Source organism: Nostoc sp. PA-18-2419 (genome assembly GCF_005869855.1).
Classification (GTDB): Bacteria; Cyanobacteriota; Cyanobacteriia; order Cyanobacteriales; family Nostocaceae; genus Nostoc.
The window spans coordinates 1-51859 of record NZ_SZNH01000040.1 but is presented as its reverse complement, the minus strand read 5'-3'; the positions used below and the strand labels follow the sequence as shown (position 1 = coordinate 51859).

Genomic DNA, 51859 nt, shown 5'->3' with positions numbered 1-51859 from the left:
AACTCTGATCGTGCGGCTTTGATAGAGGTATTGATGTCAAGGCAGAAAAGCCGGGACAAACTTTGAAACAAGAGTGTGCGATCGCCACCATCGAAGCGATCGCATCTCTTGCAGTTCAGAAAGCGTTATCGTGTGGCCGTGACCTGAGAGTGAATAACTGGAGTTTAGACTAGGCAGTAAGAAAAGACTCAGCAACGCTGAGTTGAAAAGAAACAGACTTCAGATATGAAAATCTACGAAGCACTGCCTCTACTAAATAGCGGCGGGTCGAACAACATACCTGGAATCCAGAAAAATGTATTATAACCGTAATCTAAACATTACGAAATCTGGAAATTATAAAAGTGAGCAAGAAATGAGCAAGTTTTAGTCTGGAAAGTGAGTAGTAAGAGCAAATAAGCTGTGAAGCGCTTCGGTAATATCCGCAGTCTTTTTTGAAATCCAAATAAACTTGCTATTTCCACACCAACAGTAGGGGCTAAACACCTCAAGAAGGGCAACTATGAGAATAAATGCTCGGAGTATCACCTCTTTTATAGCAACTGAAGGCAGGTTACTCATAGAGAAAGCAGTCCAAAATATGGTATTTTTTTCCATCAAGCGATCGCTATATTGGACTAAAGCTACTCGTTTTTTTCGTCCCATAGTGGCATTTGTCGCTATTTTGCTCGTAGTCCTAATCTATGCAACCCCTAAAGCTTTGGCTTCAGACCACCAAGACACAACTTTTCTAGCCACTAAGCTGACTGCTGCGGATCTCACAGATTTGTTTGTGTTTGAGAGTCCCACAGACCCCAAAAATGTTGTCTTAGTGATGGATTTCGACCCTCTGATCGTTTCTGGTGAAAAAAGACCATTCGATCCAAACGTTCTTTATCAGTTCAAGATTGATAACACTGGCGACAGTATTGAAGATGTCGTACTCCAATTCAATGTAAATGGTAAAGGCTCACAGCAAACTGTGACAGTCCGCGGCCCATGTCGTCCAACCACAGTAGGAACAGAGTCAGCTTTGCTTCCAGTAAGTTGGACAGGGCAACTCAACCAAACATTCGCCGCATATAATGGTATGAAGTTCTTTGTTGGTACACGCAAAGACCCGTTCTTTTTCGATTTGGAACAGTTCTTCAAAATCATCCCGGATCGGAACTATAGCCTTCAGCCTAATCCCAGTCCTCCTTTCCAAGTTCTTTCCTTTAGACTACCTGGACAAGCAAAAGACACTCTGGCCCCATTCAATGTCCACTCAATTATTGTCGAGCTACCCAGAAAACTGCTTGGTAATGGCAAAATTGGTGCTTGGATGACAACTAGTGTTAAAACTCCTAGACTCAGAAATGGGCATTTTGCTCAGATTGAGCGGTTAGCAGTTCCAGCCCTGAATGAACTTTTTATGGACTTTAAAGCTCATAATAATAGTAATCTTCAGACACCAACCAAAGACGCTAGCAATCAATCCCAATTCATTAAGTCCTTTGTTACAGCGATCGGAAGACCGAAAGGCATAGCCGATGCAGTGATCTCAGTGGCGATTCCTGATGTGATCCAAGCTGACCTTTCTAAAGCTAGCGGTAGTTATTTTGGTACTCAGTTAGGCAACAACTTTGGTGGTAGAAGACCAAAAGATGATGTAATCGATGTAACAGCATCTGTTGTCTTTGGTAATGCAGTTACAGGGATTACTACAGGACAAATTCCGGCGCTGACTAGCGATAATGTTGGGCCTAATAATGCTAACTTTCTTTCTACCTTCCCTTATTTAGGTAATCCTTTGTAAGGTTTATGCATCTACGAATACTATGGGTGTTAGTGCTGACTAGCCTACTGGTTTTACTAAGACCCTGTGATACAGAAGCGTTAAGTTTAGGCTACACCAATAGTAATTTAGGCGCATATTCCTCTGCTGTGCAACTGCTGACTGTTAATTCTAGGCAGATATTATCAGTTCAGCAGTCCGATTTAGTCTTCCCCGATTATTTACAGCGATCGCATATTATCAGCGTCTATGAGCAGAAAGTTGCCCAATCTCCCGATTCTTCAATATTTTTACGTCTGTTAGCCGATCAATATTTGAGGCGCTTTCGAGAAATTGGAGATATAGACGATGTGTTACGAGCAGAACAAGCGGCACGTAGATCCCTGGCACTACAGCCGCGCCATAATGATGTTTCTTCTATGCTCTTAGCATCAGCTTTATTATCTCAACACCAGTTTCGATCAGCTTTAGAAGTATTAAATAATTCATCTGTTGATAATCCCAGTATTATCTCGCTCTTGGCATCGATTCAGATGGAGTTGGGTGATTATGAAGCAACTCATCAACTATTGCAGAGCCTTGCAAAGGAAGAATCGAACTCTGGTCATAACGCGGTTTTAGCTCGTTATTTAGAGTTAACTGGCAATTTAGCCTCAGCGCGAAAACTGCTAGATGAAGCTATGCAGGAGATGGACTCTTTCTACACGACGAGCGCAGAAACTCGTGCTTGGTTTCATGTGCGGACTGGGGATCTGGCTTTTGCATCTGGGAATTTTGCCCTGTCTGAGCAGCGATATCGGGAAGCTTTTGACCTGTTTCCACGGCATATAGCTGCGTTTACAGGACTAGCCCGCCTCTATGCGGTACAGCATCAATGGCAGGATGCTCTGAATGCAGCCAATCAGGGTATAGAACTGATGCCGTTGGTAGAAACACTGGGGTATAAGGCTGATGCTCAACTAGCTTTGGGAGACCAAAAAGGCGCAGCTGAAACTGAAGATTTAATCGGGGTAGTCGCTTACCTGAGCAAGGTTAAAGGAATCTATGATCGCGCTTTGGCGGTCTATTATACTGAACACGGAATCCACTTACCAGAGGCGCTACAGATTGCCCGTAGTGAAGTGGCAGTGCGAGATGATGTATATGCAGAGGATACGTTAGCTTGGGCAGCTGCGGCTAATGGGCAATGGGAAGAAGCGCAAAGGGCAGCACAACGGGCAACTCGCTTTGGAACAGAAGATGCTTTGCTGCAATTTCATGCTGGCATGATTGCGTTTCACTTAGGTAATCGTGAGGAAGCAATAAAGCGATTAACTCAAGCTGTTAGCCTCAATCCTCAATTTCATCACAAGTATGCTGATCAAGCTCGTCAAGTTTTGGCTAACTTAGTACCCTCTGTCTCTTTTCCCACTGCTAACGCTATAGGGAGTTCTTTATGAAAAAGCTGCTACATTACTTGGCTTGGACTACTGCAATCATCGCAATATGTTTATTTTGGATGCTCCCGGCGGATGCCCATCCTTTAGGCAATTTTACCATCAATCACTACGCAGGAGTGCAGGTAGCAACCGATGGTGTGGGGATTGATTATGTTCTAGACATGGCAGAGATTCCTGCTTTTCAGGAGATTAATCACTTAGATACTAATCGCGATCGCAAAGCTGAACCTGTAGAGACGGTTCAATACCCTGACCAAAAATGCCAGGAAGTCAATTCACATCTGGAACTGTTGATCGATAAACAGCCTTTAGCACTGTCTTTGATCAAATCAACAGTCGAATTTCCTCCAGGTGTCGGAGGATTATCTACACTGCGGCTGAGTTGTAATTTTCAGGGGTCAACGGAGTTAGTAGGCGCGAATCAGTTAATCGAGTTTGAAGATCAGTTTTATCCACAGCGTTTGGGCTGGCGTGAGATTACTGTGGCTGCAAATGGCGTTCCCATTCAAGGTGATTTCACATCTTTGAGTATTACCAACCGTTTGAGAGATTACCCCACTGAATTACTCAGCAGTCCTCTCGACCAACGTCGGATTGACTTTAAACTCAATTCGTCTCTGACATTGAGTGAACAAGCTCCTCCACCGTCTGTTAAATCATCCAGCCGCTTAGATAATGCTTTGACAGGAAGAAGCAACGATGTCTTCACTAGCCTGATTACCCAAGAAAATCATAGTTTCCTGACTATTCTAATAGCTCTAGCGATCGCCTTTTTATGGGGTGGTTTACACGCCCTCTCCCCTGGTCATGGAAAAACGATAGTCGGTGCTTATTTGGTTGGTTCCCGTAGTAATGCCCAACACGCCCTATTCCTGGGGCTAATTATGACGATTACCCATACTGCTGGCATATTTGCTTTAGGGCTGGTCACTCTTGGCACATCCCAGTTTATTTTGACAGAGCAATTGTACCCTTGGTTAAGCGTACTCTCTGGTGTGCTGGTAACTGTAATTGGTCTGAATTTGTTTATCAGTCGATTGCAAGGGACTCAAGTCTCTCATTCACACGACCATGTACATAGTCATGAACACAGCCACGACTTGCATCATCACCATCACCACAACCATGAGCATTCACATTCACCGCCTCACGGTGATATAAGTTCCATGAAGTGGTCTAGCCTATTCGCTCTGGGAATTTCCGGCGGCTTGTTACCTTGTCCTTCAGCCTTGGTAGTGTTGCTGAGTGCGATCGCAATGGGACGAGTTGGCTTTGGACTAGCGCTGGTATCTGCCTTTAGCTTAGGTCTAGCAGCCGTACTAACTGGTATCGGCTTAATGCTAGTCTACGCCAAAAATCGGTTTGAGCATTTGCCACTCCAGATACCCAGGATCAAGATGTTACCTATAGCAAGTGCCTTATGTATTACCCTAATTGGCTTAGGTATTACTTCACAGGCTTTGCTCACTCATCCCTGGAACTAGATGAAAGCACTCAGTTTTGTAATAAATAACCTAGAACAACTACATGTCACAAGCAATTAAAGAATCCATCGTCTCAGAAAACAGTTCATTTAATTTTTGGCAAAAATTGCTAAGACGTTCAATCCCTATTGCCTCTGCTGCGATGCCTGTGGCGGGCGTAGCCATCGCTCTATCTGTAAGTGTTATCCTCCCATCTAAGGCATCCACCATTTCATCTTCTGGTGACACAACAAACGCACCAACTTTTAACCGTCCGCAAACGGAAGGATTTGAAGGTGGTACTAACCCACCCACATCACTTTCTAGTAATGGTACTGCTGTCCCTTATTACAGCCAGCCTTTCTTAGTTGATACTACAGGCTCTTATGATATTGTAGGTTCTCAAGCTTTCCTGGGCATCCAGTTCTTGTACCAAAACAGCTTCAACCCAACTACCCCATTAGTTAATTTACTTAGTGGAAATGATCCTTTTCCAGATGAAGGCACATCTGGTTTTAGCGGCTTGAGCTTAACTGCCAATAGTCAATACTTTTTAGTCACTACTGGATTTGACAATAGCAATAACAGTTTTGGTAGTTTTACTAATACCATCAAAGGCCCTGGCAATATTACACTTGTCCCCGAACCTTCTTCAACTGGCAGTACAGTAGTCTTTGGGATCTTTGCAAGCAGCTTAATACTAAAGCGCAAACTAAAAAAGCTAAAATCTGTCAACTAACCTCCGTTTGTCAGAAAACCTTATTTTGAGGAAAATATGAAACGATTTATCTTCATTTCTTTAATAACTGCTTTGTGCATAATAGGCTACTTTGAAATTAGCTTGTCACAGGCTGAAAAACTTTTTTGGCTGAATTTGAGTCTTTGAAATCCTCCCTCACTAAATCATTTCGGACTCCGCACTCGAAATTTTCGCTGTTAGCTAATTTCTCTTTGCCATAAAATGTCTGTAACTCTCGTCATCCCAGCTTTGAGATGGCGGCGATAGGTACTGAAAGGCAAATCTAGTAACTCAGCTGCTTGTTCTTGCGTGGGGGCGGGATTTAAATAAGTTCGATAAACAGCGCGGTAGAGTTTTTCATCACGCGGTGATGATTGTAAATATTCAACCGCTTGTTTCACCAGATTTTGTAAAGCATTAACGCGTTCGCCTAATGTGTCCAAAGGATTCTCGTTCACACTTGCTTTTGTGGCAACTTGTTCCTTAACTAAGCCAGAAAGCATTTCATGGACGCTTCGCGATCGCATTAAGGGATTATTCTGTAATACATCGGGACAACTAAAGTTACGTAACGCATTCTGTACCGCCTCCACAAATTCTGGCTGACTAAGAACTAACAGAGGTTCACCGACTGGAGTATTATCTACAGATTCTCCGGCAGTTGTAACCTCTTTTCGTGCCAAAATTTCCTTCCATGCGGCAGGTGATACAATTCGCCAGTCATGCCCATAAACACCATAGTGTCTTCCCTCAACTGTAAAATCGGTTTCAGAAAGTCGTGTTAAGTCGAAGTAGTTCAACATTGCTGTCCAACTATCTGCTTGGGCACAAGGTAGGAAGGTGTATGCTAACCCCGGTGTTTTCTGAAAATACTGCACAAAATTAATGAAAATTAGACTTTGGGTGGGGGAAACAGCTTGATAGGTGTCCCGCGCCATCCAGAAGCGGAAAATAGTTGCGCCTTCGCTAGGGCGTAATGGTACATGGGTTTGGAGATATTGCCAAGATGCAAGAGCGCCCGGATCTGCACTCAAATCTTCAACAGTTGCTGTGTGCAATGCCACCATCATTGCAAATCCCGCAGGTTCGGAGTGCAAGTCACGAAATACTACTACATTCTGCGGTTGGCGCTTCAACCAGCGATCTGCTATTTTTGCTGATTCTTCGCCTTCGTATTCTGCCACCATCCCCAGCAGTGCAGTTTTGTCAGTTTCCCGTAGTGAGTCTGTCAATAAACTACTTTGCTCACCCCAGGTAAAACAGGATCGAATCGCTGAGTTATCCCGATGCAAAAAAATATAATCAAGTAGCACTCGATGCTTTTCTTGTCCCTGAGTTTGCCCTAGTCGTTTGGTATAATATTGACGCGCTCGGTGGTGTAATTCATTGTAAAATTCCGAATCACGCCAACGCAAGTCAGCAATTAAAACTTCGCGTGCTAAATCGTGGGGAAATAAACCCAATTGCCCTGATTCGATAAACGACAGTCCGCGCAACCACTCAAATAAATCGTGAACATCAAGTATTTCCCCTAAAGAGTGAGCCTCACCAGCCAAAGTATTTTTTTGAGGCACAGCCAATATTTGATTTAGTGCGGCTTCGGTAGTCAGCCGGATCACCGCACAAGCTTCTAAAGCCATACGGTGTACGGGCGTTGGTACTTCTTTTATAAATCTTGACAACAGTGTTTTAACAACATTGGGAGCAGATTCTGCTTGAAAAGAGATTTCTTTTCCCTGAGCAAACACCTCAGCAACCAAAGATAATGCTAGAGGATGTCCGTGGGTAAATTCTAGAATCGCCTGGTGTTGTGTAGTGGGAATATCTCGTGTGGTGAGATAAGTTTGACTTTGTTCTGGGGTAAGGTTGCGTAGGGGCAAGGTGTGCATCAAAGCTTGCCAACCTGGATCGCTACACCAACTAGATGAGGGGGGATTGCGTCCAGCAATCACAATTAAGGTATTAATAGACAAATGGGGTAAGAATCCTTCCCGCAACCATTCATCTAGCTGGGTAATAGCTTCATAAGTATCAATTAAAATTACATTACGTTCTTGTCTTTGGGCTAGCACATGTAAAGGAGAATCTGATTCATTCAATCCCATCAACGAACGCAACGTGCTAACAAAAGATTCGGGCGCAGCTTCTATATTACGTCCTTCTACGTAGATAGTTGATATTTTTGACCGTTCACAAAACCGCAAAAACTGCTGCATGAGGGTTGTCTTGCCCACACCGCCAGGGCCAAAGACGTGCAAAATGTGAAAAGGTAATTCTCTTGATGCGATCGCATCAAGAAATAGCTCCAGTTCCCGCTCACGTCCCACGAATTTGCGATTTCGTTCTGCACTTAGTCGCTGTAATAGAGATGTCATTGGCATCCCTTCCTTAAATTTTACGTAGGATTACTGTTTTAAAGTATGAAGGATGTTTTTGATTTCTAAAATCTACTTTGACAAAATTTATAAATTTTACATCCAAGCTTAAAGGCGCAATACTAGCGAACCAGTACTAAGTTACCTTGTTACCTTGTTAGGTAGCATTGGTTTGACTCCCCAATTGCGACTGGTACAACCGAGTAAAAGTATTGCAAGGTCGCACCTAAAAGAAACGTTTGTGCAACAATACTTTACACTTTTACACTTTAGGCATTTCTTACCTTTTTCTTTGTTTTAGACTAGGCAGAATAAGGTTCGGATAAGCCCACAGACTAAAGCATTCCACGTAATTAGTCAAAGGTGGAATCGATGCCTCAAAGTATTTTAGATTCATTGATGTCTACAGCGTTCACCTAACACTACCTCAGAGATGATGTTAGGTGACAGGAGGATTTCAACTTTTTTGTTCGCTGTACTTTTGGCTGTTGGTAGTGAGCCACGCTCATTTGATTGTTACCTCGCTTTCGCCACTACCGCCATAAAAATACCCCCAGAATATGGGGGCGATTGATGTGGCTTATGTGCCTAAGAGGACACAATCGAATAATTCGAGTTCGCTATAAGGATTTCTGTATATATGCCCATCTTAGAATGAACTGTCAGTGGATGTCTTCGGTGATCACTGACTCTTCAAAATCGCTTCACAACAACTTTTCAATAACTGTGCTTTTACACCGTTAACCATTACTTACTCCCCGCAGGCAATAGCTTTTTCAAATTCTCAATCCGACAGCACCCCCGCTTCTATACCTTACCCCTGGCTCATCATCAATTTCATTTTCTGTTCCTGATTTTATCTTGGATTAGGTTGACCACAAGATGCGCGATCGCTCGGCTATCGTAGTTGATCACTTTCAAAGTAAACGTTGAGCATTCGGCTTGAAACAGAATCAAGACTCAACATTAAAGAAACAAAATCCACAAAAAAAATTTACCCCTGTTTTTGACCCTTTTTTTGTCTATCTAATTGATAATTACTCTCAATATGAACCGCCCAAACCGTCATTCTCTTTACATTTATCAAGAAGTATTACAGTTTTGGCACTAGTTTTTTGATTTGACTAAATTCGTGCGTCTGAGATAAAACCTCGACAAAACATCCATTTTCCCAATTCTCACCAACTACATTCAACATCTTCCAATATCTCGACAATATCTCCCAATTCTCCAATTTTTTCTTACCTTTTTACACCTTTTAAATCATCCACTCACAAAATTCTCATTAGCTCAAAAATTCCCAATAAAGAAGAACAGTTCCCAATACTTATAAGAAGTCTCCCATTTACTCCCAATAATTGGTCAATTACCCTGAAAATCGCTTAAAAGCTTTTAAGCTCTGTAATCCATCTTTTTTTGACGCACAGTACGCCATATTTGGCGGAAAGTTTGTTGAGCCAAAAATGGATTTGAGTAATTTTCAAATCACTTGGAGCAATTTAAACTACTTTAATACTACATAAGTAATATAAAGGAACGCGATCGCCCCATTCCCCATTCTCAATTCCTCCATGCCTACCCAACAAAAACAAGGTTTTTTTGTTTTGGTGGCGGGGTGGCGATGGCTACATCGGGCGGTTACGCCATCGCGCATAGAAAATTTTAACTGGTTGGTAGCTCCCGGTTTGATTTTGGGATTGCTAAGGATAGTGTCTTGAGTGGTGTATTAGTCGTGAGCAAGCCAGAACAGCCTTCAGAACAAGATAAGCCTGACGAAAAACAAATGATTGTCGAAGGTCTTCTGTTCGTTTTCGTGTTGGTTCCAGCTATATTGTTCGTTTTTAGTATGATTATTACGGATTATTTGGCTCAAACACCACCAGTTCGGTCGTTTGATGATGCCGCTAGAAGTTCAAAAACTCTAGCTTGCGAATCAAGCAAGCAAAACGAAGGTGGCGATCCTGGGGATTGTCGCAAATGAAATAAAAAATCTTTACTGCACCCAAATCGAAGAATTGGAAGAAGAGCAAAATTTTTCTTGTCCCAAGTCTGCCCGTGGGCGTATGTGGGCGTACTTAGGCAGACATAAAATTATCAATTTTGAGCAAATTTTAGTATTTTGTGCGCCCACATACGCCCACGGGCAGACTTGGGCGCTCATGGGCAGACTTGGGCAGACTGGTTTTTCAGTAAAAAATACACAATGGGTTACTTATAAACCCCGGTTAATACTAGATGATTAGTAAGATTTGAAGTAGTGAATTGATGCAATGAGCTTTTTCTCAACTACTACTGGACATTAAACAGGTTGTTAATCTGCTTTATTTCTTCTGGCAGTTCTAGTTCTATCAAATCGTCAGTGTCCTCATCCAAGGTTTGGTCATCCGAGGTGAACACAAGCTCTTCATCATTCAAGTTCTGATTATTTTTAGTGTCCATCACATTTGTTGGAGAAGCGCTTAACCCGATTGTGTAGGATGAAGGCAATTTTTCTATGCCGGCTATCCTTCTAACTGTGGCAAGTTTTCCTTCTAATTTCTCGATCGCCGACCAACAAGCTTTATTCAACTCTTCAGAACTGACTTGACCCTCTAATGCTTCTGCCAACCAAAAAGCAGTCAGAGCTTCCATTGAAAATTCAGTGGCTGCTTTTCCAGAAGGATGGTTCAATAAATATTCAATGACCTTACCCTCCCAAGATTTAGACTTGCGTTTAATTCTTGGCAACTCAACATAAAAGTTGCGTTTTTCGCTCATCTTGTCTCCTAAGTAGTACAACGTTTATCGTATAAAAACCCATCTGTAATTTTTGTGAGTTGGACAGTGGTGTAAATGAGTTTAAGAGTGATGTAAATGAGTTTAAAAGGGGTGGAAAAAATCGCTCGAATTGGTAAGCGATTGAGATTGTAATGAGTATTATAGTGGTTTAAATGAGTTTTTCAGTGGTGTTTGGGGAGAAAACTGTAATAACGTGCCGAATATGCCTCAAAAGCTTACACAGCAAGCTTTTGAGCCGCAGGAGGTTGACTGCCACCAAAAATTTTCGGTTGGGTGTACCATGATTTAGGTGTACCCACTACACCTTTTTGCCCTGCGGGTGGCTTTCGCCATTTCTCGCTTCGCTTAAACAAAAAGGTTTCGTGGGGTCTGCGACGCTCTAAACCCAATTTCACGAGTGAATGGAGATGCCTTACGCTATTGCACGCATCAAAAAGCTGAAGCGCAGTAACTTGGCAGGCAGTGAAGCACATACCGCTAGACTTAGAGAAACGCCGAACGCCGATCCATCCCAAAATAATATCAGGTTCATCGGTCATCACAATCCCAATGAATCATTAGATCAATTGGTGATGGAGAGAATCGGAGAACAGAAGCGGAAGATTCGCCCAGATGCAGTTTATTGCACAGAGATTTTATTGACCGCTTCACCAGAATACTTCCGCCCCGATTGCCCAACAAAAGCCGGCTACTACGAGCAGAAGGAAGTGGATTTATGGTTAGAAGCATCTAAAAAATGGCTGGAGTCGCAATATGGCAATCGCGTAGTCAGGGCAGAGTTGCACTTAGACGAAGCCACCCCACATATTCACGCTTACTTTGTCCCTTTGGATGATTTGGGGCAACTACGAGCCAAGCACTTTTTTGACGGTCGGCAGAAAATGAGGCAGTTTCAAGATTCTTATTCTGCGGCCACCGAACATCTTGGGTTAGAGCGTGGCATTAAGGGAAGTAGAGCGCAACACCAGGACATCAAAGATTTTTACAGCATTGTCAACTCTGGCATTGAACCAAACAGCAGTTTGACGGAATCCCAGATGCAAGCCAAAGCCGCCCTAAGCGAACGGGCGCAAACTAAAAAACAGGAGATGGAAGCCACGGCTAAAGCTTTGGTAAAAGAAATTGAAGCAAAAGACCAACACATTCAACAACTAGAGACAGAGAAACTTCTTCTTCGGCAGCAAACGGAACAACTGCGCGACTTGCCCCTTGTTGATGTCGCCTGGGAGTTGGGGCTACATCAGGATCTTGGGAGATGGAAGGGCCACGGACACATTATTAATATAGATGAGTCCAAGTTTTATGATTTTTCACCCGATCAACAAAAGGGCGGTGGCGGCGCGATTGACTTGGTGATGCACGTTAACAATTGCAATGTACGGCAGGCGGTTGTCTGGTTACATGAGCGATTTGGGTCAGCTGGGGCAGAACGAGCAGCGATCGCCAAAGCTAAAACAGTGGCATCTGAAATTATCCAGTTAGAACCACGCGACAAATTTAGGCTACCAGTTGAGGATAAAAGCAAGTGGTCTTCTGTCTCCAACTACCTGGCCCAGAAACGGGGGATACCTGAAAATTTTGTGGAAGTTCTGCATAAAAGGGGGTTAGTTTACGCTGATGATCAGCAAAACGCTGTGTTCGTCATGCGGAATCTTGGCGAAGAACCCCAGGCAATAGGAGCGTTCCTGCGGGGGACACGGGGAGAAAACAACACTTTTAAGGGATACGAGAAAGGGACTAAGCGGCGTGAGGGCTGGTTTCACTTTCACTTAGGCGGACAGCCAAGTGATTCCCCAGAGAAAGTGGTGCTTTTGAAATCGCCCATCGATGCCGTGTCTTTTGCCATGCTGGAATATCAGCTTAGAGGCGACGTGCCACCCAATAGAACTTTGTACATGGCGGTAGATAATCCCAAAAGCTTACCAGTAGAGCAATTGCAGAATATTCCTAATTTACAAGTGGCGTTTGACTCGGACGATTCTGGTAATGCAGCTGCACGAGTTGTTAAGGAACTACTGCCACAGTCCAAGCGGCTCAAATGCAAGGCTGACGATTGGAATCAGCAGCTTATTGATTATGGGCAGCAGTTAAGGCAACAGCATCAGCAACAGCAGGAGCAGGAGCAGGATGATGAATTGAGTCTTTAATAGTCAGTGTTCTAGTAGTGAACTGTACAGTCCCCTTTTGTAGTATTAATGTAGCTGTTTGGTACTTCTTTTTGATGAAAGTGATTTGAAATTTACTTAAATCATCATTTTTCGCTCCAAAAAACTTTCCGCCAAAGATGGCGTACTGTGCGTCAGAATTCAATATTATTCTCCCGTGAAAGCATAATGTCACTGTGATATTTAAAAATGCGGAATTTAGGTGATTGGACTTTGGTATGCCATAGCCCTACCATTGGTGTGCGAGAATAGGAGCCAGTTTTAACCCTAATTCTCAATAGTGATAATTAGTTGAGAATTGAGTTTCACTTCTTCCATTGGTATGCCATTGGTATGCCATAAATCAGCAATAATGGGAGCCAATTTTTGATAATACATTTTTTTGCCAAAATTGAGCCATTGGGTCAATTTTTAGTTCGTATACGAAGTTTTTATTTTCATGATTTTAAAAGTCAGAATGGAGATATAAATGCCGCTATTAGAGCAGAAAAAAATAGTTATGACAAAATTTGCGGTTTACCTACATCCACATACTTGTTATACATCTAAGCCAAGTCATACGATTTCCTGGACAGGCTATTCATTCCCTTACTACAGTCAAGTCAGGCTGGAATTAGCAAAAATATTAACTAATTACCCAATCCTAGCAATACGAAAAGCTCATCTGACTGATTATCTACGAGTTCATACAAATATTTATCTGAAAAATATAGTTTTAAAAGCTTTAAATAAACATGATGAGCTTGATAATTCATTACCGACAAATGGCGGGGAATGTGAAGGGTTGGAATATTGCTTACCTAGTTATTTGTACGGATTGGGAGGGTTACTAGAAGCAATAGATAACATGAAAAAGGGAATATTAGAGCGTGCTTACTGTTTTACTCTACCAGGGCATCATGCACATACAGATTGGGGACATGGATATTGTTTACTCAATCCTTTAGCAGCAGCAGCCAAATATGCTCAAACTCAAGGGTTTCAAAAAATATTAATTGTTGATTGGGATATTCATCATGGTGATGGAACGCAATCAATCTTTGTCAATGATAAAAATATTTACTGTATAAGTATACATAGTGGTGCTGACCTTTATATGGCTAAAGCTTCTGACTTAAAAGCGGGTACAACTACAGCTGGACTTGCAGTTGGACACTGTAATATTCCTCTAATTCCAGAAAACTTTCCAGTAGAAGTGTTATCTAAGTTAGGAATAGATGGCAATTTTTATACAAGTTATGAAAGCTTAAATACTTTTCAAGAAGCACTAGTAAAAATACCTTGGATACCTGATTTAATTTTAATATTTTCTGGGTATGACTCACATCAAGATGATTGTGGTAAAGGAATTACAGATTGGACTAATCAAGAATTTCAATTGTTGACTTTGAAGGTGTTAGAGTTAGCTAAAAAATCATCAATCCCAGTGATATCTAGTCATGGAGGTGGGTACAAATTGCCTGTAACTGTATCGGCTGCATTAAGTCATGTAGAGATTTTAGCCAGATGTTAAATAATTTTTTATGCGTCTAAACAGAGACTTTTAAACACTGTTTGACTGTCTCAAGCACAGATAGAGAAAGACTGTCTAATTCGTAACCGCCCTCCAAACCGAAAAGGATTCGCGGTGTAATCTGGAGGCAATAATCAGTAAGGATGGCATAATCATGGGGCTGTAAATTGATCTTAGAAAGTAAATCCGCTTGGTTGGCATCGTATCCTGCACTGACAATCAAGATATCTGGGTGGAAATCTTTGAAAAAGGGTACAACCTTCTGCTCAAATAACTTACAGTAATCTTGTATCAAACTACCTGGAGCAATAGGGAGATTCAAGACGTTGTTAAATTTGCCATGTTCGTCGGATTTTCCTGTGTGTGGATAGCCTGGTGATTGATGAATTGAACAAAAAGCAATGTTGGGAACATTTTCCACGGCTGCCTGCGTTCCGTTACCGTGATGTACATCCCAGTCAAGAATTCCAACTCGTTTGATTTGTCCTGTTGCCAAAGCGTAAAGGGCAGCGATCGCTGCATTAGAGAAAATGCAAAATCCCATCCCTTCATCCTTAAGTGCATGGTGTCCTGGGGGTCTGGACAGAACAAAGCTCGGTCTGACTAGCTGCCAAACAGTATCAACTCCATCCAACCAAGCATTCACAGCAAGGCAGGCAACCTCAAAGCTTTGGGGAGAAATCTGTGTTGACTCAAAACAACCCCAGCCTCTTGTAGAATAGGCGCGAACTGACTCAATGTATTTAGTGGAATGAACTCGTTCAATCTCTTTGATTACATTTCTAGAAGTGTCAGGATTTAACCATTGGATTTGGTCTGCTACTGTTGAGGTTTTTAACCTATCCAGAATTGCAGTCAGTCGTTCTGGTTGCTCAGGGTGCATATACCCTGTTTCATGTTGAAGGAATTTCTCGGAGTAGATAATGGAGATCATTTCCTCTACAGGTTTCTCACTAATTCAAAGTTGATTTCTATACGCATAACGTAGAAGTGAAGTTATTCAATAATGGTTCCACTTTCAGAGTTCCCAAGCAGTAACATTTTCTAACAGTCACAGCCAGCCCTCTCTTGCAGACATCGCTTTCATCCACTGCCTAATTATGCAGAAATTTTATCCAATCACTCCTGAAGATTTCTACCTGGCATAATTGACCTTTAAAACCTCGATACTCAATTGTTGCGCTACAAAAATAAGCTTTCATTAGTTGAACGCTCTTAATGATTCCGACTTGCCACTTGCGAACACTGTCGTTGAAAAACTCAACTTTATCCCCAACTTTCAATTCCGGGCAAGATAATTCGCTTTCTCGTGTAGTTATCAATTCACCATCTTGTCGAGGAGAAAACCCAGCTACAGCAGGGCTGTCCAGGGTGTCCAAAGAGTTTTCGGCAAGACTTACTTGTTGGACAGGCTCAAACCCAGTCACATCAAGGCTGTCCAGGCTGTCCACAAAGTCTAGGGGGACTGAAGGGCTATGAGTTAAATTGACAAATTGATTAACTCCACTTTCATTATTTTCCTCATCTTTTTTTTGCAATGCTAATTCTTGGGGGGGGACAATTGGACAGGGTGGACAGCCAAGCTGTGTAAGGCTTTCAGCCTGTCCAGGGTCAAAAGTAGGGGTATTCCGTGAGTGGACAGGGTGGACAGGTAAGCTGTGTAAGGGTTCTGGCGTTTTTGTGGGGTGAAAAAACTCCTCAAATTCCTCTATTCCCCCTTCAAGGCATTTATCTTTAAAGCAATACCAAAATTCCGCTTTGCTTAGTGATGAATCCGGTGGACCCTCCGGTACTTTCATCTCAAAGACCCCAGCCAGTGGTTCAATGAATGCAAAGTGGGACTGAATTCTTTCACGCTTTCCGTTGACCGTGGGTGTCCAGCTACGTTCCTTGAAGTTGTGGGGCAAGACTGTTTTTAAATGGCTAATAAATTTGGACATCCCCAAAGGTGCATAACCATGTTCCCGGCAGTAAAGTACATACCAACTGTGTAAACGACTTTGTGGGATAAATGTTTCGGTCGTTGAGGGGCGTAAGCACAAGTCTACAAAGGATTTGGTCGAGTCCCCGTACAAAGATGCCTCTAGCGCCAAATTCTTTGCCCGATCTGAAGAAGGTGGCGATAACAAAATGCGATCGCGTTCTGCTCGTGGCATTGCTAAAGCCCAAGAAATTATGTCTGACTTCACCTCTTGTAGCTTCAACCACAAGTCTGGGTCAGGGGTTACATCTCGGTTTTTTACTGGGATTGGGTAAGCTCGACGCATCCACCCGTCGCCTGCATTTTCGATCTGTAGATGACTTACAGAGGCAACCCAAAACCGAATGTACCACTGGATTGAATAAGCGACTGGATTGAATAAAGCGCGTCCGCTCATTGCCCCATTGTCAACTAATTCGTAAAAAGCTCTGACTCCTTCGGCATAACCTCCTACGTCAGGGAATCCAAATATCCGCTTTCCACTTAAATATTGATGCCGTCCTTCCGGTGTAGAAATATCCGCAAAGTGTGTGGCGCTACTAGAGCCGGATTCGCCAAATAAACTACTCCAAAATCTTCCCAATGTCCCCTTGCCCCCACCACTTAAGCCAATTAAGTGGGGAAACCGACCATAAGGGGCGGTTGGGTCTAAAAACATACTCGTGAACGCCCGAATCACTTCAACCAATTCTGACCCAAAGCTCTCATTTAGAAATTTGAGAAAAACTTCTGGGCATGGTTTGTTGGCTTCGTAATCGTGGGGAATGATATTAGTCAGGTAAAAATCTTTGCTTAGAGGCATTTGTTCACCAGTTCGCAAATCAACAACACAATTGTTAAACCCTAATAAATGAGTATTGGTTGGCAGTGGTTCTGCTGGTTCTAAGCGACTGCGGCAATATTTAAAGGCAGAATCAACGTGTGCGTTAGTTTCGTAAGGCTTGGTTATTCTCCAACCAAATGTCTTTGTGTAAGAGAGCTTGTAAGCGGATTCAGAAGCGTCAGCGAGGAGTTTGTAAGCTTTATTATCATCTTGGTGTTGCCATTGTTTATTCTCTTGTGACCACTTGTAAAAGGATGAATTCAGTACCATCCATTCAGTTTGAGGAAAGATTTTTCGGTAAGCCCAGCCATCAAAAGTACCAGAAGTCACGCAGTTAGAGTAGGGTAAATTCATGGATTGGCAGACGGGTTTGTAGAATGCCTCCGGGTCTGCCGGGTCAATATCTATACTGAAATTAGATAAATCTGTAACTTCTTTTTCAATAGTTTCAGATTCTACCAACTCAAGCGATCGCTGCGCCACAGCCGCGTGAATCTCCTGCTCCAACCGACGGATAAACTCTGGTACTTCCATCTGCCCCAAGATTTCTTTGATATCACTTGACTTATATGGTAAATCGGGGCAGATGTCATTTGGGTTAATCCCAACAAGAGCAATTCCTACTTCAGCCGCACATTCAAGGCAAGTCGCAAGTTTCTTTAACCCAGTGTCGTCTGGGTCATGCAGAAAAACGATTAATCCTATGCCTGCTTCAATTGCGCGTTGATATTCGAGTGTGATAGTCTTTTTATCCCATCCACTGCCTTGGAAGGTAATTCCAGCAAGACCATGCTCTCGACCAACTTCTACGCATCCCTCGCCTTCATGCTGGAGTAGCGCCGGGGTTCCATTCACAGATTTAGCGGCAGCTAAAGCTTCATCAATGCGGTAAGCTTTCCAGGGTTCATCCCCTTTTCTCATCTCTGGAGTGCCGTCTTCTCGCCTGTGCCATTGCCGAAAGGTCTTGCTGTAACCTTTCTCCTTGTTGTCATCTGGCCACTGATAGCGAACCACCCATTGCGACTCTGAGTAAGGATAAATTGTTTCGGTGGCACTGCCCTCAACATTTTTTGGTGGTCTACTCGTTAATTTTTTCGGTTGGGGAATATCTGTTACAGTATCCGTCAACATCACCAAACCTAATTCACCATCTGGAATTGGCGCACTTTTGGGCAAGATTCTCTTGGCCTTGGCAACATTTCGGTTTAGGGATGGAGTGTAATTAGCCCCTGCCCTTTCTGCTATAACCTCAGCCCAAGGTTTAATCGCCTCTCTGATGTCCTTACACTCACAATTATTGAAGCATCTGTACTTCCCGGTTTCTGGGACAATAGATAAGTCATTCCCGCCACAAACTGGACAAATAAACTTATTTTTAGTTTTGGACGGCTCTAGCTGGTCTTGAAAATTTCGGATGTCGAAGGAGGAAAACGCCTGTTGATTGGAGAATTGTGCAACCATTACGCGATACCTCCTTGAACATTATTTAATTTTTGACAATTGCTTAATACATAAGTTGGCGATTGTTTCGGTTGACCCAGTGCATAGTTAGGCTGATGAAAGCGATCGCGATCGCAGACTGTAAATTCTCCTATTGAGTAGCACCAGTCTGGTTTACCGCAGTGGGGGCAAGGGTTCGCAATAGTTGCGAATAGCAGCTTGCAGGTAGTATCAGTATGAAATAGCTGTTTTTTTGACACTTTACAAATCCTCCATTATGTGTGTTGGAGGAATTGGAGCTATCCCGTGGCAGTAATTTTCTAGTACAAACGTTCAAAAATCTAATTTGCTAAAATTCTTGAAACACTCTTTACATCTGGTGAGCCAGTATTACATTGGCTTTACACCTGATCGTGTAAGATAAAATTACTATTAGGGATACTAATTAGGCTCTGAAACCCAATCCCCAATTCCAATGGAATTAATTTTGAAAGCCCCGTTGTCCACACTGGACGAAGGGGTTTTCAACTTTTAGCCTATTTGTATTGGGCTAACCAAGCCCTAACAAACTCGATTACTTCCCCCTCTTGAATCACAAACATAGTACCTTTTCTCCTAAGAGCCAGAATTCTCATACTTCCCACGGACGAATATAAATGTTCATTGAGATTTGAAGCCGCTCTAGTAGGAGGCCATAGGGCTAAAACTTTTGCTGTTGGCGTTTTTGTAGCTTCACGAGAAGACATTGCGAACAAGTCTCTGTTTTTGTTAAGCCACTTTTCGTAATCAGCCAACTCAAGTAGTGGACAAGGTTTCCAGGTTGTCAAACCATTCTTATCCTTCTTTCTGAGTTGTAAAGCTTCCCTGGCTTCGTTGTAGACTACCTCCCTATCTCCTATCGAACGAATGGAGATAAACAGGTGAGTTGTTCGTGGAAATCTAATAAACAAGTCAATAGGGTTTTTCTCTCCTCCCGGAAATGGAAAGATTTCTATACCAACGCTCTTAAACTCTTGTAAAAGTAGGTCGGTTAATTTTTCCAACCGTGCAAGTTTTTGAATGATCACCAACGGTTTGTAAGCCAATGCAAAAGCAGCCCAGGCAGCCGGATTAATGAAGCTGCCAGATACCAGCGCAGTACCACCAACTGCTAGAGCAACAGTGGAGTAGTAATTTTTCGTCTCCCTAATCCACTTTAATGCTGCTTCGTTATGCAGGGGGAGTTGAAAATCGCTTTGTGGGTCTTTCACAGCTAACATGGCGAACTCAAAATTAATAATGTGAAATTAGCACGAACTTTACTGATACTAATACTTGACACTGTATTTTTGAATCAATAGCAATTTATTAGACTCTTTATCCAGTGTTAGTAGGACACGGAATTTAAAAACCTTATGCCTCTGGTTTTTCCTGCTTCTGAGATTCTGATTTTTTAGCACGTCTAGCCGCGATCGCTTCACCAAGCAGAATAGCTGCCATCTGGCTTTTAGTCCTCATCTCTCCATTAGCAATTTGCTCTAGCGCCTCCCAAGTTTCATCTGGAATAATTGCATTTAACTTTTTGCTCATTAAGTCAGAACTCGTTTGCTCACCTGACATCATGATATGCTCTCTTGTCCGATCACATACGATCTTATCATCTAAAATCACATCATGATGTGATAGGATATGATTGTCAGCCAAAAACAGCCACAAAACAAAGGCAATAGAAGCCAGAAAGTGATGCTATGGCTAACCCCTAACTGGATGTGTGGACTTAAGGCGATAAGCGCCTCTAAATTCTCCAAAGCCAGAAAAAACAAGACTTTAACAATCATCTGAACCATGACAGCTATATATTCCAATGCCAAAAATTGGCTAGTTCAAGCGGACTTGTTAGCCAAATCCGGGCTAACTGACCTTATCGCTGGAAAAGACTCAGGAGCAGGGTATGGCAAGGCAATCATCGGTGATTTTTCGATCATGATGCCAGCCGCATACTCACTTGTTCGCAACCGCAACATCATGCACCACGAAACCATCTCAAAAGATGGGGCATGGCTGCGTTATGTAGAAGGTTCACGCCTGGACTTAAAAGACGTTCAATTCTTCTGGGGCAGTGCGGCTCTAGCTCAAAGTGACCACACCTTGCTGCACGAGGATAAGGCCAAAAAAGCAGAACTGGCACTAGAAAGCATCCTTGCAGACTTAGCGGTTCTCAATATTCCCGATGGGGTCAAGCTAGAAATTAGTTTGAGCAACCACAACCCAGAACGCTGGGGCCAAGAGATTAAACGCCGAGTCGAAGGGACTCACACCTTTGAACATCTGCACCCTGTAACTCGTTCCATTGTCACCAAGACAGTTGAAATCGTAGTTACAGGCATTTACCCCGAAGGTTTTGGAAGCATTGCCCACTGCTTATTCGGTGAAGCATCTCTGGTACTAGACCCCTCAGAATTAGCGATCGCACTCGATATCGGTTCATCCACTTGGTTGATTACCGTGTTCAACGGCAGTGGTGCAGTGATTGACCGTCACTTGATTGAAGGTGGAGCGGGTGAACTGCATTCGATGATTGCAGAGGCACTAGACAAGCGAAACGACAAAGTAAGTCTGCTGTCTAAGGATGTGAAGCACTCGCCCAGTCTCGTTAACCAGGGAATCAAAGAAGGAACTTTTACTTATGGCGGTAATCACCTGACAGGCAAGAAATTTGAGACAGAGTACAGCCAATGCCTTGACTCTTGGTGGAGTACCAGGATTGAGAAATTCGCCAACTTTGTGACTGCTGGTAATTATCTAGACCGAGCGAAATACCTTGTCGCCTGGGGTGGGGGTGTTTCTCTACCAGTAGTGGATCAGAACCTGGCCGGTTTAGGCTTTGTGATTTTGAACAATCCCCAATTCATCAATGCTTTGGGGTTGAAGCTATTAACTCAAATTTCAAAGTGAGGTTAATCAATGAATTACGAATCTCGGCGTATAACCATCTCCTACCTAGCAGTAATTGAATTGTGCAAAATGTTTGATTTACCCCAAGATGCACCRACACAAGCMCTTTCAGCAGGTGTAGAGAAGCTGATTTTTCAACACGCTTTTGTACAACCATCGCCCAAAGTTGAAACACCGCAATCTACGCAGCCCAATAAATCGGCACTTAGCGCAATGGTCACTAATTTCAAGGGGGCAGCATGAACAGAACCACATTCAGAAATACGGTTTTAGGCATTGGTGCAACAGCAGCAGCGTTAGCCCTTGGCTACTTCGGAGTGCAGTACTTCGGTAAAAACAATATGTTCACCATCGCCGCAGCTGTCGGGGGTGGAGGTGTAATCAGCTATGTACTTCAAAAACCGAGTCAACCAGAAGCACCAACCGCACCAGTTAAAACCCAAAGGAGAAGAAATAAGTCATGAGCAACCAAGACACCATGCAGACACAACCAAGCCTAACAACAACCGAAATTATGACCATCATCCTCGGTTGCGAACAGACTTTAAGGTTCGTGCAAGCATCTCCCAATTACAAGCAAATCGAAGCGTCTGAAAAGTTCAGTACATCGAATGACCTAAAAATTGGTGATGCCGTTCAAGCCTTGATGGAGATTCACGAAGCAATCCTAAATATCGAATTCTACTCCCAAGTTGAGGGACAAACAAATGCTTTCAACGACAGCCTTAGTGCGTAACCACCTCTACCAATTCCGTGGTCAACAACTGCGCTACAGCCATCGGTCTAATTGTCGAGTCAATGCCCCTTTCATATTCAACGACTCGAAAGGCAGACGAAAAGAATTAAGTCAAAACCAAGTGCAGAGGGAGGTTTTTGAACTTGTTGAGTTTTGTGAGAACTGATGATGAAGCGATTGCACCGACTACCAATCATTGCAATCGCCCCACTCCGGGACGTATCTCTCGCCGCAAAAACGAAAGTACATAAGGATCTTAACAGCATGGCACTTGATTACAAAAATCCCAACGATTGGGGACGTTCACCTCTGACTGACCGCGCTTTGAGATTAGAGCAATTCAAAGCGGAAAATCCTGAACAATGGGCGGCAATGATTGAGGCGGATATTGAAGCACTCTCCACACCAATATTCGAGAGTGAAGATTACCCACCCTTCACCGGAACGGAATTCTTAGCAACTCATGAAACCATTGATGATCATCCATACTCTGCTGCATTTGGTCAATTCTTAGGTAATGGGATTGACCCTGATATTGCAAATATCTTGGCGTTTGGCTCCAACAGATTTGATTTAATCTCTGATGATTTGGATGACCCTGTAAGGCAACTGGCAACGAGAATTTATAGCCGATTTGAAGAGATAGGTTACTGGGATGAAGTGCCCCAAGAGTCGAGTGATATCAACTACGACAACATACCTTATTAGGAGAATAACGCAATGGACTTTGCAATACGCAATCCGGTAGTTGGTCATAGTTCCCACATTGATGAAAAAGCGCAATCTTGGGGGGGATTTGAGTCTGATATTCTGGGCTATCTCTCTGATATAAATAAGCTCGAACAGTTCGCTGATTATGCGAATAATGCCCAAGAATTATCTGACCGATTAGAACCATTTCTGGACAACGCCAAGGTGGTCTTTGAGGCGATGGAGAAGTTGACCAAAGGACAAGTTACCTGGGTCGAACTTCGTAAACAATATGGCTCTCATGTTGCAGGTGCTATCGCCAAGATTCGCAAACTCAACTCCGAATTTGATTCAGAGATGAGCAAGATAGATGCCCAAGATAGAGCCGACTTGTTGCGAATTGACCAGAAGCGTAAACACGCATTAACCGAAGTTGCAGCCCAATTACATCAAGATTTACAAGCTGAACTTTGGCGGCATGAGAACAAAGTTAGCAGCATCGAAAATAGGCAAGTTGTACAAGCTGAAAGACAGGCAATTACTACAGGATTAAGAGAAAAACGCCAACAACTTTTAGCCCGTGCAAGGTATGGCTCAAGGGCTTTGGAACCAAATCAAACACCCCAGGAAGTAATACCAGTTACTAGCCAAAATCATGCATCTGCATCAAGTGTTTCTGCAACAGGAACAGTTCGCGGTTGGGGTGCAATGTTGGGTAACTTGTGGAACAAATTGGGCGATAGATAACTATTAGTTAAAAGGCAAGGCTGATGCTAGTAAGGAAACGAAATGAAGATCCTCATAGCGTCAGCCCTTTTTCATTTGAAGGGCTGGCACAGACTCCACAACAACAGAAAATTGAGCAACCATCACAACCGCAACCATTACCAGAAAATAACAGAGGTAGAACATTTAGACGTGCTGGTAATGCCTGTGAGATTGTCGCTGGCAGTTGCTTAAATTCGGGAGTGATTTTCACCTTTCATCTGCTGCAAGTTCACCCAGTTGGAATGTTTCTTGCTGTTGGTACTGCACACCTGTACTTTACCGCCACTGCAACAGGTGAAGGGTTTAATAATTTTGTCACTAATTTAATGACTGGTTGCAGTGCGTCATTAGCCCTATTGTGTGCGCTCAATGAACCCATTAGTGAGTGGAATGAATCGAGAACTTCTACTAGTACAGTTAAGGCTTCTATTGAGTCGGTTTATAAGCCAAAAACTGCTGAATCTTCAAGTTGGATGTCTGGTGCAGGAGTGGGCATATTTCTAGCGATATTAATGATTTTTCTATTTCGTGGTAAGAGTAAATGAATTATTTAACCGACAAACATAAACAGTTATCCGAGTCGCAACAATCGGGCTTAATGTTGTGGTTTGGTCGCCTACCAATGGACAAGAAAGCTGTCGCAATTGGGCTTAGTTTAACTGTGGGAATTAGTTCGGCGGCGATGGCGTGGCAGGGAACTAGCAGCGACAGAATTTATTTCTGTGTCAAAACTCCAAAGAAAACATTGGTGTGTCAGGACAAAGATAACCGTCCTTTTCGCATGACCCCATTTTATTGGTCACAGTGGAAGAGTGATGGAATGCCCCGCCAAGTAGTGCGTGACCGAGCGATGGGGGTAAACGGGTTGGTGAAGGCCACTAACCCATATAAACCGTTTTGCGCGTTTGGTGGATTCCTGGGGTTTGCGCTTGCGGGGTGGATGTTGCGCCATTGTCAAAATGAGGAGAAGCAGAGAGCAGTTTTTGAAGACATCGCCCAAAAACGGGATGCTGCAAAAGCTGAGATGGCTGCACGTTCCGAGTTGTTAGAGAGCTACCGAGATGTTGCGCTCGCAGAAGTCCAATTGCAAGCCGATTTAGATTTGATAGCCAATGATCGCACTGTTGATATCACCAAAGCCGAGATTTACGCCCACACCGAGATTGAAGTTACGCAGATGGAGGCATCTGAGGCTATCTTTGAAGCGCAAACGGCGGGGATGACCGAAGAACAGAAGGCAGATTACATTAAGCAGTTGCGTGAGATGAAAACCCCTTATCTACAGGGGAGTCAGACGCTACAAGGGACGATTGACCCCAACGATAAGGTTACTGGCAGTGAACAACAGGCGATAAGAGACAGTGACAAATATCGCTGGATCAAMAACACCATCGGCTACCCCACTYTAATATTTGGTGGCATGGGTGCGGGTAAATCCTGGACTACTAGAGAGATTATTTGGAAGAAAGTACAAGCCGGATGGAACATCGTAGCGCTTGACCCTCACGGAACTCTTGTTGAATGGCGAGGTGTGCGGCTGATTACTGGCTATCAAGAAATAGCCGATTTTATGCAATGGTACATGGATGAAATGCGCCAGCGCTATGAAGATTACCGGAGCAGTGGGCTAACAGAAGAACAATGGACAGAACAATTACGAGCATCGGGCAAGATGCTATCAGTTATTTGTGAGGAATTTACCACCTGGACGGATAACATTGTTGAGCCAATGCCAGACGATTGTGAGGATGAAAAATGGAAGCCCGACCCTGATTTTATTGGTAAATGGTTTCGCTGTGCCATGACTGAATCTCGCAAACAATTAATGATTCCTTTGTTCGTAGCTCACGACCGCACAATGGAGATTTTAGCCAAAGCCAAAGGATTATCAAAACTTCGAGATGCGGCACTGTTAGAAGTTGAACTAATCGCAACTATTGACCCAATTACCACAGAAGCTTCTTCTAGCGGTCAGGGCAAGATTAAATTACCTGGGCATGGGCAATGGATTGATATTGAACTGCCCAAGTTAGACCACAAGCGAATTGATTTTCGACTTGATAAACCTTTGACCAGTGATGAGCCGCCAACAATCGATAAAGCCACATTAGAACGTATTTATGAATTGGAATTCAATCTTGGTAGCAAGGCAGATAATACCCAATCGTCGCCGAATAAATTATCACCAATGGCGCAAAAGCTGTATGAATATCTCACTCGAACTGAGCGGATTGAAGCTGATGTGAGAGAGTTTAAGGGGAACTTTAAAGTGGCTGGGGAAAGATTCACTGTTGAGCAAATAAAGGGGTGGATGTATGAAATTGTGGGGGCAGGATTGGCGGACTGGATAGCCGAGGGTGTTATCAAGCTTAATCAAATTTGACTGCGATTGGTGTCTGGTGTCTCGCCTCAAAAACACCCTTTTTTAGCGGACACAGGACACCAGACACCACAGACACTAAACCCCAAAACCCTTATGAAGCTTAGACACCAGCAGACACTACCCCAGACACTACCCAGACACCAAGTGTCTTAAGCGTGTCCGCTAGACATCAATAATAAATAACCTCATAAACAGCCATTTATTATTAGAGGATTAATAAAATCATGCGGAAAATAGTAATTGTTTAACCAGAAACATTCACGCTCTTAAGTATCAAAGGCGCTATTGAACAATCTCCAGATATAGAAGTTACAGGGTCAGCCACTTGTGGGAAGATAGGTTTTCAGTTAGTTGAACAGACCAACCCTGATGTTGTGTTAGTTGATTTACTATTACCCGATATGAGTGGTTTAGAACTGACTCGTTCAATCAAAAGAAAGACTAATAGTAAAGTGGTGATTTTTACTAATCAGACTCATGAAGACTTTATTAACTCTGCTTTCCGTCATGKGGCTGATTATTATATGCTCAAGAGTGCTGATATAGAATTAATTTAACTAGCCATCAAGAGAGCTTACTTTAATGAATGTCTACTTGACCCTAAGCTGGCTAAAAAATTATTAGAAACCCTTTATCACAACAGATATATTGACCCTAGTTTTGCTGACAAAAACTTGATTGAACCACCTACTGAGCGACAAATACAAGTCCTGCGATTACTGGCTCAGGGTTTAGTTTTTGAACAGATTGCCAAAGAAATGTTTCTCTCTTAGGGTACAGTCAAACATTATGCCAGTGATTTGTATAGCAAGTGGCACGTCAAGAACCGTTATGAGGCTATCAAAAGAGGGGCGATGCTTGGGTATATTGACTATAACTTGATTGTGAATGAATGATGTATTGGTGAGGAGAGCGAGAAAATTAAGTCGGGGATTGAAGCATAAAAACTGGCGTTAAGAAAAAAGAATCGCTTTAAAACTTTGTAATTACGAAATTGTTCATGGTATATCTGTATCCAAAAAGAAATTTGTATACAGCACCCAGCCATGCCCCAGGACTTCTCCGGTCAAAATCTCAGAGGTCGTTCTTTCAAAGGTCAAAACCTGACAGGGGCTAACTTTAGTTTTGCAGATATTAGAGGGGCAAACTTTACCAACGCTATCCTCAAAGATGCTGATTTCACAGATGTTAAGGCTGGACTACAGCGTCGTTGGGTAATAGGGTTGCTTATAGTCACGTTGCAGATGTCGGCATTATCAGGGTTTTTATCACTCATCATTGGTTCATTATTAACAGGTATTTTTGAATTTAAAGATTCTGGAAAATTCGTTATTGGGATAGTCTCCCTGGTTATGGTGACAGTCTTTTTTATTGTCACTAAGCGCAAAAATTTAATAGCCGGAGCCGTAGCTTTCAGCGTAATTGGACTTGTAGCCGGAGCCGTAGCCGGAGTCGTAGTCGGAAACTACGCCGCTTTTGCCATGATCGGAGCCTTAATCGGAGCCATATCCGTAGTTGTAGTCCTAGCCGTAGCCTTAGTCCTCGCTGTAACCTCAGCCGCAGCCTTCGCCGTAGCCGGAGCCTTTGCCTTTGTTTTCGCCTTTGCTTTCGCCGTAGCCGGAGCCTTTGTCGGAGCCTATGGCTTCGCTGTAACCTCCGCCTATGCCTTCGCCATAACCTCCGCCCTTGCCTTCACACTGTTTAGCGGTTACATCGGGTGGCGTAGTTTGGCTGGAAATGAAAAAGATGCCTGGGTTCGCTCATTTGCTCTTGCCTTTGCTACTACAGGTGGAACGAGCTTTCGTAATGCAGATTTAACCGATGCTAATTTTACACAAGCCACCCTCAAAAGTACAGATTTTAGAAAAGCTATTCTAACTCGTACTTGCTTCCATAAAACCAAGAAACTTGACCGTGTTCGTCCTGGTACAACTTACCTTCAAAATACAAAACTTCGTCAAGTATTAGTTACACGACTAGGGCAAAACAAAAACTTTGACCGTCTAGACCTGCGAGGGATAAATTTTAAAGGAGCAATGTTAGTAGATGCCAGCTTCATAGGTGTTGACCTAAGTCAAGCTAACTTACAAGACGCAGATTTATCAAGGGCGAAATTAGTACAGGCACAAGTTAACGGAACCGATTTTACAGGTGCTACACTCACCGGGGCATACATTCAAGATTGGGGCATTACCACCGATACCAAATTTGATGGGGTACAGTGTGAATACGTTTATATGCGATTGCCCACAAAAGAAAACCCTGACCCGCTCCGCAAACCAGATAACCACAAGGAAGTGTTTGCTCCGGGGGAGTTCGGTGATTTTATTCAACCAATATTTGACACCCTCGACCTCTACCACAACCAAGGTGTTGACCCCAGAGCGATCGCGATTTCCTTTAAGCAGTTAGCCGAGAACCACCCTGATGCTGAATTAGAAATTGTGGCAATGGAGAAACGGGGACAGGATAAGTTTTTACTTCGTGCCAAAACCACAGTTACGGCTGACAAGTCCCAACTGAGTGCAGAATATTTTGATAGTTATAATCAGCTTAAAGGTTTACCAGAGCGAGAAATTAAATTATTACTAGAAGAAAAAGATAGCAGAATTCGTAGTTTAGAAACGATGGTAATAACAGCGCTGGAGCGCCCTAGTTTTTATTCAAACACCCAAGTAGGACAGGTAAGTACTATGACTAACAACCCCGGTGGATTTTCAGTTGGTGGTTCAGTTGGCGGCAACGTCAACAACGTTCAAGGTGATAACAACCGCGCAGTGCAAGGGGACAATAATCAGGCTGTGCTTGGTGATGGTAATCAGGTGACGCAACAAAATCAAGTGGGTGCAGATACCGGAGAATCGCTCACTAAAGAGGATGTTGTCAAGTTACTGGCACAATTAGAAACTTTGATACAAGGTGCAGAACTCCCAGCCGATACTAAAGAAGAAGTAATTGAAGACTTGAGTGCAGCTAAGAAAGCAACGGATAAAGAAGAACCAAATAAGCAACGAGCATTAGAACGTTTGGGAAGCGTGGCAGATACACTTGACAAAACTAGCAAAACTGTAGAATCAGGTCAGAAAATCTGGACAGTAGCCAAGCCGATTATTGTGAAAGTTGCAACCTGGTTAGGTGTTGCTGCTGGTTCTCACCTGTTGGGATTGTAGAACTGAATTATGAGTCAGCAGCTACCAGAAAACTCTGATTCGCAACAGCCTGATGCAAATTCAACGCAACAGGCTGATAGTTCTACACCTGAAAATGTAGTTCAGGGTAATCAAAACCGAGTCGTTCAAGGAAATGAAAACAAAGTTGTTCAAGGTGATAATAATATAGTAATTCAGGACAATACAATTCAGATTATTTTAAATAATTCAAAAGAAGTTTGGGTTTGTAAGCATACCTTTACAGTGCGTTCAAATAAACTTTTTAGTGCAGCTTTTAGTGCAGCAGTTAATTCACTTGTTTTTAGTCCTGACAGCCAAACTCTTATCAGTAGTAGCGAAGATTGGAACGATCCCATCAAGATATGGAATATTAATACGGGAGAAATAGTAGGCGGTAGCATCCGTCTTTGGAATTTAATGACAAAACAAGAAATTAGTTCTGACCTGATTGAAGATCGTGGTTCTATAGGAAACTGGAAGTTAGGACGTTTTAGTAGACTTGCCCTCAGTATCGATGGTGAAATATTGGCTATTGGTGGTACTTTCATCGAACTTTGGAACTTGAAGACTCAGAACAAAATTGGTGAACTGGGTAGTATGTTTGGTCATCGTGATATGTCAGCCTTAGCAATCAGCCCTGATAAACGTTTTCTAGCAAGTAGTAGTTTAGGTGAAAGCCCTTTTAATTTTCAAGACTATTCAATTAAATTGTGGAATTTAAAAACAAAAGAAAATATTTATACTCTTAAAGGACATCTTGGTTGTGTTCGCTCTTTAGTTTTCAGTCCTGACAGTCAGCAACTTATTAGTGCAGGTAAAGATGCACTAATAAAGTTGTGGAATTTAGAAACTGGGAAGGAAACTCATTCAATGAATCATAAAAGTCCACTTTACTCGATTGCTGTTAGTCCTGATAGTCAGACATTGGTAAGTTCTGGAAAAGATTTAGCATTTGGTAAATTGAGTGGAATTCGTTCTCTAGCTTTTAGGCATGATGGTAAACTTTTAGCTGCTGGTGGTACAGATTCCAAAATAAAAATTTTTTGTACTCAAACAATGAAAGAAGTCTGTATTTTAGAAGGGCATAAAAGCGAAATTCGTTCTTTAATATTCAGTCCTAATGGTCAAACTATTGCTAGTGCAGATAAAGATTCAATCATTAAAATTTGGCAATTCAAACAATAATCATTTATTGTCTCTCTCCACTATATCCATTAGTAACAAGTTAAGGTTGTAAGCCTTTTGCCAAGATAAAGTATGGGAATACGATTTGTACGTGGGTCTTTAGAAGAACAAGCAAGATGTTCACATCCCAGCCTGTCTAAGGAAATAATTCTCGGACAGAGGACAGGTGAATACGTATGCGATAGCTGTGGAGAAAGTTTTATGACAAGGGAGGTTAATGAACCACCTCCAGAATATCAAACACAAATGATTGTTACTCCACACGCATTGCTAATTGCTCTTAAAGTGAATAATAATCTCAAGCTTGAAAAAGAAGTCAAACGCAACGGATTTATATACGATTGGGCTTTGGTAAACAAAGAAAATGGCGAGGTTGTTATACCTGTAGCTTACGACGTAGCTGAGGATTGTATAGCTAAAAGATATGTAAAATTCCCTTAAGAGGTTATCGCCTTATGCGGGGGGATAAGTGGTTGGTGGTAGCATAACAGGCGCATCGAGGAGAGCGATCGCTGTTTTCCAGGACAATAAGATGGATTTAACCTTGATTCTGCACTCGGTAGCACAAAGGAGTCGATAATGGGAGAAGCCAAAAGGCGCAAAAAGTTAGATCCCAATTGGGCTAAATCAGGGGGATTCAGTCAGCCCAATAAACCAAAAATTACCTACTTGACTGAAGAACACCTCGACTATCAAAAAGCCAGTGAGTTAAAAAATACCTTCTACCCTGGCCAAAATTTTGTTTACCTAGTCCGCCTAGACTACGAAGATGGTGATTACTTCGTGGGGGCAGTAAACGCATTCTTGCAAGGTACTGAGATTACAGTCAACGCGATTTGGTCAGCTAACCCCAATTCTCAACGCACGGGTCTAGAGTTATTACAAAGTATTCGTCGAGATATTGGTTTGAAAGCCAGAGACGACATGAATAAATCAAATGTCGTAATTGACAACATGAATCAATCAAATGTCGTAATTTACGACATGACTCAATCCAATGTCGTCAATTGCGAATAATAATAATACCCCACCCTGTTCTCTTCTCCTTTGCTGTGGAACATACAAGGCACAGCCAGTAAGTATGATCTTTATTTTAGGGAAGTACCTTAGTTCAATCCCTAGCTGGCTCAAAATAAAGACAATTGTCCTGGCGATACATTTCCCCTGCGTCGGGTATGAAAACTGAGGTGGCAAGCTGTGCATAAGGCATATAAGTTTTCTCGACGATTATCCTCTGGCAAGAAATTTTTATGATGCACTGTTAATGTTAGCGCTGTTTTAAGAGAACGGGAAAGTTCGGACGTATCATCACCGGGGCGAATGCATTGCAACTGACATTTAGAACATCGCCAGTCCACAGATTGTTTCACTAATAAAGCGATATCTGACCAGTTTTCTGGATAACGTTGCTGTGATTTTCTTGGCATTTCCAATTATTCTCAAAATGCGTAGAGATTTAATTACCAGTTCTTGGATAAGATTAATCTACTATAAATGGAGTTCAACATAGTTAGGGGTGTACTATGTGGTTTTGGGAAAAGGAATCGGTTGAGTACGAGGTGTTTAAGAAATACGAACCAGCGCTCTTATCTATCGGTGTTAATTTTGCAGATGCCGAAGTTCAAGATGCACTTGAAGGTTGTTCGTATGATTTAGAGGATGCGTTGCGAAGTGCAATCGAATATGCGCTGTGGTTGAGTGAACATGAGAAAGAGATTTTCCCCAATGCCTTATTAATTCGTGCCCTACACGATAATTGGAAGCCTAAAGCATGGCGTGATGAATATTTAGAAAGGGAGATGTTCTCTTCGCCTGGACAACGGTGGTGGAATGCCTCAGAAAAAATGTGGGGACGCGATGTGCGTAATCAATTGGTTGTTGATGTATTTCTCCATGAAGGTAGAGAATTTATCAAATTCAGCAACGGTAAAGAGATCCTAGTAAAAACTGCATGGGTTTGGGGATGGGAACGATTGCTTGAATATGCTAGCCCAATATCTGTTTATCGATAATGACTTTTTTCATTGCCTTTGGAGAATGCGGCACACTCCCAAGTAACTCTCACTACCTCTTGATGGCTACCCGACCACTGTGACTAGCAGGCGATCGCATAAAGGTATCTACTGCCTTAAAGAGAGTAATTATCTTAGAGAGAACTTAGAGACAAGTCATAGATATCTTAAAAAAAGTTACTAAAAAGACAAGTTATAGTCAAATAGTTCATCAAACAAAGTAATCATTATGTCTAAACGGTCATCTCAATTATCAACTGAAGGCTATAAAATTGCTCAAAAAGCTTTAGAATCAAAAGCTTGGACTAAAGAATTTTTAGCAGGTGAACTTGAGCTATCTTCAGGTACTATTCATAATTTTTTTGCTCGAAAACCTGTTGAAAAAGAAAATTTTGCTAAAATTTGTGGACTTCTTGAGATAGCTACTCAAGAGGTTATTGACCTATCTGAATTTCAAAATCAAGAATTAATTGATAAGCTAGTTGCAGACATTCGTCAAAAATCTCACAACAGTATTATTCAAAGATGTGGGACAATGAAGGTACTAGATATGACTTACCCCATTGAGATTAACCACATTTACACTACTGTAAATATTTTAGATAAAATCACCGGAAGACAGCGAAAGAGTATTGATGAACTCACACAAAAATTTGAACGAAATAATTTTGATAGATTGGGATTACCTCAAGTTGTTGAAAAACGAGTCCCTGGATTAGAAGCCGTCAAAAAATATGAGAAACTCTTGGTTTTAGGAAAACCAGGCTCTGGTAAAACAACGTTTTTAAAGCATTTAGCAATTCAATGTATATCAGAGCGAATATTCAGTAATTATCTCCCAATATTTTTATCTCTTAAAGAGTTTGCAGATACCGATGTCAAACTTAAATTATTAGATTACATCTGTCAACAATTAGCTGATGATCGGGTTGACAATAATTCAGTGATATCCCTGTTTGAATCTGGACGAATATTATTGCTACTGGATGGCTTAGATGAAGTCCAACAGCAGGCAGATAATCATGTGATAAGAGAGATTCGTGATTTTTCTCAACGATTTTCTATGAATCGGTTTGTATTGACTTGCAGAATAGCCGCCAAAGAATATACATTTGAGCAATTTACCGAGGTAGAATTAGCTGATTTTGACCAGGAACAGATTCAGTCATTTGCCACCAAGTGGTTTACTGCTAAAAACTCTAATCTTGATAAAGTATTTATAGAACAATTACAAGAAAATCCATCAATTTATGAACTGGCATCTAGTCCTATATTACTGACTTTGTTATGTATTGAATTTGAGGATGCTGGTGACTTACCCAGGAGTCGTACTGAACTATATCAAAGAGCAACTCATACACTTTTAAGAAGATGGGATGCTAAACGTGCTATTAAAAGAGATGATGTCTATAAGCAGCTTTCAGTACCGCTTAAAGAAAATTTACTCAGCTATCTTGCTTTGATAACCTTTGAAAAAGGAGAGTATTTCTGGAAGCAACAGGATGTGCAGAAGTATATCGCTTCTTATATTATAAATTTCCCCGAATCTCCCCATGCTCTAGAAGCTTTACTGCTAGATAGTGAAGCTGTATTAAAATCTATTGAGGCTCAACACGGATTATTAGTAGAAAGAGCCAGAGAAATTTATTCCTTTTCTCATTTGACATTTCATGAATATTTTACAGCTAAAGAAATTGTAGCTAAAGCCAATCCTGAAATATTTAATGACCCGTCTCTACTTAATTTGAGCAAGTATGTTTTTTACAAACAATGGCATGAGGTTTTCTTATTAACCTCAGAGATGTTAAAAAGTGCTGACGTTCTTTTACTGTCTATGAAGATTCAGATTGATAGAGCAGTATCACATAATAGACATCTTCAGGAATTATTCGCTTGGGCTAACCAAAAATCTCTTCAAGTATCTAGCTCTCACCACCCAGCTGCAATTAGAGCATTTTATCTTTGTTTAGCTGCGGGTATTTGCATATTGGATCATACAAGTTATCCGTTTTTAGAACATTGGGAATTCCTAGAAATGAGCCATTTATTAGAGTCGCTAGACTCCAATATAGAGTTAAGCTTTTATACAGGAAGTGGTTTAGGCTTTGGCATGGGCAATTTTCATGCTCCTGTTGAACTTGTTAATTCAAATCTAGCTTTAGACATTAACCTAGCTCATGCTCGCGCTCAGGCATCGTTGCTGTATCGCATCGCTAATAGAGATATTGAAAATGAGAATTTTACATCTATCATTCTCTGGCAAGCAGATGATTATGAATATTCAGAATCCGATGATGAAATGAGAGAAAAGCATCCAATAGATGATACTAATTTTTCTACCTTAAATGAAGCTTTGTATACAGCTAGAAATTTGATTGATAATCAAGAATTCTTTGATGAATTAGACAAGTTAGATGAAGAGCTACCCCAAGGAGTTTACGATTATTGGGACGAATATTACCACTGGTATAAAAATGATAGCGGTGCTTGGGCTAATCGGCTCAAGGAGTTAAATCAAAAGTATCGTAATATAGATTACGATTGGCCATTAAATAATGCAGAAGAATGGGGACTATTAAGAGCCTATTGCTATGCTAATAAATTGTTATTAGATTGTCTTAATACCCAATGCTATGTCAGTCTTGACACTAGACAATATATTCAATCAACACTGCTATTACCTTTTAATGAAATTGAAAAAATGATGGAAATAGAGAGAAAACAATTACTTAATACAGATTGAATCTAATACTACAAATATTACGGGTTTTTAACTACTGTTTTATTTTTATTAATTACCATCAATCATCTTTCTTCAACATAAGAGTTAGCAATTCCGACATTTCCCACAGGTCTTTATTCCGGTTGTCGTCATAAATCATCAACGTTCGCGGGTCAGCATGACGACTTAACTTCTGCACCTTTCTGATATTCCCATCAGTTGCATCGAGCGCTGCCGTAATCGCTGAATGCCTGACCCTATGCGGTGACATAGGTTTCTTCACCCCCACCGCTTTAAAAGCAGTAGCCACTATTTTATAGATGGCATCCGTAGTCAATCTATGCCCTGAATTCTGAAAATCTAACGCTGTAAATATCGGTAAATTGCCATTCAAATCCCCCCTAGCAATTAACCAATCAGCAAGAGCAGCCGCCACATCCTTAGACATATCCAAATATTCTTCATTCGTTCCCTTACCCTTCCCCAAAACCCTCAACTTGCGACCATAAAAATCAAAATCCCCCACATTAAGATGACATATCTCCTGGCGACGCAACGCTAAACCCCACAGCACCAGAAAAATCGCATAGTTGCGTTTACCAATCAATGTTTCTCTATCAAATTGCTGAATCACGAGTGCTATCGCTTTGCTATCAACACCCCGCGTATCCCGATACGCCTTAACCTTCTCTCCCGACACATCTTCTAGGGAATAGTTGCATACTCCCAACTTCCGCCCCATCTTGGCCAACGACTTAATCGCCGCCAGCCGCCGATTGATGGTCGCCTCCCGTAGCCCAGATGCAATCAATTTCGCTTTGTACTTCAACACCACCATCACCGCCTGCTCTCGCTGCAAGTGCAAAAACTCCAACACGCTATCCCCAGTCGGGGGCATCAAAGTCATCTTCACAAAAAAATCTCTCAAATCTTTCTCGTAAGCACGTCGAGTATTGGGGTTGCGCTTGTCTGCCAACAGCTGCGCCAACACATCTGGGTCAATGTCAAGCTCTGCGTCAAAATACCGAGCGATCGGGGCATCTAAACACGCCTCCAACGCAGACTTGACAATTTCTCCAGAATGTGGATTTGACATAAGTGCTGACTCGCGTTCTTAAAGAATAAGCTCTTGGGCAGGGGGGCAGGGGGGCAGGGGAGCAGGGGAGATGAAAGACACTAAGAGTCTGTTTTTCTGCCCGGATGTCCGACTGTTTTCTTTATCAGCCAAGGGTTAGGATTGTTAATCATGTTTACTAAACTACCTAGAATCTTATTATAGTTACTGTAAATTTCTCGACCTGTATCAATATCCAAGTAATTACACTTGACGGCAAATTCAATCTACGTCTGGGTTTCAGCAGCTTCTGCTTCACAATCATTTAATGAGCGCGACAAATGCTGCTAAATATCGGCGTTTCCTCCAAGATCCAGCCAAATTCGCACATACAGAGCGAGAGGAACGACGAATTTGGTCTGTGAGAGAATAACGTTCCTCTACTGGAAACTTTTTAGATACCTCAAATATCTTCATCGCTGCATCAAAAGCCATTTGATACACTTTCAAGTCTTGATGATTTGTAATCGCATTTTTTTCCATTTGCTATCTCTTACCTTCTTCACTCTTTCCCCCCTGCTCCCCTGCCCAAGAGCTCCCCCTCTCCCCGCGACTCATTAGGCATAATTGCTCACCTTAACGTTATTGATAATCCGCCTTTCCAATAACGACTATCATACATCCGCAAGGGGGCAGCATAAATATTTACAATCGGCGAACAGCTAAATCCTGATTGCGGAAGTGATAGAGTGTCAATTATTCATGCTAGGTCTGTAATTCCCTGCTTTGATATCAAAATTGATAGCTAACATCGGGCATCTGGTGCAGCAGTTTTTGGGCAAGCCAGTTTATAAATCACTCTTTCAAGAGCAAAAGAATGAGCTATGTTGAGCGTAGGCCATCGTGTGGTTCTTACTTGCCTGAATGAGTTTGTATATACGCTCGTCTGTACCAGTTTCTATACAAGTCCTGAGAGAATGCGATCGCTAAAGTGCCTTTTAATACTATTCATACTTTTGAGCACTTTGAAGAGGTTGAATTATAGTAAGATACGTTTTTCGACAGCGTTTTTGATATGCCAGACGTTCGGTTTGATAAATACTATCGTTACGAAGCATTAACACATATCCTTCATGCTTATGCCGAGGAATTTCCCCAACTGATGAGCATAGAAAGTATCGGCAAGAGCTATGAAGAACGTGACATTTGGTTACTTACAATAACAAATTTTACTATCGGTTCGGTTCATGAAAAGCCTGCTCTGTGGGTGGATGGCAACATTCACGCCGCAGAAGTCGCAGCATCAAGTGCCTGCCTATACCTCCTACAAATATTAGTCACAAGCTACGGGACTCACCCAGATATTACCCTTTGTTTAGATACCCGTACCTTTTACATTTGCCCTCGCGTCAATCCTGATGGAGTTGAGTTAGCATTAGCTGAGCGGCCAAAATTTGTTCGCTCTAGTACTCGCCCCTATCCCTATGATCGGGAAAGCGAGGATGGTTTAGTCATTGAAGACATAGATAGCGATCGCCGCATCTTGATGATGCGAATTCCTGATCTTAACGGAAATTGGAAAATTTGCCCCACCGAACCACGTCTATTAATACCTCGTGAACCAACAGAAACAGGTGGTCAGTATTATCGCGTGCTACCAGAAGGACGTATCGATAATTACGATGGAGTCCAAATTCATCTACAACCTCCGAAGGCGGGACTAGACTTAAACCGTAATTTTCCCAATATGTGGCGGCAGGAGCATGAGCAGACTGGATCTGGCCCTTATCCTACATCTGAATCGGAAGTGCGATCGCTTGTACAATTTTTTAGCACTCATCCCAATATTACAGGTGCTATTGCCTTCCATACATTCAGTGGTGTTTTATTACGCCCCTACGCTTATCAGAGCGATGAAGAATTACCCATCAACGATTTACGTATTTACCAACGCATCGGTACAAAAGGTACTGAACTCACAGAATACCCTGCTATTTCGGTATTTCATGAGTTCCGCTATCACCCCAAACAGGTAACTGGCGGTAGCTTTCATGATTGGGTTTATGAACACCTTGGTGTATTTGGCTGGACGGTAGAAATTTGGAGTCCTCAGCACCAAGCAGGAATTACCGGGTATAGGTATATCGAATGGCTGCGGGAACACCCCTTAGAGGATGATTTGAAACTACTACACTGGAGTGATGAAAAATTAGGAGGAAAAGGATATGTCGACTGGTATCCATTCGACCATCCTCAACTTGGTAAAGTGGAACTGGGCGGTTGGGATACTATGTATGCTTGGACAAATCCACCACCAGAGTTGCTGGAGAAGGAAATTGCCCGCTTTCCTGAATGGTTAGTTTGGCATATGTTAATTTCTCCTTACTTAGAGATTTATGAAGCAAGTGTCCATAGCTTGGGTGATGATACTTATCGGGTGCGTCTAGTGATACACAATACAGGCTGGCTACCCACCTACGTTACGGAAAAAGCCTTAGAGAAAAAGCTGGTGCGAGGCTGTATCTGTGAAATTGAAGTGCCTGTTGGTGCAACTTTAGAGATGGGTAAGCCGCGTGAAGAATTGGGTCAATTAGAAGGACGCGCCTATAAACCTTCATCTCCTATAATGTGGTATGCAGAGCCTACCAAGGATAGAGCGAAGGTGGAATGGATTGTACGTGCACCTCAAGGTAGTATTGCTAAACTGTTAGCCCGTCATCAGCGTGCAGGAGTTGTACGCACTGAGGTAACTTTGCAGTGATGACATCTTCTTAGATCTTGCACCTGGAAATTCAGTAGACTGAAAACTTTTGCCAACATCAAAAATTAGTAGCGTGTGATACCGCGTTTCATTTTGTTTAGTACCATGTATTGATGACCGACTCCATCGCGGCTTAGGTGGAACGGCATATCGTCCGAGATCCCGCAGGTGTGGTCAAAGTCGGCTCAAACAAAAACGAGTGGCAAGGCACGAGCTACCGCCCCGAAATCAGCACACTGTTTGGCTCCTACCATCACTACTGTCAAAACTCAGGACAACAAGGCAAGAGCTTGCCCAATTTCATCTCAGACTTACTGCAAGTCTTAAATCATGTATTGGGATGGTCTGATATTAAGCAGGAAAAAACCAAAACTGGCCATCTCAGATCTTGCACCTGGAAAGAGCGAATGTCAATTCCTTGACTAAGTGCCAGTTCTCTAAGATGTTCAATGTCTTGTAAAATCAGGTACAACCTCCAAGTGTGGAAATATTGTTTAGAACGCAATTTCTGCGGCTTATCCCCAATCAGGTAGGTTTGTGGAGGCGATCACTGTAGATAAATAAGCAAAATTTGCCAGCGATCGCTCTTGGGGGAAAAGTTTGTGATCTACTGACCGTTTTCTCATACGTTGCCAAGGCTTCTTGCGCGTTCGCGTCGGCTTCGTCAATGTCCGCGCGAATACGCCCGAAGTTGAAAATCGGCAGGCTTAACCCAGCGCTGGCTGTCCAGGCACGGCTGGCGGATTGAAACAGCGTTCCGGTTTTGCCGCTTTCAAAGCCAAGCAAGCCCGATAGGGAAAGTTTGGGGAAATACTGCGCGAATGCCACATCTTCAGGGCGGCGCGGTACACAAGCTTACGTTCTGCCGCTTGAATGTCGGGCCAGTTGGCGATTACGGAAGCAGGACTGGCCAATACTTCGTCTAAAAGAGGAATATCGGTTGGCACCGTGTCCTTGATAGCGTCCGAGGATGCTCCCGACACGGCACTCCTCAGCACGTCTGGGCGGTATAGCTCTTCTTTCAGCGAGCGTGTCATCCCTCTTTTGTCACTCTGGGGAGAGAAAAATATTACCTGGTCTTGAGACTCAGACATAATCAAGAATTGAGCGATCGCATCCCCATTTTTTCATTGAAATTACCTTGTTGTAAAAAAAACGTAAAAACAAGGGTTTGAGATTATTCTCTGCCGAGAGTGACAAAAGAGGGATCAGGGGTTCAAGGGAGGCGCTGGTAGTGGCAAGCAGGGCTTTGGCCTGCGCCACATCGGTTCAGCTGGTTTTGCCCGCATCGCTTATCCACGCGCTCGATGCTCTCGTCGGTGAGGGATTTTTTAGGGCGCACGAACGGCTCCACCTGGATAAATTCAAGCCGAACGCTGATATTGGGATTGCCGCGCAGGAAGGCCATCACGGTCTGCCTTGGCAATCTCAAGCTCTCCCGCCGCCGCCAGCACTTGCGCCTCTGCTTTGCGGATAGCCCATCATGCCAATCCAAACTAACCCACAGCGTACCTACTAACCAATCAGGAGGAGAAAAGCGGGCGGGAGGAGATTCGCCGTCATTCCAACCGAGGCCAAAAATAAGCCCATTGAGCGCCAGAGTTCCGAAGATATATTTACAGGAAGTGCAAGGTTACGACTCAAAGTAGTGGATCACTAGAGTGTCCTAGAAACGCAGTCGGAGTCATGGCAGTGACTTGTCGGAAAGCACAGGAGAACGCCGCAGTGTTTGCAAAGCCGTTTTTCTGAGCTACCGTCGCCGGCGTATCGCCCCGGCCAAGCTGTTCCATCGCCCGCACAATCCGCGCACGTTGTCGCCAAGCTTTGAGGGTTAGTCCAGTTTCCATCGGAAACAAGCGGCTTACAGTTCGGGCAGATGATGCTGCGCGTGATGCAATCTCGTCCAAGTTTAAAAGATTTCGTTGATCGGCGATGATGATATCCGCCACACGCCGCCCGATAAGGCTGACAGGCATGGGCAGAAAGGTTGGCGCATCCGGCATTGCGGTGAGTTCATGGAGAATGAGACGAACTATCAGTTGTGCTTTCTCAGATTCAGAATTTATAGAGACGGCCTCGGTGAGCAAGCAATGCAGCAATGGAGTGATCTGAAGCACAAAAGCGCGGTCAAGCAGATTTCGAGCACCCCAATTTAGAATGGCAGCTGGTTGCCAATGTATGATCCAAAGCTCGGCATCGGTTATAGTCTCAATGCGATGACGTGAACCTGATGGAATCCAGGCTGCAAGACGCGGCGGCACCAACCACATGCCGTCATTGGTATGTATCTGCACCATGCCTGACGCAGCAAAGGTAAGCTGGCCTTCTTGATGCGCATGCAGCGGCAAGCTTTCGTCGCGATGTTTAGTGGTGCGGTGAATAGTAAAAAGTGATTTCATATGAATGGCGTTTGCGCGATGCAATTTGGCATCTCATCGTACAAATACACTGCTAAGATAACTCAATCAAATAATTAAATGGGAACATCATGAACACGAAAATGAAAGCAGCAATAATAGAAGAATATGGCTCTAACGAAGTTGTACAACTAGTCGAAATTAATGTGCCTGAACCAAAAGCCGATGAATTGCTGGTGAAAGTACATGCAGCTGGAGTGAACCCAATCGACTGGAAGATACGGAGCGGAGCCGGACAACGCTTAGGTATGAATTTACCCATCCATCTCGGCGGCGAACTTGTCGGCATGATCGAGAAAGTCGGTGTCGGCGTTGACGGCTTTGATCCGGGCCAAGTAGTTTTCGGGATGGTTCATACTGGCGCTTTTGCCGAGTATGCCGTCGCCAAGGCAGCGAATATGGTGCATATACCGGCTAACCTGAGCCACATCGAAGCAGCGTCGCTGCCGCTTGCTGGCTCGACTGCCTGGCAGGCAATCTTTGATAAAGCTAAACTCGTTGCCGGGCAGCGTCTCCTTATCACCAACAGCTCAGGCGGCGTTGGCTCGTTAGCAGTGCAGTTTGCAAAAGCCAAAGGCGCCCATGTTACGGCTATGTCCTCGGCACGCAATGAGGAATTTGTTCGCGCCTTGGGCGCTGACGATTTCATTGACTATACCAGTCAGCAATTTGAGCAAGTTGCTCGTGATATAGATGTGGTATTTGATACGGTAGGAGGCGAAACTTTTCAGCGTGTGTTCAAAACGCTGAAAAAAGGTGGTTTCATGGTTACCGTGGTTGCATTCCCCGACGGCGAAGCCGAACGTTACGGCGTAAACGTGGAACGATCCTTCACCATACCGAGTTCGCACAATCTGACGGCAATTAAAAATCTAGTTGAGGCTGGCAAAGTCAAGCCGCATATAGAGAAAATTTTACCGCTCGCAGAAATTAAAACGGCGCTTGCCCTATCCGAGGCTGGCCACGCCCGTGGTAAAATTGTTTTAAGGATGGACTAGCTCCTGCCTTCTCATGCAGAATGACTACGAGATAGAGTTTGTGCTGCCATACGAAAAGCGGTCGCAGCGCGACTGGCAACAGGGCGAGTTTTGGAACTTTTAACTTTACCGCCAGTCACACGACTACCAGGACATAGACCTAACCAAGAGGTAAAGTGCTTAACACTCTTGAAGCGTTTTGGATCTAAACCAACTTCAGAAAGCAGTACCAGTACAGTTAAAGCACCCAAACCATCAACAGCAGTAAAATCTACACCACTGATGCGATATAAATGTGTACGTAAATCAAACTGTGGTGCATTACCTGGTTGCTTTTTCCCCCGACGCTTGGGTTTAGCTAAAGGCTTTTTTTCAACATCAACTTTATCAGTAAATGAAGCCAAACATTGCTCAATTTGGGTCTCACACTTTTCGATTTGAGTTTGATAAAACTCGTAAAGTTGTAATTCTTGTTCCAGGATAAAAACTAATTCCGAACGATAGTCTCCTGTTAAAGAAGCAGCTATTTCTTCCAAGCTGGCTTTAATACGCCCATCCTTCAAACTTGCCAATTTTACTGGGTTTCGTTCCCCAGATACAATTTCTCTAATAATGCTCAGGCCAGTAGTACCTGTAATATCGCTGATGACTCGATGTAATTGTATATTCATCTGTGTTAACGCTTTTTGCATCCTCTGTACATGGACGCAAGCACTTTTAATCAGATTATCCCTTTGACGTATGTAGCTACGAAGCTTACATGAACCTATCCCACTAATAATATTTTGTTAATCCAGATGTGGATAGTAGCAAGGTCAATGAATGCATCAAAGTAAACCTTTTGACGTTCCCATCTGACAACGAGACGGCGGTATTTGCGTTGATACCAAGCAAAACACCGTTCCTGCTGAAATCTAGGAACAGAGATTTTGATGGGTCTTCCTTTGTTTTTCTTGGTTTTCCAGACTCGCTTTGGGATTTGAGGACGAATACCTCGTTTACGTAAGTCAGCACGTTTCTGTTTCGAGTCGTACCCTTTATCAGCAGCCAACACCTTGATTCGTTTATGTGGTCTGCCGCATTTTAATGTTTTGAGTTTGACTTTATCAAGGAGAAGTATTACTTGTTCTCTTTCGTTACCGTTGGCTGGGGTAGTACAATTAGCCAAGGGCATTCCACCGCCTTCAGTCAGTGTGTGAATAAGAATACCTTTACCTTTGCCACCATAAGCGACGTCTTCACCTCCTCCTTTTCCAGGGGGAAAAAGACCCGTCAACCGCGCCAAAGTTCCAGTTTATCAGCCCCTGATCATTAGCGTAGGCGTAGCCCGCCGCAGGCATCGCTAATATACGTCGTCCCTGTAAATGTTCAAATGTTCCATCTGAGCGCCATCGTTTTAACCATCGGTGAGATGAGCTTTTTGATGCCCATGTCTCCCCACGTGGCAAGTCACACCATCGACACCCAGTAATCAAAATGTACAACAGACTATTTAATACATAGCGATATGGCGCATGAGGCATTCCTTTACCACGCTTAGATGCCTGCTTAGGAAATATATCCTCAAATAACTTCCATTCTAGGTCGCTCAATCCCTCAAAACGTCCAGCCATCAACTGACACACCCAACTCAAATCAAAAGTAGATTCCCACAATCTTACATTAGTGGGATAGATTCATATTTGATCTGAAGGGGTGACCAAGGGGCTAAAGCCGAGGAAATAGAAGAGTGTGACCGTTTTGGGGTAGAAAAAGATAGGTCAGGTATTCTCAACGAGACCTATCAAATGATAATCTTCGCTAAATTCTACCAAAACTACTTTCAAAATATACTGATACCCGCACAGTATAAGATGCTCGAAATCTTGATCATGCTGTTGCAATTTCATAAAACTGTGACGATTGAGAAGCTCTCATCTGTATTTCCACAACCAATAAAATTTGAAAGTAGGCGACGGAGTATCCAAAGATTTTTATTGTTGCCGCAGTTATCAATTCAATACCTTTGGTTTCCAGTACTCAAACGATGGGTAAAAAACAGCCATATCCGCGCTGATAAAAAATTGATATTCGCCATTGATAGAACACAGTGGCGCTCACAAAATGTATTTGTAATCAGCTTAATTGAGCAGAAAAGAGCAATACCAGTTTACTGGATATTGTTACCAAAAAGAGGATGTAGTAATTTGGGTGAGTAGAAAAAGTTAATACGCCCATTGCTCCGGTTATTCAAAGGATATCAAATTCTAGTATTGGGAGATAGAGAATTTCATAGTATAAAACTGGCAAATTGGTTACACAGCAAGGGAATTGACTTTGTGCTGCGTCAAAAACAAGGCACGTATATTCGCCAAGAAAATGAATCATATCAACGATTACAATCTTTGGGATTAAATCCTAGCATCTCATTCTTTCTGATGGGGATTCAAGCTACGAAACAGAAAGGTTTTGCTAAATTTAATTTAGCCGGATATTACAAGCGTAAATATCGTGGCAAGCTGGAACCTGCTGGCTGGTTTTTACTCACTAACCTTAATAGCCTCAAAGATGCAATTAAAGCATTTAAGTTGCGAAGTGGTATTGAAGCGATGTTCCGTGATTGCAAGACTGGGGGCTATAATCTCGAATCTACTTATGCTGATGGTCAACGCTTAATAGGATTGATTTTACTAATTGCTATTACCTATACTTGTGCTATAGGAATCATATTTGATTTGTGAAAAAAATCGCGAGATAATACTGATAGAGATATCTGTCTAATAACGAACAATGAGAAACCAGCATCTAGAAATGGCGCTCGCAGAACTACAATAATTTATGGATAGTCGCCCAGATGCTCGTGAAGTCAGAAAAGCTTTGGCAGTGAAACTGGTTTATCAAGGCTACAAGTATGAAGAAATTCAAACAATTTTGGATGTCTCACTTGGTTCAATAACAAGCTGGAAACAAGCCTATACTGAACATGGAATTTTAGGATTGCGCTTAAATCATAAAGGGAGAAAAGTTACCTGAGCGATGAAGAACGAGAAGAAGTATTAAGTTGGTTGCAAACAAAAGATACTTGGAAACTTGGGGAGTTGGAGTATAAATTGGCATTTGAACATGATGTCATCTACGAATCAAAACGAAGCTATTACGATTTATTTGAAGCAGCAGGAATTAGCTGGAAAAAAACTACTGGCTTGAATCCAAAGGCTGACAAGGAGGCTGTTACTGCAAAAAAAAAAACAGATTGAAACATTGTTGGCAAGCAATAGAGAAGAAATAGAAGCCCGAAAACTGAGAGTATTACTAATAGATGAGTGTCATCTGTTATCGGGAGACTTAACTGGGTATGTTTGGGGCAGAACTGACCAAGAAATAGCAATTGGAATCGTTAACGAACGAGATAAACAGACATACTACGGAGCGGTTGATTATCTCGGCGGCAAGTTACTTCTTAAAGCTTATAATGCTGGTAACTAAAACAATACAATTGATTATTTACGCTATTTATTAGACCAATCTCCCGACCAAAGATTGCTTCTTCTTTGGGATGGTGCTTCTTATCATCGTTCACTTCTTGTTCAAAACTTTTTAGACCAGATAAATCAAGGTTTACCCCCAGTACAATGGAAAATTCATTGCATTCGTTTTGCTCCTAATTGCCCATCACAAAATCCTATTGAAGATATTTGGTTACAAGCAAAAACCTGGGTTCGACGTTTTTGTGCTTTAGTTCCAACATTCCGCCATTTAAAATGGATGTTTGAGTGGTTTATCCGAAACACCACCTTTGATTTTGCATCTCTTGAGATGTACGGAGTTTTTTCAGAAATCAAATACTAGTCCTATATATTTGTTGGGCGTAATTCTCGCTCTTTGGGACTACAAAAATATGTTGGTCGTCTGAAACGAATTAAAGCGATTACACCGCCGATATAGCACCTTTTGGGTTGGCTTGTATGGTCAATTATGGGTAGGTGCAATGGAATTTTGCGCTGATTTAGCCCATGAATTCATGCTTTTAAAGCCTGGTAAACTACCTTATTTTCATAAAGGTTTACGTGCTATAGCTCTTATCCAGTCTGCTTTATAGCCTCTTTGTCACCCCTTAAGGTGCATGACTTTAACGCCAAAGAAAAAACGCTCTCTATTCTAGGGAAAGGCAAGGGTAGCCAGAAGGAAGTGCTTGACTTATCAGACAAAACCGCCGACGCTCTGGCCAGTTGGATTAAAGAGAGTAAGAATAAACGTGGCGATGACCCGCTTTTTACAGTGCTGGCCTATCACAAAAATGGAGCAAGATTAACTGGGGAAGCAATCAGGCGACTGGTGGATGGGCTGTGCTTGCAAGCCGGAATTACTAAGAAGATGTCACCCCATCGTGTCCGCCACAGTGCAATTACTACAGTTTTGGATCTTAATAATGGCAATTACCGTGCTACCCAGTGATTCAGCAGACACGCTCAAGTGCAGACGGTGTTGAAATATGATGATAACCGCCAGCGTTTGCAAAAGCAGATGAGCGATTCGATATCAGAATTGATTTAGGAAATACCTAAAAATTTAGATATTGTCAATTTGGAAATTTTGAGGATTTCTCAGAATAAAATGATTGTCAACTTTGACTAAATCACCTGTGCAGCGAATTGGTAAACGTTCCTGATAAGCTTTAATAGCTAAGATATAATCATGGTCAACCAGTTCAGTTTTTATTTGGAGCAATTTCTCAAAAATTGTCCCAAATAAAGTAATCTCTCCACTCAATTTATCAATGGAAGGAGTAGCAATTTGCATAACTACACCTTGTACATTGAAATTAGGATAATTATTAATAAATTCGCTTAATATATCAACTTTATCCCGATTTTCTACTGTTGATAATGTTTTTAATATATCGCTGATTCTTTCGGCATAATCTCCTAAATTATGTTGGAGAGGTAGCAAAATTTCATATTCAGGAGCGGCATCTTTTTTTAGTCGCCAAATTGCCCCTGCATCATTATAAATACGTCCTGTCTCGTGCCAGCCTGTTGCTTGCAAGTGTGCTTGGATAACATCAGGGTTAATGGTTTTGAGGATTTGACTGTCTTTAATAGTAACTTTCATGGCAATCCTCCAAAACTAATGCGTTCAATAATGGCTTGGAGTGCATCAGGTGTCAACTGATTACTACGAGGTACTTCAATAGTAACATTGGTTGTATTTTCTGTATCTGGCATCCCACACAAGGATACCCAGTAAGCACAATGTCTAATACAAAGTTCGTCTTCAGTTTGTTTTATCCAATCTGTTATTTTTTCATGAACTAAAACAACTACTAATATCCGAGGGACAAGGGCATTGATTTTTAAATCATTATAATTTTTGAGAGAGAGCAGATATTTAATATAGTTTTCCTCAAGAATATCTCTGGCTGTACATTTTAGTTGTAGTTCTAGTCTAGGGGAAAGGATTTTACCTGTGCCACCTCTGCTAACTATACCTAAATCTACGCTATCGTTATCTACTTCTGGTCTATATAAAGAATAACCAGCAACGGCGGCAATGGCTCTAATATAGGTGATGCTAAATTGTTCTTTTTGTTGATTAATATCCATTAACTTAGAAATTACCTGTCAAGCTTAATGCTTTTATTTCAGTTAAGTTAATCATACGGGTAATCTTGAAATAGTTAACTCTAAGAGTTGCATTTGCGGAAAATCGCGCTGAATAATTTCGATAACTTTTGTTTGACTTGATTGAGAGTTAACAATCAGTTGTGCAGTACCATCACCCTGAGAACCAACGCCTTTTCCTCCAAAGATATAGGGACTCAGAGGCTCGTGATTAAGAAGGAGATGCAGTTTCTTTGCAGTTAATTCTCCTGGACAAGCCGGAACTACGTAGCGATCAAATTCAGCTTGGGCTTTTGTCATTAAAGCCCCAAGAAGTTGGGCATCTCCAACTTGTATGGCTTCAGCTGCCGCCTGGGTAATTTCCGCACTAATAGAACCCAAGTATTTTTGCACATTTTGCCCTATTGGATTAGTAGCTATTGGATAACACTCATTCAATCGTCTGAGAATTTCTTGTGTGTCTTTGCTGCCATCGAGATMCACAATTATAAAAAACAAATCTTTGCTAACTGTAAGCTCCCTTATGTTAATTTGTTCCCCATCAAATATCATTAAGATTGGGCGATTTCCATAAGCACAAGCCTGATCCATCCGACCACAAAGACTAGGGGTGGTTCTTTCTCCCTGGTATGCCAACTCCATTTCTTCCCGAATTGTCATCTTCAAGTCGTACAGACGATTAAATGCTCTCGCTATGAGAACGCAAAAAGCAGCACTTGAAGATAATCCCTTTTGGATGGGTAAGTCGGTTAGATAATTATCAACTTCAAGTCCGCCAACACCATAACGAGTAAGAAATTGGTAAGCTGTACCAGCAGCATAACTAAAAAAACCGCCCTTTTGAGCTACGCACAACAAGGTATTAGATTCCATAGGTAATCTGAGCGGTTCATAATATCTGCCTTCATTAAGAGAAGGGCGAATAATTAACTCAGTTGAATTAGGTTTAACCGAGGCATAAATTCCTTGATTAGTACCAACAATTAAGGTGTAACCCTTTTCAATTTGAGGATTAATCCGCCGATATTCTCCTGCCCAATCGCTATGTTCTCCGAACAAACAAAGACGACCTGTCACAAAAATTCTCATTTTCAGTTTCCTGTTGTTAATCGGGGTATATGCTATCCTGATTAACTTCAATCAACAAGTGACCACGAGGATGTTGTCAGTTGAGATAGCCGCAATATTAGCGAATCCTATTGGTGCAGACTATACCTAACTCCCCCTGTTCGCCTCATTAAGCATAAATGCTTACAGATAATACAGTTTTCCAATAACGACTATCATACAGCCGCAGGTAGGGGCCAAATCAGGAATTTGAGAGAAATCCCTTTGGTTACGAGTAACCATCACCGCATTTGCCCTTAGAGCGATCGCAGCTATTCGCAAATCTTTCTGTAGTCTTTTTTTATTGAGTTGCTGGTTTTCTTTGAGTAAACCTTGATAGCAAGTGTAGGCAGCAGTATCAAAGTTGAGTATTCTCACTCCTTTGAAATACTCTTGAGTAGTCCACAGTTTAGTGTAAAGGTTTACTAAGTTGGCAGATTCAGTCCGGTCATTAATTTTGACTACCCACCCGTTAAAAATTTCTTGAACTGTGATAATGGTGATAGCCAAATTGGGATAAACTTGAGCAAGTTTAGATATAACAGCTTGGTTTCCTTGAAGTAAAAGCGAAACATGGTCTGTGTCGAGTATATAAAGACTCATCTTGCATTTCTCAATCTGGAGCGAACCTCAGCCTTTTAATCTTCATCTACTGCGTTACGTTCTGCTCTGAGATTATTAGCAATTTCAGCAAAATCTGCATCGTCTTTAAACGCACCCGCAAATTTTATCCAAGGATTTTCTGCTTCGCTTTGAGACAATTGAATTTCTAATGGAATAATTTCTATCTTCTCAAGACGAGTTGACAAAAGTTTTTTCAATTCTTGCACAGCTTGTTCAGTAGTAGGTGCTTCAACCTGAGTGTTGGGAAATTCTAGAACAGAAGCTATTACATTTCCTTCATTGTTACGTGACAGTAGGATATGTAACTTCAAGTTTTCAGACTGAGGTAACGTTACGGAGGAGAAATTGATAACCATATATTTAATTATTAACAAGCCTTGAACAATAATGTACTCTTCTACATCTAGCATACAGGGCAGGAGTATAACTTTCTAACTTGCCAACAAGTTAGCTGGTTGACAACCCAACTTTTTAGCTTTTTAGCTGGTTGTAAACCTAACTTGCTATATTAATGACTTGCCAGTAAGCTCATAGGCAAAATGTTTGGCCTAAAATTCAATGATTATTGCACTAGCAAATCAAAAAGGAGGGGTAGCTAAAACTACCTCCACTATATCTTTAGGGGGACTACTGGCTCTTAAGGATACTGTCCTCGCTGTTGACCTTGACCCTCAAGGCAATCTCACTACAGGGCTGGGGGTGGAAGTGGCTGACGACCAGATTAGCTGCTACGACGTAATTACAGAAAAAGCAGAAATCATCGATGGAGTAGTTTCTACTAAATTTGGACTCAGCTTACTGCCTGCTGACATCAACTTAGCTAAGGGAGAAACAGAGATACTCATGAAAGTAGGTAACTTTTACATCCTTAAAGAGCGACTAGCTCCCGTACTCAAGCAATTCCATCACATCTTAATTGACTGTCCACCTTCTTTGGGACTGTTAACGGTTAATGCCTTGGCAGCTGCGGATGCAGTTCTTATCCCAGTGCAGTGTCAATTTTTCGCTTTAAAAGGGCTGGCTGCACTGTTGGAAACAGTTGCAAGTGTTCAAAAACGTCTTAATCCCCAATTACAAATACTGGGAGTATTGCCAACAATGGCTGAAAATACGGTCATGACTCAAGATGTCTTAGCCTCCTTAAATAAGAGACTACAAAACATTCAGATATTTGAAGCCGTTCCGAAGTCAATCAAGTTCTCTGAGTCAAATCTGGCAGGCGAACCCATTCACATCTATGCTAAAGACCCCAAATTAGTGCAGCCTTACCAGTTAATCGCTAATTTAATTGCTGCAATTTAATTAAGGTGAAAAGACAGATGACAAAACGACGCGCCAGATTAAATGATGATAATGATCCGTTGTCCTCGACCGATAAAGTTTTAGCTAGGTTTGAGCAAATTAGCAAGTCAACAAGTCAGCAAGATGAAGTGTCAACTAGTCAAGAAGCTGACAAGTTAACCAATCAACCAGATAAACTACTAACGAGTCAAGAAGCTGACAAGCCAACAAGTCAGCAAGATGAAGTGTCAACTGGTCAAGAAGCTGACAAGTTAACCAGTCAACCAGATAAATTACTAACAAGTCGAAAATCTGACAAGTCAACAAGTCATCAAGATGAAGTGTCAACTGGTCAAGAAGCTGACAAGTCAACAAGGCAGCAATCCAAGAGTGAATATACATTTGACGCTTCAACAAGTCAGCCAGATAGCACACCAATCATTCAACCAAACAGTAATTCAACAAGCGAGAAAGCTAACTTTTTAACAAGTCAACAAGTCAACGTAGAAAAAGTTTCATTGCGTAAATCTACATTTCAAATCAGTGAAGAGGTGCTGCATCAGCTAGACAAACTGCACCTTACACTCCAGTTAGAGCTAGGAAAAGCTCATGCTCCTTATAAAGAAGTGATTGTAGAAGAAGCTTTAGTACAACTTTTAGAGTCGTTTAACTCTGATCGTGCGGCTTTGATAGAGGTATTGATGTCAAGGCAGAAAAGCCGGGACAAACTTTGAAACAAGAGTGTGCGATCGCCACCATCGAAGCGATCGCATCTCTTGCAGTTCAGAAAGCGTTATCGTGTGGCCGTGACCTGAGAGTGAATAACTGGAGTTTAGACTAGGCAGTAAGAAAAGACTCAGCAACGCTGAGTTGAAAAGAAACAGACTTCAGATATGAAAATCTACGAAGCACTGCCTCTACTAAATAGCGGCGGGTCGAACAACATACCTGGAATCCAGAAAAATG

54 protein-coding genes and 3 pseudogenes are annotated in these 51859 nt (G+C 42.3%); 35 read left to right on the top strand and 22 right to left on the bottom strand.

The window, feature by feature from the left end; genetic code table 11:
- The first annotated feature begins 502 nt into the window (after positions 1-502).
- Genes FCR06_RS27405 through FCR06_RS27390 form a run of 4 tightly spaced genes read left to right on the top strand, consistent with a single transcriptional unit; the run spans position 503 to position 5397 of the window.
- Positions 503-1777 (top strand): DUF4331 domain-containing protein, encoded by a 1275-nt coding sequence (locus tag FCR06_RS27405; RefSeq protein WP_138505393.1) that lies wholly within the window; start codon positions 503-505, stop codon positions 1775-1777.
- A 5-nt stretch (positions 1778-1782) separates the two neighbouring features.
- Positions 1783-3195: a tetratricopeptide repeat protein gene (locus FCR06_RS27400; RefSeq protein WP_138505392.1), complete on the top strand. Its 1413-nt coding sequence runs from the start codon at positions 1783-1785 to the stop codon at positions 3193-3195.
- The gene (locus FCR06_RS27395; protein ID WP_138505391.1) at positions 3192-4679 is read left to right on the top strand and encodes a nickel/cobalt transporter; all 1488 of its coding nucleotides are present in this window, start codon (positions 3192-3194) and stop codon (positions 4677-4679) included. The genes FCR06_RS27400 and FCR06_RS27395 overlap by 4 nt, the downstream gene beginning before the upstream one ends.
- Positions 4680-4722: 43 nt before the next feature.
- Positions 4723-5397 (top strand): hypothetical protein, encoded by a 675-nt coding sequence (locus FCR06_RS27390; RefSeq protein ID WP_138505389.1) that lies wholly within the window; start codon positions 4723-4725, stop codon positions 5395-5397.
- A gap of 197 nt (positions 5398-5594) precedes the next feature.
- Here the strand turns inward: FCR06_RS27390 and FCR06_RS27385 are convergent, their stop codons facing one another.
- Positions 5595-7772 (bottom strand): ATP-binding protein, encoded by a 2178-nt coding sequence (locus FCR06_RS27385; protein WP_138505388.1) that lies wholly within the window; start codon positions 7770-7772, stop codon positions 5595-5597.
- 1571 nt (positions 7773-9343) lie between these two features.
- On the opposite strand from FCR06_RS27385, the gene FCR06_RS33075 reads away from it, so the two are divergent.
- Genes FCR06_RS33075 through FCR06_RS33070 form a run of 3 tightly spaced genes read left to right on the top strand, consistent with a single transcriptional unit; the run spans position 9344 to position 10015 of the window.
- Entirely contained in the window at positions 9344-9490 is a 147-nt protein-coding gene (locus FCR06_RS33075) for a hypothetical protein (RefSeq protein WP_189523600.1), read from the top strand.
- A gap of 14 nt (positions 9491-9504) precedes the next feature.
- Positions 9505-9753, top strand: a complete 249-nt coding sequence (locus FCR06_RS27380; protein ID WP_138505387.1) for a hypothetical protein — start codon at positions 9505-9507, stop codon at positions 9751-9753.
- On the top strand, positions 9725-10015 hold the full coding sequence (locus FCR06_RS33070) for a hypothetical protein (protein WP_189523599.1): 291 nt from the start codon (positions 9725-9727) through the stop codon (positions 10013-10015). Before FCR06_RS27380 ends, FCR06_RS33070 begins: the two co-directional genes overlap by 29 nt.
- Before the next feature lie 46 nt (positions 10016-10061).
- Here the strand turns inward: FCR06_RS33070 and FCR06_RS27375 are convergent, their stop codons facing one another.
- Both FCR06_RS27375 and FCR06_RS27370 read right to left on the bottom strand, forming a co-directional pair.
- Positions 10062-10529, bottom strand: coding sequence for a hypothetical protein (locus FCR06_RS27375; protein WP_138505385.1), 468 nt, complete (start codon positions 10527-10529; stop codon positions 10062-10064).
- Between the two features lie 236 nt (positions 10530-10765).
- Complete coding sequence (locus FCR06_RS27370; RefSeq protein WP_138505384.1) at positions 10766-10945, bottom strand: hypothetical protein; 180 nt, start codon at positions 10943-10945, stop codon at positions 10766-10768.
- Between the two features lie 12 nt (positions 10946-10957).
- Here FCR06_RS27370 and mobV point away from each other — a divergent pair, with 12 nt between their 5' ends.
- Positions 10958-12697, top strand: a complete 1740-nt coding sequence (mobV, locus tag FCR06_RS27365) for a MobV family relaxase (RefSeq protein WP_138505383.1) — start codon at positions 10958-10960, stop codon at positions 12695-12697.
- 517 nt (positions 12698-13214) lie between these two features.
- Positions 13215-14228, top strand: a complete 1014-nt coding sequence (locus FCR06_RS27360) for a histone deacetylase family protein (RefSeq protein ID WP_138505381.1) — start codon at positions 13215-13217, stop codon at positions 14226-14228.
- 16 nt (positions 14229-14244) lie between these two features.
- Here FCR06_RS27360 and FCR06_RS27355 read toward each other — a convergent pair whose 3' ends face one another.
- The 5 genes from FCR06_RS27355 to FCR06_RS27335 all read right to left on the bottom strand — a co-directional run bounded on the left by FCR06_RS27355 (position 14245) and on the right by FCR06_RS27335 (position 20074).
- Positions 14245-15162 (bottom strand): histone deacetylase, encoded by a 918-nt coding sequence (locus FCR06_RS27355; protein WP_138505380.1) that lies wholly within the window; start codon positions 15160-15162, stop codon positions 14245-14247.
- A gap of 160 nt (positions 15163-15322) precedes the next feature.
- Positions 15323-18493: a primase-like DNA-binding domain-containing protein gene (locus FCR06_RS27350; protein ID WP_138505378.1), complete on the bottom strand. Its 3171-nt coding sequence runs from the start codon at positions 18491-18493 to the stop codon at positions 15323-15325.
- Positions 18493-18732: a hypothetical protein gene (locus FCR06_RS27345; protein WP_138505376.1), complete on the bottom strand. Its 240-nt coding sequence runs from the start codon at positions 18730-18732 to the stop codon at positions 18493-18495. The genes FCR06_RS27350 and FCR06_RS27345 overlap by 1 nt, the downstream gene beginning before the upstream one ends.
- 276 nt (positions 18733-19008) lie before the next feature.
- The gene (locus tag FCR06_RS27340) at positions 19009-19731 is read right to left on the bottom strand and encodes a hypothetical protein (RefSeq protein WP_138505375.1); all 723 of its coding nucleotides are present in this window, start codon (positions 19729-19731) and stop codon (positions 19009-19011) included.
- Between the two features lie 133 nt (positions 19732-19864).
- Positions 19865-20074, bottom strand: coding sequence for a ribbon-helix-helix domain-containing protein (locus FCR06_RS27335; RefSeq protein ID WP_138505373.1), 210 nt, complete (start codon positions 20072-20074; stop codon positions 19865-19867).
- A 222-nt stretch (positions 20075-20296) separates the two neighbouring features.
- Between FCR06_RS27335 and FCR06_RS27330 the strand changes: the two genes are divergently transcribed.
- The 15 genes from FCR06_RS27330 (at position 20297) to FCR06_RS27260 (ending at position 31355) form a co-directional block, all read left to right on the top strand.
- A complete protein-coding gene (locus FCR06_RS27330; protein WP_138505371.1) occupies positions 20297-21406 on the top strand; it encodes a ParM/StbA family protein in 1110 nt (369 codons plus the stop codon).
- Positions 21407-21415: 9 nt separating this feature from the next.
- Positions 21416-21649: a hypothetical protein gene (locus FCR06_RS27325; protein ID WP_138505369.1), complete on the top strand. Its 234-nt coding sequence runs from the start codon at positions 21416-21418 to the stop codon at positions 21647-21649.
- Positions 21646-21870 (top strand): hypothetical protein, encoded by a 225-nt coding sequence (locus FCR06_RS27320; RefSeq protein ID WP_138505367.1) that lies wholly within the window; start codon positions 21646-21648, stop codon positions 21868-21870. The genes FCR06_RS27325 and FCR06_RS27320 overlap by 4 nt, the downstream gene beginning before the upstream one ends.
- Positions 21867-22142: a hypothetical protein gene (locus FCR06_RS27315; RefSeq protein ID WP_138505365.1), complete on the top strand. Its 276-nt coding sequence runs from the start codon at positions 21867-21869 to the stop codon at positions 22140-22142. Before FCR06_RS27320 ends, FCR06_RS27315 begins: the two co-directional genes overlap by 4 nt.
- Entirely contained in the window at positions 22114-22308 is a 195-nt protein-coding gene (locus FCR06_RS27310) for a hypothetical protein (protein WP_138505363.1), read from the top strand. The genes FCR06_RS27315 and FCR06_RS27310 overlap by 29 nt, the downstream gene beginning before the upstream one ends.
- Positions 22308-22850, top strand: a complete 543-nt coding sequence (locus FCR06_RS27305) for a hypothetical protein (RefSeq protein WP_223280322.1) — start codon at positions 22308-22310, stop codon at positions 22848-22850. Before FCR06_RS27310 ends, FCR06_RS27305 begins: the two co-directional genes overlap by 1 nt.
- Positions 22851-22862: 12 nt before the next feature.
- Positions 22863-23579 (top strand): hypothetical protein, encoded by a 717-nt coding sequence (locus FCR06_RS27300; RefSeq protein ID WP_138505361.1) that lies wholly within the window; start codon positions 22863-22865, stop codon positions 23577-23579.
- Positions 23580-23602: 23 nt separating this feature from the next.
- The gene (locus FCR06_RS27295; RefSeq protein ID WP_138505358.1) at positions 23603-24145 is read left to right on the top strand and encodes an LPXTG cell wall anchor domain-containing protein; all 543 of its coding nucleotides are present in this window, start codon (positions 23603-23605) and stop codon (positions 24143-24145) included.
- On the top strand, positions 24142-25983 hold the full coding sequence (locus FCR06_RS27290; protein WP_138505356.1) for a hypothetical protein: 1842 nt from the start codon (positions 24142-24144) through the stop codon (positions 25981-25983). Before FCR06_RS27295 ends, FCR06_RS27290 begins: the two co-directional genes overlap by 4 nt.
- Positions 25984-26255: 272 nt before the next feature.
- Positions 26256-26540, top strand: coding sequence for a response regulator transcription factor (locus FCR06_RS33935; protein WP_138505400.1), 285 nt, complete (start codon positions 26256-26258; stop codon positions 26538-26540).
- A gap of 117 nt (positions 26541-26657) precedes the next feature.
- The gene (locus FCR06_RS33930) at positions 26658-26756 is read left to right on the top strand and encodes a LuxR C-terminal-related transcriptional regulator (protein ID WP_223280321.1); all 99 of its coding nucleotides are present in this window, start codon (positions 26658-26660) and stop codon (positions 26754-26756) included.
- 273 nt (positions 26757-27029) lie between these two features.
- The gene (locus FCR06_RS27275; protein WP_138505354.1) at positions 27030-29153 is read left to right on the top strand and encodes a pentapeptide repeat-containing protein; all 2124 of its coding nucleotides are present in this window, start codon (positions 27030-27032) and stop codon (positions 29151-29153) included.
- Between the two features lie 9 nt (positions 29154-29162).
- Positions 29163-30338, top strand: a complete 1176-nt coding sequence (locus FCR06_RS27270; protein WP_138505352.1) for a WD40 repeat domain-containing protein — start codon at positions 29163-29165, stop codon at positions 30336-30338.
- A 201-nt stretch (positions 30339-30539) separates the two neighbouring features.
- On the top strand, positions 30540-30779 hold the full coding sequence (locus FCR06_RS27265) for a hypothetical protein (protein WP_138505350.1): 240 nt from the start codon (positions 30540-30542) through the stop codon (positions 30777-30779).
- A gap of 138 nt (positions 30780-30917) precedes the next feature.
- A complete protein-coding gene (locus FCR06_RS27260; RefSeq protein ID WP_138505348.1) occupies positions 30918-31355 on the top strand; it encodes a hypothetical protein in 438 nt (145 codons plus the stop codon).
- 110 nt (positions 31356-31465) lie between these two features.
- Here FCR06_RS27260 and FCR06_RS27255 read toward each other — a convergent pair whose 3' ends face one another.
- Positions 31466-31765: an HNH endonuclease gene (locus FCR06_RS27255; protein WP_138505346.1), complete on the bottom strand. Its 300-nt coding sequence runs from the start codon at positions 31763-31765 to the stop codon at positions 31466-31468.
- A gap of 96 nt (positions 31766-31861) precedes the next feature.
- Here FCR06_RS27255 and FCR06_RS27250 point away from each other — a divergent pair, with 96 nt between their 5' ends.
- On the top strand, positions 31862-32350 hold the full coding sequence (locus FCR06_RS27250; protein WP_138505344.1) for a hypothetical protein: 489 nt from the start codon (positions 31862-31864) through the stop codon (positions 32348-32350).
- A 229-nt stretch (positions 32351-32579) separates the two neighbouring features.
- Entirely contained in the window at positions 32580-35093 is a 2514-nt protein-coding gene (locus tag FCR06_RS33925) for an NACHT domain-containing protein (protein WP_223280320.1), read from the top strand.
- A gap of 58 nt (positions 35094-35151) precedes the next feature.
- Here FCR06_RS33925 and FCR06_RS27240 read toward each other — a convergent pair whose 3' ends face one another.
- Positions 35152-36168 carry a tyrosine-type recombinase/integrase gene (locus FCR06_RS27240; protein WP_138505342.1) on the bottom strand — a complete coding sequence of 339 codons (1017 nt, stop codon included), beginning with the start codon at positions 36166-36168 and terminating at the stop codon, positions 35152-35154.
- Between the two features lie 80 nt (positions 36169-36248).
- Positions 36249-36669, bottom strand: a pseudogene (locus FCR06_RS27235) (four helix bundle protein).
- A gap of 532 nt (positions 36670-37201) precedes the next feature.
- Here FCR06_RS27235 and FCR06_RS27230 point away from each other — a divergent pair.
- Together FCR06_RS27230 and FCR06_RS27225 are read left to right on the top strand one after the other, a co-directional pair.
- A complete protein-coding gene (locus FCR06_RS27230) occupies positions 37202-38887 on the top strand; it encodes a M14 family metallopeptidase (protein WP_138505340.1) in 1686 nt (561 codons plus the stop codon).
- A gap of 137 nt (positions 38888-39024) precedes the next feature.
- Positions 39025-39309, top strand: coding sequence for a hypothetical protein (locus FCR06_RS27225; RefSeq protein ID WP_138505338.1), 285 nt, complete (start codon positions 39025-39027; stop codon positions 39307-39309).
- Between the two features lie 250 nt (positions 39310-39559).
- Here the strand turns inward: FCR06_RS27225 and FCR06_RS33920 are convergent.
- From FCR06_RS33920 to FCR06_RS27210, 3 genes and pseudogenes are all read right to left on the bottom strand, one after another.
- A pseudogene (locus FCR06_RS33920) lies at positions 39560-39715 on the bottom strand (TolC family protein); the annotation flags it as partial.
- 388 nt (positions 39716-40103) lie between these two features.
- Positions 40104-40295: a hypothetical protein gene (locus tag FCR06_RS27215; protein ID WP_138505334.1), complete on the bottom strand. Its 192-nt coding sequence runs from the start codon at positions 40293-40295 to the stop codon at positions 40104-40106.
- 232 nt (positions 40296-40527) lie between these two features.
- Positions 40528-41286, bottom strand: a complete 759-nt coding sequence (locus tag FCR06_RS27210) for an AraC family transcriptional regulator (protein ID WP_138505396.1) — start codon at positions 41284-41286, stop codon at positions 40528-40530.
- Positions 41287-41387: 101 nt separating this feature from the next.
- On the opposite strand from FCR06_RS27210, the gene FCR06_RS27205 reads away from it, so the two are divergent.
- Entirely contained in the window at positions 41388-42302 is a 915-nt protein-coding gene (locus FCR06_RS27205; RefSeq protein ID WP_138505332.1) for an NADP-dependent oxidoreductase, read from the top strand.
- A gap of 11 nt (positions 42303-42313) precedes the next feature.
- Here FCR06_RS27205 and FCR06_RS27200 read toward each other — a convergent pair whose 3' ends face one another.
- The 3 genes from FCR06_RS27200 to FCR06_RS27190 all read right to left on the bottom strand — a co-directional run bounded on the left by FCR06_RS27200 (position 42314) and on the right by FCR06_RS27190 (position 43894).
- Positions 42314-42952, bottom strand: coding sequence for a transposase (locus tag FCR06_RS27200; protein WP_223280319.1), 639 nt, complete (start codon positions 42950-42952; stop codon positions 42314-42316).
- Between the two features lie 95 nt (positions 42953-43047).
- Entirely contained in the window at positions 43048-43557 is a 510-nt protein-coding gene (locus FCR06_RS27195; protein WP_223280318.1) for a transposase, read from the bottom strand.
- Positions 43520-43894 carry a transposase gene (locus FCR06_RS27190; RefSeq protein ID WP_138505395.1) on the bottom strand — a complete coding sequence of 125 codons (375 nt, stop codon included), beginning with the start codon at positions 43892-43894 and terminating at the stop codon, positions 43520-43522. Before FCR06_RS27190 ends, FCR06_RS27195 begins: the two co-directional genes overlap by 38 nt.
- Positions 43895-44134: 240 nt before the next feature.
- Between FCR06_RS27190 and FCR06_RS33915 the strand changes: the two genes are divergently transcribed.
- The 4 genes and pseudogenes from FCR06_RS33915 (at position 44135) to FCR06_RS27170 (ending at position 46715) form a co-directional block, all read left to right on the top strand.
- Positions 44135-44479 carry a hypothetical protein gene (locus FCR06_RS33915; protein WP_223280317.1) on the top strand — a complete coding sequence of 115 codons (345 nt, stop codon included), beginning with the start codon at positions 44135-44137 and terminating at the stop codon, positions 44477-44479.
- A gap of 18 nt (positions 44480-44497) precedes the next feature.
- Positions 44498-45001 carry a transposase gene (locus FCR06_RS33910; protein ID WP_223280316.1) on the top strand — a complete coding sequence of 168 codons (504 nt, stop codon included), beginning with the start codon at positions 44498-44500 and terminating at the stop codon, positions 44999-45001.
- A 97-nt stretch (positions 45002-45098) separates the two neighbouring features.
- A pseudogene (locus tag FCR06_RS27180) lies at positions 45099-46109 on the top strand (IS630 family transposase).
- 270 nt (positions 46110-46379) lie between these two features.
- Positions 46380-46715 (top strand): tyrosine-type recombinase/integrase, encoded by a 336-nt coding sequence (locus FCR06_RS27170; RefSeq protein ID WP_223280315.1) that lies wholly within the window; start codon positions 46380-46382, stop codon positions 46713-46715.
- 114 nt (positions 46716-46829) lie between these two features.
- Here FCR06_RS27170 and FCR06_RS27165 read toward each other — a convergent pair whose 3' ends face one another.
- The 5 genes from FCR06_RS27165 to FCR06_RS27145 form a co-directional block, all read right to left on the bottom strand.
- Positions 46830-47372, bottom strand: a complete 543-nt coding sequence (locus FCR06_RS27165; RefSeq protein WP_138505328.1) for a hypothetical protein — start codon at positions 47370-47372, stop codon at positions 46830-46832.
- Complete coding sequence (locus FCR06_RS27160; RefSeq protein ID WP_138505326.1) at positions 47369-47863, bottom strand: DUF4365 domain-containing protein; 495 nt, start codon at positions 47861-47863, stop codon at positions 47369-47371. Before FCR06_RS27160 ends, FCR06_RS27165 begins: the two co-directional genes overlap by 4 nt.
- Positions 47864-47914: 51 nt before the next feature.
- Positions 47915-48970, bottom strand: a complete 1056-nt coding sequence (locus FCR06_RS27155) for a mevalonate kinase (RefSeq protein ID WP_138505324.1) — start codon at positions 48968-48970, stop codon at positions 47915-47917.
- Between the two features lie 162 nt (positions 48971-49132).
- The gene (locus tag FCR06_RS27150) at positions 49133-49591 is read right to left on the bottom strand and encodes a type II toxin-antitoxin system VapC family toxin (protein WP_138505322.1); all 459 of its coding nucleotides are present in this window, start codon (positions 49589-49591) and stop codon (positions 49133-49135) included.
- A 35-nt stretch (positions 49592-49626) separates the two neighbouring features.
- Positions 49627-49968, bottom strand: coding sequence for a hypothetical protein (locus FCR06_RS27145; RefSeq protein WP_138505321.1), 342 nt, complete (start codon positions 49966-49968; stop codon positions 49627-49629).
- Between the two features lie 202 nt (positions 49969-50170).
- Here FCR06_RS27145 and FCR06_RS27140 point away from each other — a divergent pair, with 202 nt between their 5' ends.
- Together FCR06_RS27140 and FCR06_RS27135 are read left to right on the top strand one after the other, a co-directional pair.
- Positions 50171-50914 carry a ParA family protein gene (locus tag FCR06_RS27140; protein WP_138505319.1) on the top strand — a complete coding sequence of 248 codons (744 nt, stop codon included), beginning with the start codon at positions 50171-50173 and terminating at the stop codon, positions 50912-50914.
- Positions 50915-50931: 17 nt separating this feature from the next.
- A complete protein-coding gene (locus FCR06_RS27135) occupies positions 50932-51627 on the top strand; it encodes a hypothetical protein (protein ID WP_223280314.1) in 696 nt (231 codons plus the stop codon).
- The last annotated feature ends 232 nt before the right edge of the window (positions 51628-51859 follow it).

Excerpts from the sequence above, each read along its gene's own strand:
- FCR06_RS27265 (WP_138505350.1), top strand. The coding sequence starts at position 30,540 with ATGACAAGGGAGGTTAATGAACCACCTCCAGAATATCAAACACAAATG.
- FCR06_RS27310 (WP_138505363.1), top strand. The coding sequence starts at position 22,114 with ATGCTTTCAACGACAGCCTTAGTGCGTAACCACCTCTACCAATTCCGT.
- FCR06_RS27230 (WP_138505340.1), top strand. The coding sequence starts at position 37,202 with ATGCCAGACGTTCGGTTTGATAAATACTATCGTTACGAAGCATTAACA.
- FCR06_RS27205 (WP_138505332.1), top strand. The coding sequence starts at position 41,388 with ATGAAAGCAGCAATAATAGAAGAATATGGCTCTAACGAAGTTGTACAA.
- FCR06_RS27390 (WP_138505389.1), top strand. The coding sequence starts at position 4,723 with ATGTCACAAGCAATTAAAGAATCCATCGTCTCAGAAAACAGTTCATTT.
- FCR06_RS27355 (WP_138505380.1), bottom strand. The coding sequence starts at position 15,162 with ATGATCTCCATTATCTACTCCGAGAAATTCCTTCAACATGAAACAGGG.
- FCR06_RS27135 (WP_223280314.1), top strand. The coding sequence starts at position 50,932 with ATGACAAAACGACGCGCCAGATTAAATGATGATAATGATCCGTTGTCC.
- FCR06_RS27260 (WP_138505348.1), top strand. The coding sequence starts at position 30,918 with ATGGGAGAAGCCAAAAGGCGCAAAAAGTTAGATCCCAATTGGGCTAAA.
- FCR06_RS27295 (WP_138505358.1), top strand. The coding sequence starts at position 23,603 with ATGCTAGTAAGGAAACGAAATGAAGATCCTCATAGCGTCAGCCCTTTT.
- FCR06_RS27190 (WP_138505395.1), bottom strand. The coding sequence starts at position 43,894 with ATGGCTGGACGTTTTGAGGGATTGAGCGACCTAGAATGGAAGTTATTT.
- FCR06_RS27215 (WP_138505334.1), bottom strand. The coding sequence starts at position 40,295 with ATGGCCTTCCTGCGCGGCAATCCCAATATCAGCGTTCGGCTTGAATTT.
- FCR06_RS27150 (WP_138505322.1), bottom strand. The coding sequence starts at position 49,591 with ATGAGTCTTTATATACTCGACACAGACCATGTTTCGCTTTTACTTCAA.
- FCR06_RS27350 (WP_138505378.1), bottom strand. The coding sequence starts at position 18,493 with ATGGTTGCACAATTCTCCAATCAACAGGCGTTTTCCTCCTTCGACATC.
- FCR06_RS27340 (WP_138505375.1), bottom strand. The coding sequence starts at position 19,731 with ATGTTAGCTGTGAAAGACCCACAAAGCGATTTTCAACTCCCCCTGCAT.
- FCR06_RS27315 (WP_138505365.1), top strand. The coding sequence starts at position 21,867 with ATGAGCAACCAAGACACCATGCAGACACAACCAAGCCTAACAACAACC.
- FCR06_RS27140 (WP_138505319.1), top strand. The coding sequence starts at position 50,171 with ATGATTATTGCACTAGCAAATCAAAAAGGAGGGGTAGCTAAAACTACC.
- FCR06_RS27255 (WP_138505346.1), bottom strand. The coding sequence starts at position 31,765 with ATGCCAAGAAAATCACAGCAACGTTATCCAGAAAACTGGTCAGATATC.
- FCR06_RS27375 (WP_138505385.1), bottom strand. The coding sequence starts at position 10,529 with ATGAGCGAAAAACGCAACTTTTATGTTGAGTTGCCAAGAATTAAACGC.
- FCR06_RS33075 (WP_189523600.1), top strand. The coding sequence starts at position 9,344 with ATGCCTACCCAACAAAAACAAGGTTTTTTTGTTTTGGTGGCGGGGTGG.
- FCR06_RS27320 (WP_138505367.1), top strand. The coding sequence starts at position 21,646 with ATGAACAGAACCACATTCAGAAATACGGTTTTAGGCATTGGTGCAACA.
- FCR06_RS33925 (WP_223280320.1), top strand. The coding sequence starts at position 32,580 with ATGTCTAAACGGTCATCTCAATTATCAACTGAAGGCTATAAAATTGCT.
- FCR06_RS27395 (WP_138505391.1), top strand. The coding sequence starts at position 3,192 with ATGAAAAAGCTGCTACATTACTTGGCTTGGACTACTGCAATCATCGCA.
- FCR06_RS27400 (WP_138505392.1), top strand. The coding sequence starts at position 1,783 with ATGCATCTACGAATACTATGGGTGTTAGTGCTGACTAGCCTACTGGTT.
- FCR06_RS27300 (WP_138505361.1), top strand. The coding sequence starts at position 22,863 with ATGGACTTTGCAATACGCAATCCGGTAGTTGGTCATAGTTCCCACATT.
- FCR06_RS27165 (WP_138505328.1), bottom strand. The coding sequence starts at position 47,372 with ATGAAAGTTACTATTAAAGACAGTCAAATCCTCAAAACCATTAACCCT.
- FCR06_RS33915 (WP_223280317.1), top strand. The coding sequence starts at position 44,135 with ATGCTCGAAATCTTGATCATGCTGTTGCAATTTCATAAAACTGTGACG.
- FCR06_RS27270 (WP_138505352.1), top strand. The coding sequence starts at position 29,163 with ATGAGTCAGCAGCTACCAGAAAACTCTGATTCGCAACAGCCTGATGCA.
- FCR06_RS27275 (WP_138505354.1), top strand. The coding sequence starts at position 27,030 with ATGCCCCAGGACTTCTCCGGTCAAAATCTCAGAGGTCGTTCTTTCAAA.
- FCR06_RS27145 (WP_138505321.1), bottom strand. The coding sequence starts at position 49,968 with ATGGTTATCAATTTCTCCTCCGTAACGTTACCTCAGTCTGAAAACTTG.
- FCR06_RS27160 (WP_138505326.1), bottom strand. The coding sequence starts at position 47,863 with ATGGATATTAATCAACAAAAAGAACAATTTAGCATCACCTATATTAGA.
- FCR06_RS27200 (WP_223280319.1), bottom strand. The coding sequence starts at position 42,952 with ATGAATATACAATTACATCGAGTCATCAGCGATATTACAGGTACTACT.
- FCR06_RS27385 (WP_138505388.1), bottom strand. The coding sequence starts at position 7,772 with ATGACATCTCTATTACAGCGACTAAGTGCAGAACGAAATCGCAAATTC.
- FCR06_RS27305 (WP_223280322.1), top strand. The coding sequence starts at position 22,308 with ATGATGAAGCGATTGCACCGACTACCAATCATTGCAATCGCCCCACTC.
- FCR06_RS27240 (WP_138505342.1), bottom strand. The coding sequence starts at position 36,168 with ATGTCAAATCCACATTCTGGAGAAATTGTCAAGTCTGCGTTGGAGGCG.
- FCR06_RS27405 (WP_138505393.1), top strand. The coding sequence starts at position 503 with ATGAGAATAAATGCTCGGAGTATCACCTCTTTTATAGCAACTGAAGGC.
- FCR06_RS27330 (WP_138505371.1), top strand. The coding sequence starts at position 20,297 with ATGACAGCTATATATTCCAATGCCAAAAATTGGCTAGTTCAAGCGGAC.
- FCR06_RS27335 (WP_138505373.1), bottom strand. The coding sequence starts at position 20,074 with ATGATGTCAGGTGAGCAAACGAGTTCTGACTTAATGAGCAAAAAGTTA.
- FCR06_RS27250 (WP_138505344.1), top strand. The coding sequence starts at position 31,862 with ATGTGGTTTTGGGAAAAGGAATCGGTTGAGTACGAGGTGTTTAAGAAA.
- FCR06_RS27360 (WP_138505381.1), top strand. The coding sequence starts at position 13,215 with ATGACAAAATTTGCGGTTTACCTACATCCACATACTTGTTATACATCT.
- FCR06_RS27210 (WP_138505396.1), bottom strand. The coding sequence starts at position 41,286 with ATGAAATCACTTTTTACTATTCACCGCACCACTAAACATCGCGACGAA.
- mobV (WP_138505383.1), top strand. The coding sequence starts at position 10,958 with ATGCCTTACGCTATTGCACGCATCAAAAAGCTGAAGCGCAGTAACTTG.